53 protein-coding genes and 1 pseudogene (2 of these 54 running past the window's edge) are annotated in these 55,507 nt (G+C 72.4%); 28 read left to right on the forward strand and 26 right to left on the reverse strand.

The annotated features are described in order from the left end of the window. The 3 genes in view from ACFYVJ_RS21440 to ACFYVJ_RS21450 are tightly spaced (at most 38 nt apart) and all read left to right on the forward strand, a layout consistent with a single transcriptional unit that may run on beyond the window. Nucleotides 1–1,562: the 3' portion of an ABC transporter ATP-binding protein gene (locus ACFYVJ_RS21440; RefSeq protein ID WP_388893685.1), read on the forward strand. 109 nt of this gene lie to the left of the window's left edge; the window shows 1,562 of its 1,671 coding nt (coding positions 110–1,671); the start codon falls outside the window, past its left edge; the stop codon is at nt 1,560–1,562. Continuing rightward, complete coding sequence (locus ACFYVJ_RS21445; RefSeq protein WP_388893687.1) at nt 1,559–2,512, forward strand: ECF transporter S component; 954 nt, start codon at nt 1,559–1,561, stop codon at nt 2,510–2,512. The genes ACFYVJ_RS21440 and ACFYVJ_RS21445 overlap by 4 nt, the downstream gene beginning before the upstream one ends. Nucleotides 2,513–2,550: 38 nt before the next feature. Continuing rightward, nucleotides 2,551–4,080, forward strand: coding sequence for a UDP-N-acetylglucosamine 1-carboxyvinyltransferase (locus ACFYVJ_RS21450; protein ID WP_101424794.1), 1,530 nt, complete (start codon nt 2,551–2,553; stop codon nt 4,078–4,080). Between the two features lie 495 nt (nt 4,081–4,575). Here ACFYVJ_RS21450 and ACFYVJ_RS21455 read toward each other — a convergent pair whose 3' ends face one another. After that, on the reverse strand, nt 4,576–4,914 hold the full coding sequence (locus ACFYVJ_RS21455) for a MerR family transcriptional regulator (RefSeq protein ID WP_388893690.1): 339 nt from the start codon (nt 4,912–4,914) through the stop codon (nt 4,576–4,578). A 712-nt stretch (nt 4,915–5,626) separates the two neighbouring features. Continuing rightward, a complete protein-coding gene (locus ACFYVJ_RS21460) occupies nt 5,627–6,058 on the reverse strand; it encodes an Hsp20/alpha crystallin family protein (RefSeq protein ID WP_388893692.1) in 432 nt (143 codons plus the stop codon). A 127-nt stretch (nt 6,059–6,185) separates the two neighbouring features. Between ACFYVJ_RS21460 and ACFYVJ_RS21465 the strand changes: the two genes are divergently transcribed. Continuing rightward, on the forward strand, nt 6,186–6,815 hold the full coding sequence (locus ACFYVJ_RS21465) for a type III effector protein (RefSeq protein ID WP_388893694.1): 630 nt from the start codon (nt 6,186–6,188) through the stop codon (nt 6,813–6,815). Between the two features lie 11 nt (nt 6,816–6,826). Here the strand turns inward: ACFYVJ_RS21465 and amaP are convergent, their stop codons facing one another. From amaP to ACFYVJ_RS21495, 6 genes are all read right to left on the reverse strand, one after another. Continuing rightward, complete coding sequence (amaP, locus tag ACFYVJ_RS21470; protein WP_388893696.1) at nt 6,827–7,426, reverse strand: alkaline shock response membrane anchor protein AmaP; 600 nt, start codon at nt 7,424–7,426, stop codon at nt 6,827–6,829. A gap of 6 nt (nt 7,427–7,432) precedes the next feature. Then, a complete protein-coding gene (locus tag ACFYVJ_RS21475; RefSeq protein ID WP_388893698.1) occupies nt 7,433–8,059 on the reverse strand; it encodes a DUF6286 domain-containing protein in 627 nt (208 codons plus the stop codon). Next, nucleotides 8,056–8,430: an Asp23/Gls24 family envelope stress response protein gene (locus ACFYVJ_RS21480; protein ID WP_388893700.1), complete on the reverse strand. Its 375-nt coding sequence runs from the start codon at nt 8,428–8,430 to the stop codon at nt 8,056–8,058. The genes ACFYVJ_RS21475 and ACFYVJ_RS21480 overlap by 4 nt, the downstream gene beginning before the upstream one ends. Nucleotides 8,431–8,460: 30 nt before the next feature. Further along, nucleotides 8,461–8,667 (reverse strand): hypothetical protein, encoded by a 207-nt coding sequence (locus ACFYVJ_RS21485; RefSeq protein WP_388893702.1) that lies wholly within the window; start codon nt 8,665–8,667, stop codon nt 8,461–8,463. A gap of 39 nt (nt 8,668–8,706) precedes the next feature. Further along, complete coding sequence (locus ACFYVJ_RS21490; RefSeq protein WP_388893704.1) at nt 8,707–9,195, reverse strand: Asp23/Gls24 family envelope stress response protein; 489 nt, start codon at nt 9,193–9,195, stop codon at nt 8,707–8,709. Nucleotides 9,196–9,757: 562 nt separating this feature from the next. Continuing rightward, on the reverse strand, nt 9,758–10,252 hold the full coding sequence (locus ACFYVJ_RS21495; protein WP_388893706.1) for a MarR family winged helix-turn-helix transcriptional regulator: 495 nt from the start codon (nt 10,250–10,252) through the stop codon (nt 9,758–9,760). 82 nt (nt 10,253–10,334) lie between these two features. On the opposite strand from ACFYVJ_RS21495, the gene ACFYVJ_RS21500 reads away from it, so the two are divergent. Both ACFYVJ_RS21500 and ACFYVJ_RS21505 read left to right on the forward strand, forming a co-directional pair. Further along, the gene (locus tag ACFYVJ_RS21500) at nt 10,335–12,464 is read left to right on the forward strand and encodes an MMPL family transporter (protein WP_388893708.1); all 2,130 of its coding nucleotides are present in this window, start codon (nt 10,335–10,337) and stop codon (nt 12,462–12,464) included. 158 nt (nt 12,465–12,622) lie between these two features. After that, nucleotides 12,623–12,817: pseudogene (locus ACFYVJ_RS21505) on the forward strand (cryptochrome/photolyase family protein); the annotation flags it as partial. 345 nt (nt 12,818–13,162) lie between these two features. On the opposite strand, the gene ACFYVJ_RS21510 reads toward ACFYVJ_RS21505, so the two are convergent. Then, entirely contained in the window at nt 13,163–14,005 is an 843-nt protein-coding gene (locus ACFYVJ_RS21510; protein ID WP_388893710.1) for an AraC family transcriptional regulator, read from the reverse strand. A 67-nt stretch (nt 14,006–14,072) separates the two neighbouring features. Between ACFYVJ_RS21510 and ACFYVJ_RS21515 the strand changes: the two genes are divergently transcribed. Next, nucleotides 14,073–14,483 carry a DUF2000 family protein gene (locus ACFYVJ_RS21515; RefSeq protein ID WP_388893712.1) on the forward strand — a complete coding sequence of 137 codons (411 nt, stop codon included), beginning with the start codon at nt 14,073–14,075 and terminating at the stop codon, nt 14,481–14,483. On the opposite strand, the gene ACFYVJ_RS21520 is transcribed toward ACFYVJ_RS21515, so the two are convergent. Continuing rightward, on the reverse strand, nt 14,469–15,692 hold the full coding sequence (locus ACFYVJ_RS21520) for a hypothetical protein (protein ID WP_388893714.1): 1,224 nt from the start codon (nt 15,690–15,692) through the stop codon (nt 14,469–14,471). The two genes, ACFYVJ_RS21515 and ACFYVJ_RS21520, sit on opposite strands and share 15 nt — an antisense overlap. Nucleotides 15,693–15,909: 217 nt before the next feature. Between ACFYVJ_RS21520 and ACFYVJ_RS21525 the strand changes: the two genes are divergently transcribed. Further along, on the forward strand, nt 15,910–16,254 hold the full coding sequence (locus tag ACFYVJ_RS21525) for an antibiotic biosynthesis monooxygenase family protein (protein WP_388893716.1): 345 nt from the start codon (nt 15,910–15,912) through the stop codon (nt 16,252–16,254). A 216-nt stretch (nt 16,255–16,470) separates the two neighbouring features. On the opposite strand, the gene ACFYVJ_RS21530 is transcribed toward ACFYVJ_RS21525, so the two are convergent. The 3 genes from ACFYVJ_RS21530 to ACFYVJ_RS21540 all read right to left on the reverse strand — a co-directional run bounded on the left by ACFYVJ_RS21530 (nt 16,471) and on the right by ACFYVJ_RS21540 (nt 18,741). Then, the gene (locus ACFYVJ_RS21530) at nt 16,471–17,139 is read right to left on the reverse strand and encodes a hypothetical protein (protein ID WP_388893718.1); all 669 of its coding nucleotides are present in this window, start codon (nt 17,137–17,139) and stop codon (nt 16,471–16,473) included. Continuing rightward, nucleotides 17,136–17,870 carry a hypothetical protein gene (locus ACFYVJ_RS21535; RefSeq protein ID WP_388893720.1) on the reverse strand — a complete coding sequence of 245 codons (735 nt, stop codon included), beginning with the start codon at nt 17,868–17,870 and terminating at the stop codon, nt 17,136–17,138. Before ACFYVJ_RS21535 ends, ACFYVJ_RS21530 begins: the two co-directional genes overlap by 4 nt. Nucleotides 17,871–18,078: 208 nt before the next feature. Next, nucleotides 18,079–18,741, reverse strand: a complete 663-nt coding sequence (locus ACFYVJ_RS21540; RefSeq protein ID WP_388893722.1) for an HNH endonuclease family protein — start codon at nt 18,739–18,741, stop codon at nt 18,079–18,081. A 184-nt stretch (nt 18,742–18,925) separates the two neighbouring features. Between ACFYVJ_RS21540 and ACFYVJ_RS21545 the strand changes: the two genes are divergently transcribed. Both ACFYVJ_RS21545 and ACFYVJ_RS21550 read left to right on the forward strand, forming a co-directional pair. Continuing rightward, entirely contained in the window at nt 18,926–19,771 is an 846-nt protein-coding gene (locus ACFYVJ_RS21545; RefSeq protein ID WP_388893898.1) for an ABC transporter permease, read from the forward strand. Between the two features lie 190 nt (nt 19,772–19,961). Continuing rightward, entirely contained in the window at nt 19,962–20,543 is a 582-nt protein-coding gene (locus ACFYVJ_RS21550; RefSeq protein ID WP_388893724.1) for a TMEM165/GDT1 family protein, read from the forward strand. Nucleotides 20,544–22,403: 1,860 nt separating this feature from the next. On the opposite strand, the gene ACFYVJ_RS21555 is transcribed toward ACFYVJ_RS21550, so the two are convergent. Both ACFYVJ_RS21555 and ACFYVJ_RS21560 read right to left on the reverse strand, forming a co-directional pair. Continuing rightward, nucleotides 22,404–23,066, reverse strand: coding sequence for an HAD-IA family hydrolase (locus ACFYVJ_RS21555; protein WP_388893726.1), 663 nt, complete (start codon nt 23,064–23,066; stop codon nt 22,404–22,406). A gap of 85 nt (nt 23,067–23,151) precedes the next feature. Beyond that, entirely contained in the window at nt 23,152–23,745 is a 594-nt protein-coding gene (locus tag ACFYVJ_RS21560) for a TetR/AcrR family transcriptional regulator (protein WP_388893728.1), read from the reverse strand. Nucleotides 23,746–23,844: 99 nt separating this feature from the next. Between ACFYVJ_RS21560 and ACFYVJ_RS21565 the strand changes: the two genes are divergently transcribed. Further along, entirely contained in the window at nt 23,845–25,353 is a 1,509-nt protein-coding gene (locus ACFYVJ_RS21565) for an amidase (protein ID WP_388893730.1), read from the forward strand. Then, complete coding sequence (locus ACFYVJ_RS21570) at nt 25,350–25,919, forward strand: DUF2087 domain-containing protein (protein ID WP_388893732.1); 570 nt, start codon at nt 25,350–25,352, stop codon at nt 25,917–25,919. The genes ACFYVJ_RS21565 and ACFYVJ_RS21570 overlap by 4 nt, the downstream gene beginning before the upstream one ends. 56 nt (nt 25,920–25,975) lie before the next feature. Here the strand turns inward: ACFYVJ_RS21570 and ACFYVJ_RS21575 are convergent, their stop codons facing one another. From ACFYVJ_RS21575 to ACFYVJ_RS21590, 4 genes are all read right to left on the reverse strand, one after another. Continuing rightward, complete coding sequence (locus tag ACFYVJ_RS21575; protein WP_388893734.1) at nt 25,976–26,284, reverse strand: hypothetical protein; 309 nt, start codon at nt 26,282–26,284, stop codon at nt 25,976–25,978. A gap of 64 nt (nt 26,285–26,348) precedes the next feature. Continuing rightward, on the reverse strand, nt 26,349–26,804 hold the full coding sequence (locus ACFYVJ_RS21580; protein ID WP_388893736.1) for a nitroreductase family deazaflavin-dependent oxidoreductase: 456 nt from the start codon (nt 26,802–26,804) through the stop codon (nt 26,349–26,351). 169 nt (nt 26,805–26,973) lie between these two features. After that, the gene (locus ACFYVJ_RS21585) at nt 26,974–27,177 is read right to left on the reverse strand and encodes a DUF397 domain-containing protein (protein WP_388893738.1); all 204 of its coding nucleotides are present in this window, start codon (nt 27,175–27,177) and stop codon (nt 26,974–26,976) included. Continuing rightward, the gene (locus ACFYVJ_RS21590) at nt 27,164–28,051 is read right to left on the reverse strand and encodes a helix-turn-helix domain-containing protein (RefSeq protein WP_388893740.1); all 888 of its coding nucleotides are present in this window, start codon (nt 28,049–28,051) and stop codon (nt 27,164–27,166) included. Before ACFYVJ_RS21590 ends, ACFYVJ_RS21585 begins: the two co-directional genes overlap by 14 nt. A gap of 470 nt (nt 28,052–28,521) precedes the next feature. Here ACFYVJ_RS21590 and ACFYVJ_RS21595 point away from each other — a divergent pair, with 470 nt between their 5' ends. After that, nucleotides 28,522–28,947, forward strand: coding sequence for an ATP-binding protein (locus tag ACFYVJ_RS21595; RefSeq protein ID WP_388893742.1), 426 nt, complete (start codon nt 28,522–28,524; stop codon nt 28,945–28,947). Between the two features lie 10 nt (nt 28,948–28,957). On the opposite strand, the gene ACFYVJ_RS21600 is transcribed toward ACFYVJ_RS21595, so the two are convergent. Further along, entirely contained in the window at nt 28,958–30,250 is a 1,293-nt protein-coding gene (locus ACFYVJ_RS21600; protein ID WP_388893744.1) for an MFS transporter, read from the reverse strand. 91 nt (nt 30,251–30,341) lie between these two features. Between ACFYVJ_RS21600 and ACFYVJ_RS21605 the strand changes: the two genes are divergently transcribed. Further along, nucleotides 30,342–30,938: a helix-turn-helix domain-containing protein gene (locus ACFYVJ_RS21605; protein ID WP_388893746.1), complete on the forward strand. Its 597-nt coding sequence runs from the start codon at nt 30,342–30,344 to the stop codon at nt 30,936–30,938. Between the two features lie 109 nt (nt 30,939–31,047). After that, on the forward strand, nt 31,048–31,782 hold the full coding sequence (locus tag ACFYVJ_RS21610) for an SDR family oxidoreductase (RefSeq protein ID WP_388893748.1): 735 nt from the start codon (nt 31,048–31,050) through the stop codon (nt 31,780–31,782). A gap of 44 nt (nt 31,783–31,826) precedes the next feature. Here the strand turns inward: ACFYVJ_RS21610 and ACFYVJ_RS21615 are convergent, their stop codons facing one another. Continuing rightward, a complete protein-coding gene (locus ACFYVJ_RS21615) occupies nt 31,827–32,495 on the reverse strand; it encodes a nitroreductase (RefSeq protein ID WP_388893750.1) in 669 nt (222 codons plus the stop codon). Nucleotides 32,496–32,497: 2 nt separating this feature from the next. Beyond that, complete coding sequence (locus tag ACFYVJ_RS21620) at nt 32,498–33,658, reverse strand: peptidoglycan-binding protein (protein ID WP_388893752.1); 1,161 nt, start codon at nt 33,656–33,658, stop codon at nt 32,498–32,500. Nucleotides 33,659–33,873: 215 nt separating this feature from the next. Between ACFYVJ_RS21620 and ACFYVJ_RS21625 the strand changes: the two genes are divergently transcribed. Together ACFYVJ_RS21625 and ACFYVJ_RS21630 are read left to right on the forward strand one after the other, a co-directional pair. Next, complete coding sequence (locus ACFYVJ_RS21625; RefSeq protein WP_388893754.1) at nt 33,874–35,949, forward strand: DHA2 family efflux MFS transporter permease subunit; 2,076 nt, start codon at nt 33,874–33,876, stop codon at nt 35,947–35,949. A gap of 333 nt (nt 35,950–36,282) precedes the next feature. Beyond that, complete coding sequence (locus ACFYVJ_RS21630) at nt 36,283–36,885, forward strand: DedA family protein (RefSeq protein ID WP_388893899.1); 603 nt, start codon at nt 36,283–36,285, stop codon at nt 36,883–36,885. A gap of 55 nt (nt 36,886–36,940) precedes the next feature. Here ACFYVJ_RS21630 and ACFYVJ_RS21635 read toward each other — a convergent pair whose 3' ends face one another. Then, nucleotides 36,941–37,939 carry a hypothetical protein gene (locus ACFYVJ_RS21635; RefSeq protein ID WP_388893756.1) on the reverse strand — a complete coding sequence of 333 codons (999 nt, stop codon included), beginning with the start codon at nt 37,937–37,939 and terminating at the stop codon, nt 36,941–36,943. 465 nt (nt 37,940–38,404) lie between these two features. Between ACFYVJ_RS21635 and ACFYVJ_RS21640 the strand changes: the two genes are divergently transcribed. Beyond that, nucleotides 38,405–39,808 (forward strand): pyridoxal phosphate-dependent decarboxylase family protein, encoded by a 1,404-nt coding sequence (locus ACFYVJ_RS21640; protein ID WP_388893758.1) that lies wholly within the window; start codon nt 38,405–38,407, stop codon nt 39,806–39,808. A 48-nt stretch (nt 39,809–39,856) separates the two neighbouring features. On the opposite strand, the gene ACFYVJ_RS21645 is transcribed toward ACFYVJ_RS21640, so the two are convergent. From ACFYVJ_RS21645 to ACFYVJ_RS21655, 3 genes are all read right to left on the reverse strand, one after another. Then, the gene (locus ACFYVJ_RS21645; protein ID WP_388893760.1) at nt 39,857–40,612 is read right to left on the reverse strand and encodes an MBL fold metallo-hydrolase; all 756 of its coding nucleotides are present in this window, start codon (nt 40,610–40,612) and stop codon (nt 39,857–39,859) included. Between the two features lie 87 nt (nt 40,613–40,699). Beyond that, the gene (locus ACFYVJ_RS21650; RefSeq protein ID WP_101424770.1) at nt 40,700–40,906 is read right to left on the reverse strand and encodes a hypothetical protein; all 207 of its coding nucleotides are present in this window, start codon (nt 40,904–40,906) and stop codon (nt 40,700–40,702) included. Continuing rightward, entirely contained in the window at nt 40,903–41,232 is a 330-nt protein-coding gene (locus ACFYVJ_RS21655; RefSeq protein WP_388893762.1) for a hypothetical protein, read from the reverse strand. The genes ACFYVJ_RS21650 and ACFYVJ_RS21655 overlap by 4 nt, the downstream gene beginning before the upstream one ends. A gap of 293 nt (nt 41,233–41,525) precedes the next feature. Between ACFYVJ_RS21655 and ACFYVJ_RS21660 the strand changes: the two genes are divergently transcribed. The 10 genes from ACFYVJ_RS21660 to ACFYVJ_RS21705 all read left to right on the forward strand — a co-directional run. Next, nucleotides 41,526–42,185: a glycoside hydrolase family 25 protein gene (locus tag ACFYVJ_RS21660; protein ID WP_388893764.1), complete on the forward strand. Its 660-nt coding sequence runs from the start codon at nt 41,526–41,528 to the stop codon at nt 42,183–42,185. Nucleotides 42,186–42,872: 687 nt separating this feature from the next. Continuing rightward, nucleotides 42,873–43,823 carry a UbiA family prenyltransferase gene (locus tag ACFYVJ_RS21665; protein ID WP_388893766.1) on the forward strand — a complete coding sequence of 317 codons (951 nt, stop codon included), beginning with the start codon at nt 42,873–42,875 and terminating at the stop codon, nt 43,821–43,823. Between the two features lie 27 nt (nt 43,824–43,850). Beyond that, nucleotides 43,851–45,467, forward strand: a complete 1,617-nt coding sequence (locus ACFYVJ_RS21670) for a class I adenylate-forming enzyme family protein (RefSeq protein ID WP_388893768.1) — start codon at nt 43,851–43,853, stop codon at nt 45,465–45,467. A gap of 42 nt (nt 45,468–45,509) precedes the next feature. After that, nucleotides 45,510–46,772, forward strand: a complete 1,263-nt coding sequence (locus tag ACFYVJ_RS21675; protein ID WP_388893770.1) for a nucleotide sugar dehydrogenase — start codon at nt 45,510–45,512, stop codon at nt 46,770–46,772. Then, nucleotides 46,769–47,749 carry an NAD-dependent epimerase/dehydratase family protein gene (locus tag ACFYVJ_RS21680; protein ID WP_388893772.1) on the forward strand — a complete coding sequence of 327 codons (981 nt, stop codon included), beginning with the start codon at nt 46,769–46,771 and terminating at the stop codon, nt 47,747–47,749. Before ACFYVJ_RS21675 ends, ACFYVJ_RS21680 begins: the two co-directional genes overlap by 4 nt. 5 nt (nt 47,750–47,754) lie before the next feature. Beyond that, nucleotides 47,755–49,230, forward strand: a complete 1,476-nt coding sequence (locus ACFYVJ_RS21685) for an NAD(P)/FAD-dependent oxidoreductase (RefSeq protein ID WP_388893774.1) — start codon at nt 47,755–47,757, stop codon at nt 49,228–49,230. Next, a complete protein-coding gene (locus ACFYVJ_RS21690) occupies nt 49,230–50,228 on the forward strand; it encodes an alpha/beta hydrolase (RefSeq protein ID WP_388893776.1) in 999 nt (332 codons plus the stop codon). Before ACFYVJ_RS21685 ends, ACFYVJ_RS21690 begins: the two co-directional genes overlap by 1 nt. Before the next feature lie 57 nt (nt 50,229–50,285). Continuing rightward, nucleotides 50,286–52,517, forward strand: coding sequence for an MMPL family transporter (locus ACFYVJ_RS21695; protein WP_388893778.1), 2,232 nt, complete (start codon nt 50,286–50,288; stop codon nt 52,515–52,517). 157 nt (nt 52,518–52,674) lie between these two features. Further along, complete coding sequence (locus ACFYVJ_RS21700) at nt 52,675–54,294, forward strand: class I adenylate-forming enzyme family protein (protein ID WP_388893780.1); 1,620 nt, start codon at nt 52,675–52,677, stop codon at nt 54,292–54,294. Between the two features lie 102 nt (nt 54,295–54,396). Next, nucleotides 54,397–55,507, forward strand: partial view of an FAD-dependent oxidoreductase gene (locus tag ACFYVJ_RS21705; RefSeq protein ID WP_388893782.1) — the 5' portion only. It continues 323 nt past the right edge of the window; the window shows 1,111 of its 1,434 coding nt (coding positions 1–1,111); the start codon lies at nt 54,397–54,399; its stop codon lies off the right edge, out of view.

Below are 55,507 nucleotides of genomic sequence, written 5' to 3' on the forward strand. Positions count from 1 at the left end.
CCTCCGGGGTCGGCAAGTCGACCCTGCTGAACGCCGTGTGCGGGCTCGTGCCGCACTTCACCGGCGGCACCCTGCGCGGCCGCGTCACCGTCGACGGCCGCGACACCCGCACCCACCCGCCGCGCGAACTGGCCGACGTCGTCGGCACGGTGGGCCAGGACCCGCTGGCGCACTTCGTCACGGACACGGTCGAGGACGAACTCGCCTACGGCATGGAGTCCCTGGGCCTGCCGCGCGACACCATGCGGCGCCGGGTGGAGGAGACGCTCGACCTGCTCGGCCTCACCGAGCTGCGCGACCGCCCGATCGCCTCGCTCTCCGGCGGCCAGCAGCAGCGGGTGGCGATCGGCTCGGTGCTGACGCCGCACCCGCGGGTGCTGGTCCTGGACGAGCCGACGTCGGCGCTGGATCCGGCGGCGGCGGAGGAGGTGCTGGCCGTGCTCCAGCGGCTGGTGCACGACCTGGGCACGACGGTGCTGCTGGCGGAGCACCGGCTGGAGCGGGTGGTGCAGTACGCGGACCAGGTCATCGTCCTGCCGTCCCCGGGCGCGGCACCGGAGGCGGGCGCGCCGGCGGAGATGATGGCCGTCTCGCCGGTACGGCCCCCGGTGGTCGCGCTGGGACGGCTGGCGGGCTGGTCGCCGCTGCCGCTGACGGTACGGGACGCGCGCCGGCGCGCGGCGCCGCTGCGGGAGCGGCTGGCGGGGCTGACGCCGGGCGGCGGCGAGGCCGGACCGGGCGAGCGGGGCGCCGGGCCCGGGGACGGGCCGGGGGGCGGGCCCGCGGCCGTCGCGGAGCGGTTCACGGTGCGCCGCGGGCGGGCGGAGGTGCTGCGCGGGGTGTCGCTGTCCGTCGCCGCGGGCGAGACCGTCGCGGTCATGGGGCGCAACGGCGCGGGGAAGTCCACGCTGCTGGCCGGCTTCGTCGGCATGCACCGGCCGGCCGCCGGTGCCGTACGGCTCGGGGACCTCGTCCCGCACCGCACCCGGCCCGCCGAACTCCTGCGGCACGCGGGGCTCGTACCGCAGGATCCGCGGGATCTGCTGTACGCGGACACCGTCGCCGCGGAGTGCGCCGCCGCCGACGGCGACGCGGGGGCCGCGGCCGGCACCTGCCGCGCCCTGGTCGCCGAACTGCTGCCCGGCGTACCGGACGAGGCGCACCCCCGCGACCTCTCGGAGGGCCAGCGGCTCGCGCTCGCCCTGGCCGTGATCCTCACCGCCCGCCCCCGGCTGCTGCTGCTCGACGAGCCCACCCGCGGCCTCGACTACGCGGCGAAGGCCCGGCTCGTCGGGGTGCTGCGCGGGCTCGCCGCGGCGGGCCACGCGATCGTGCTGGCGACGCACGACGTGGAGCTGGCGGCGGAACTGGCGCACCGGGTGGTGATCCTGGCCGACGGCGAGGTGGTCGCGGACGGGCCGACGGCGGAGGTCGTCGTCGCCTCGCCGTCGTTCGCACCGCAGGTGGCGAAGATCCTGAGCCCGGCGGGCAGCGACACGGCGGCCGGTACGACGTGGCTGACGGTCGCCCAGGTCCGGCACGCCCTGGAGGCGGCGGCATGACCGCGGAAGAACCCGGAACCGCACCCGGGACACCCGGCGGCGATACGTACGCGAGCCCCCCGGACGCCCACGACCCGCCCGGCACCCCCGGCACGCCCGGCCCCGCCGGAAGCCCTCCGGCCGCCGCCCCCGCCCGCGCCCCCCGCCTCCGCGTGGTGCGCCTCGGCCCCGTCTCCGCCGCCGCCCTGCTGCTCGTCTCCGTCATCGGCGTCGCCGCCTTCGGCTGGCCGCTGCTCGCCGGGCCCGACTCCGGTCTCGCCCACTCCGGCGACGCCCCCTGGCTCTTCGCCGCGCTCCTCCCCCTCCTCGTCGCCGTGGTCGGCGCGACCATCGCCGACTCCGGACTCGACGCCAAGGCCGTGGCGATGCTCGGCGTCCTCGCCGCCGTGGGCGCCGCGCTGCGGCCCCTCGGGGCCGGAACGGCGGGGATCGAACCGATGTTCTTCCTCATGGTGCTCTCCGGCCGGGTGCTGGGCCCGGGCTTCGGGTTCGTGCTCGGGGCCGTGACGATGTTCGCGTCCGCCCTGCTCACGGGCGGGGTCGGGCCCTGGATGCCGTTCCAGATGCTCGCCATGGGCTGGGTGGCGATGGGCGCCGGGATGCTGCCGGGGGCGGAGCGGCTGCGGGGGCGCGCGGAGTTGTGGCTGCTTGCCTCGTATGGAGCAATGGCTTCAATTCTTTACGGCACGGTCATGAACCTCCAGGGGTGGCCGTATCTGAGCGGTATGTCTACGGGCGTGTCGTTCGTCGCGGGCGATCCGCTGCCGGAGAACCTGGCCCGTTTCGTCGCGTACTGCCTCGCCACGTCGCTGGGTTGGGATCTGCCGCGCGCGGTGGTCACGGCGGTGTGCACGCTGACCCTCGGCCAGGCCGTGCTCGCCGCGCTGCGCCGCGCCACCCGAAAGGCCGCATTCGGCACTCCGGTGACATTCGAGACGCGAACCCCCTGAATGCGCGGGCATCTCATATGTGAGATAGCGTCCAAGTCATGGCAGACGACTACCTCGTGCGCATCGGCAGGCTCATCCGTGACGCCCGGCAGCACCGCGGATGGTCGCAGAGTCAGCTCGCCGCCGCGCTGGGCACCAGTCAGAGCGCCGTCAACCGGATCGAGCGCGGCAACCAGAACATCAGCCTGGAGATGATCGCCCGCATCGGCGAGGCACTGGACAGCGAGATCGTCGCCCTGGGCACCGCGGGCCCGATGCATCTGCGGGTCAGCGGCGGCCGCCGGCTGTCCGGCGCGATCGACGTGAAGACCAGCAAGAACGCCTGCGTCGCGCTGCTCTGCGCCACGCTGCTGAACTCCGGGCGCACGGTGCTGCGCCGGGTGGCGCGGATCGAGGAGGTCTTCCGCATCCTGGAGGTGCTGAACAGCATCGGGGTGCGGACCCGCTGGATCAACGACGGCGCCGACCTGGAGGTCGTACCGCCGGCCGAGCTCGATCTGGATTCCATGGACAACGCGGCGGCGCGCCGCACCCGCAGCGTGATCATGTTCCTCGGCCCGCTGCTGCACCGGGTGGAGCGCTTCAAACTCCCGTACGCGGGCGGCTGCGACCTCGGCACCAGGACCGTACAGCCGCACATGGCCGTGCTGCGCCGCTTCGGCCTGGACGTGACGGCCACCGAGGGCGTCTACCACTGCGAGGTCGTCTCGGACGTCGGGCCCGACCGGGCCATCGTGCTGACCGAGCGCGGCGACACCGTGACCGAGAACGCGCTGCTGGCCGCCGCCCGGCACGACGGCGTGACCGAGATCCGTAACGCCAGCTCCAACTACATGGTCCAGGACCTGTGCTTCTTCCTGGAGCACCTGGGCGTGCGCGTGGACGGCGTGGGTTCGACGACGCTGCGCGTGCACGGCGTGCCGTACATCGACCGGGACGTCGACTTCTCCCCGTCCGAGGACCCGGTGGAGGCGATGAGCCTGCTGGCGGCGGCGGTCGTCACGTCGTCGGAGCTGACGGTGCGCCGGGCGCCGGTGGAGTTCCTGGAGATCGAGCTGTCGGTGCTGGAGGAGATGGGCCTCGACCTCGACCGCACCCCCGAGTACGCCGCGGACAACGGCCGTACCCGGCTGGTGGATCTGACCGTACGCCCGTCGAAGCTCCAGGCGCCGATCGACAAGATCCACCCGATGCCGTTCCCCGGCGTCAACATCGACAACGTGCCGTTCTTCGCGGCCATCGCCGCCTCCGCGCAGGGCTCGACCCTCATCCACGACTGGGTCTACGACAACCGCGCCATCTACCTCACGGAACTGACCCGCCTGGGCGCCGGCGTCAAACTCCTCGACCCGCACCGCGTGCTGGTCGAGGGCCCGACGCGGTGGCGCGAGACGGAGATGATGTGCCCGCCGGCGCTGCGCCCCGCGGTGGTGGTGCTGCTGGGCATGATGGCGGCGGAGGGCACGTCGGTGCTGCGCAACGTCTATGTCATCAACCGGGGTTACGAGTCCCTGGCCGACCGCCTCAACTCGGTGGGCGCCCGCATCGAGACCTTCCGCGACATCTGACATGAAGATGCCGCCGCACCCCGGCTGACCTGCTCCCCAGCGAGCCAGGATGGAGGGGCGGCAGTATCTCGGGGACTTCTCCGGGACTTTGGGTCCGCGCGGGCTACGGGCTACGCCCCATGAGCTCTGCCGACCGGCTATCCGGAGCGTGAACCCAGGGTCGGAGTGCCCAGGCCAGCGGGCCAGGGAGACGACGGATTCACCGGCCTCCAGTTCCCCGGGAGGCGTAGAAGTGGCGGAGGACATGCAGCCGCACGTCCCGGACCCTGCGGCGCTCGGGAAGGGCGAAACACAGCCTCGCCCGCACCACCAGCCGGGCCGGCCGGCGCGGGGACTCCCCCGCGTCCCCACCTTCGGCCACCGCCGGTACGCCGACGGTGTCGTCACCTGCGAACGCCTGGGCCCACCTGAACATCACCGAACCGGTTGCACCTTCACCGCATCCGGCGCAAGCCCGCGCGGAAAGTGGCGTAGGCCGGGTGGTTTTACGCCGCTTCAGGCATCGGACTTGGGGCGGCGCTCGGGCGACTGCTGGTCTCGTTCTTCGTTGATGCGCTTGGCCTCGCCGAGTTGGTCTTCGAGGCTGATGATGCGGCAGGCGGCCTCGACGGGGGTGCCCTGGTCGACGAGTTCGCGGGCGCGGGCGGCGAGTCGCAGTTGGTGGCGGGAGTAGCGGCGGTGTCCGCCCGACGAGCGGAGGGGGGTGATGAGGCCGGCTTCTCCGAGGGCGCGGAGGAAGGCGGGGCTGGTGCCGAGTATTTCGGCGGCGCGCCCCATGGTGTAGGCGGGGTAGTCATCGTCGTCGAGACGGCCGAGCGGGTCTTCTTCGGTCATGCACACCTCTGATGGGGAAACGGGGAAACGCATCGAGGGGCCCCGGCGCCGAAACGGCGCCAGGGCCCGAGGGGGTTTGCAACACCATCTGCCGGCTTTCAGATGCCGGCTGCTGTTATCCGCACTGCCACCAGAGAAGAGGCGGGGAGTGCGAGGATCGCGGATGTGTGACCGTGTGACCACCTTCCGTTCCGGGGCCTGCGGTACCCGAGCTGTTCATGTCCTCGCCCGGGCGATCCTGATGGCGTCTGCTTCCTCCTTCTCATCTACTCGTCTGTCACTACCTGTCTTCCTGCGGGCAGTTCGTCCTCTGCCACGCCTTCTCGATCTCTGGCTACGAGTAGAAGACTACGACAGCCCGCCGCGGATGTCTACTCCGGCCACGATAGATTTTCCCTGTGCGGGGTAGTCGGCTTCTGCATTCTCAGGTATCCGAAAAGTTGCAAGCGCGCACGCCTCTTAGGCGTGAGGGGGTGTACGGAGGAGCGCGTCGGCTGGCGGTCGGCCACCACCTCCTGCCCCGAACCGGAGAGGGCCGTCGTTCCGTGGCGCCTTCGATCCACGCGGCGGTCGCGCGGACGAACCGCTCCGTGTGAGCGGCTCGGCACTCTGCAGCGGGTTCGTCACCCCTTCTGCTTCGCACTGCCCGCGGGGGTGCGGAGAGCGGGAGGGAGGGATCCGGCGCCCACCCTCCGCACCGGTCCGGCCGATGTCAGCCGGAGATCTCTTTGCTCCCGGATGCGAGGCCAACGGAGACCTTGCGGCGCTTGGCGCGCTCGGCGATCGGGATTCGCAGGGTGAGCGCCCCTGCGTCGTAGTCGGCCTGGATCCGCTCGGTGTCGAGGGTGTCGGCGAGCATGATCTGGCGGGAGAAGACACCCAGCGGCCGTTCGGACAGCTCCATCCGCACGTCCTCGGACTTCGCCACCGGGCGCCGCTCGGCCCGGACCGTGAGCATGTTCCGCTCGACGTCGATGTCGATCGCGTCCGCGGTGACGCCCGGGAGGTCGAAGGTCACCAGGTACTCGTCGCCGTCGCGGTAGGCGTCCATCGGCATGGCCGACGGTCGGGACCAGGTGCCCTGGCCCACGAGCTGCTGGGCCAGCCGGTCCAGCTCACGGAAGGGTTCAGTGCGCATCAACATCGTGAAACACCTCCAGCAGGTTCAGGCAGTTGCTGCCAATGCGCCTTGCTGACACCGTCGTACCATGTCATCCAATGGATGACGATCAACGTGTCGTCGGTGTGATGACACCGAGAGGGAGGCGCCCGTGACCGCAGCCGACCAGCCGTCCGTGTCCGGCACGAACGCCCACAGTCCGACGTCGTTCCTGGCCGCCGCGGCGGCCCTGCAAGCTATTGACGGAGCCCTGCGCGATGCCCAGCAAGAACCGCCGGACGCCCTCGGTACGCCCACCCCCCTGCCTGAGCAGGCCCTGGCCTCGTTGGTCCTGCTCAGGCAGGTACGCGAGCAGCTCGCCGGATGGGAGACCGGCCTGATCGAAACCGCCCGCGGCGCGGGCGCGAGCTGGGCCGACCTCGCCCACCCTCTCGGCGTCGCCAGCCGCCAGGCCGCCGAACGCCGCTACCTGCGCGGCCGCCCCGGCCCCGCGGGCACCACCGGCGAACAACGTGTCCAAGCCACCCGCGAACGCCGCGCCGCACAGCGCACCACCGCCACCTGGGCCCGCCGTCACGCCGCCGACCTTCGCCGCATCGCCGGACAGATCACGGCCCTGACCGACCTGCCCCCCGCGGCCAGCCCTCCGCTCCGCCGGCTCCACGCGGCACTCGCCCACGACGACCCCGCCGAACTCATCGCCCCCCTCGCCACCACCCGCCCACATCTGGCCGCCCACCCCGAACTCACCGCACAGCTCGACGCCCTCACACCTCCCTGATGCGGGAATCTTCAGAGGACGCGGTCTGCGCGGTGTGAAGTCGCCCGAAGCCGGATCTCGGTCGGTAGCCGGTCCGTCCCTACGGCGTCGCGGGCATGGGGAAGTGCTTCGTCGGCGATGAGGGCGACAGTGCGCGCGGGGTCGCCGTGCGGGGCCAGCCGCAGGGACAGCCAGGTACGGGGATGGGTGCGGCGGCCGACCAGGCGGGTGGCTGCCCGGTCGACGCCGGGAAACGATCCGGCTTCCGCGGACAGGGCGTCCTCCAGGGCGCGGCCGTTCACCTGGGCCGTTTCGCCGTCGTCGGTGTCCACCAGTACCTCGCTCAGCCGGCGGCGGCGCACCTGGGCAAGCAGCCACCACAGGCTGAACAGGAGGATGACGGCCAGTGCGGCGATGACGACGGGCCACCACCATCCCTGGTCGTTCCACCGGGTTCGGTCGGCGTCGCTGAGCAGGACCTGTTGGGGTCGGTCCCAGGGCCAGGCGCTGGGGAAGTGCCATCGGCGCAGGAGATCCAGTCCGCCGAGCAGCGCGGTTCCGCCGAAGCCGAGGAGGACCAGGCCGCAGGCTCCGAGCAGCAGCCGGTTGACGATCAGGCGTGCCTGGTGCATGTCACCTCACCGCCTCTTCGCCCGCGTCGCGTGGACGGACAGTTTCGGTCGGCGGGCCAGTGCAAGCCCACGCAGCTCTTGGTCCAGGGTGGTGCGGAGCTCTTCGCGTACGTCGTCCAGGTTGCGGAAGTGGGAGATGGCGTGTGCTTTGACGCGTCGCCGGCCAACGGACAGCTTCGCTGACTGGACGCCGGAGATTTCCATGGCGCGGTCGCGCAGGATCAACGCGGCCGCTGAGCGTTCGAGGCCGGCGCGGATGTCGCCGCACGGGCGCTGTATCGGGAGCAGACGACGTAGCCCGGGAGTCACCGCCGTGACCACGAGCCACAAGCCGATCGCGGTGAGGGCGGCTGTGCTGGCCAAGACCCAGGTGTTGTCCAGGTGGACGGTGGACAGCTTGTGGGCGAGCCAGCGGCGCCAGTGCATACCTGGTCGTCCGGCGCGGACCGACACCACGTCGTAGAGCAGGAACCCGGAAGCGACCAGCACGATCAGCGCGACGACACTCGCGGGAACCCTGCGGGCCGACCAGAACCGCCGGGCCCGGCCGGCGTCCACTTCGGCACCGCCCTCAAGGCTCCCGCCCGCTTTCGAGCGGGCGAGCTCGCCCGCGGGTGGGCTCTCCTCGCTCACCGCACCCGCTCCCTGCCGGACGGCTGCGGTCCGCCCAGTCGTTCGACGCGCACGGCGACCTGGAGAACGGTCATGCCCGCCAGGCTTTCGACCCGTTCACTCACCCGCCGGCGGACTTCGGCACACTGGATGCCGATCGGCGTGGGATAGCCGAGGTCGACGCTCACCTGCACCCGGGCCTCACCGAAGCCGTTCTCGCCCTGACGGTGTACCGAGACCCTGGCCCGTGCGGTCGCCGTCGTGGAGCCCGCTGCCGCGCCCCCCGTGTGAGCGGGGCTGCTTGCTCGTAGCGCCTCGCGCGCCCCTTGCATCGCGATCTTGGCTACCACCCGGTCCGCCACCCGCGTCGCGCCCCGGGCTTCGGACGTCACTCGTGGAGCCGCCGGTGTCGTCACCGGGCCTCACCTGCGCCGGTCGAAACGGTCGCCGCTTCCGTCTCTTCCGGCGCGGAAGATGTCGCCCATCTCCAGGTCACCGTCGGCGACCCGCCCGAGAACGAACCCGATCAAGCCCAGAATCACCACCGTGACAAACGCTCCGAAACCGCCGAAGTACCCGGCGAAGCCCGCCGCCACCCCGGCTGCCGTGCCGATCGAGGCCATGCTCATCATGTGCTCCCTACCCAGCACCGGGTCGGCGCGACCGGACTACCTGATCGTTCTGCCACTGTCTTCTTCGTCCTCCTCATCAGGCAATTTGACGTCGTCGATCGCGATGTTGACCTCGACGACCTCCAGGCCCGTCATCCGCTCCACAGCCGTGATGACGCTCTCCCTGACCTCGGAGGCCAGGTCCGCGATGGCGTAGCCGTAATCGACCACGAGATCGAGATCGAGGGCGCACTGCACCTCGCCGACCTCGGCCTTCACACCACGGGTGACGGACGACCTGCTGCTCGTGCCACCGGGAACCCGGTCGCGGACGGTGCCGAGCGTGCGTGCGATACCGCCGCCCATGGCGTGTACGCCCGGCACTTCCCTCGCGGCCAGCCCCGCGATCTTCTCCACCACCCCGTCGGCGATGGTGGTCCGGCCTCGATCGCCCTGCGCGACCTGCCTGCCGCTGCCGTCACCGCCAACACCGGCCTGGCGGCCCGCAGGCGCGGACTGTGGTTTCTCCGTCTCGTGGGATACCACGAAGCCACCTCTCACTTGACCTACAAGATCCTCTTACATGATTTGCACTGAATGACATATTTGACACGGCAATACCATGATTAATGAGGCAATTAGGTGAATACGCGCCGAGAGCGGTGCCGATCGGCCGCCCCGGCGCCCTGCACGCCCTGCACGCCCTGCGGGTGGCGTTGATGCGGATCGCCGGCTACCGGCTGTACAGGTGCCCGAATTCAAGCCGCCCCGAGTGCTCTTCGGCCCGCCGCAAACGTTCACGGGTGCTTCGGCCGGAACAACTGTGAACCCGAGGAGGAGCACCCCGGACCTGGGGGTGGGCGTCGGCCACCCTGTCGATCAGGTGGTTCTCGCGCAGCTCGTGCTCGGCCGGGCGCCCGATGATGTCCAGCGCACACCGGCTGCGCTCAACCCGCCCCTGCCCCGCCTCTTGGAACCGGAGACCTTGAGGTCCACCACGACAGGCGACGGCTTCCTCCCGCCCGAGCTGAGGGCGCCCCCTTGGACCGCCCCCGCACCGTCACCGACGCACAACGCCCCACCTGCCACTACCTGCACGAGACACGCTCTACCTGTTCAAGAGTGAGAGCTCTCGGTTCATCTCGGCCAGGAACCTGGCGACGACTCCGAGTTCCTCCGGGGTGAAGCGGCTCCGGGCGGCGTCGGTGCCGCGTGCCAGCGGCCGGAAGTAGTCCCTGGCCACCCCCTTGGCCGCCTCCTCGTAATGGAGATGAACCACGCGGCGGTCGTCTGTTGCCCGGACGCGTCGGACGTGGCCGGCGTTCTCCAAGCGGTCCAGACAGGCGGTCACCGCTCCCGATGTCAGGTTGAGCTGCCTGCGGAGCCGCCCGGGGGTGAGGGGCTCGCCGGAGCCGTCCGTCCCGGCGTCCAGGATCGCGATGAGGGCCTGTACGTCGGTGAGATGGAGTCCCTGTGCGTCCGCGAACTCGTGGGCGATGCGGTTGAACTCGCCGTTCATGCGGCGCAGCAGGACCGCGAACGACTGCAACCCAACCGGGCTGTCGTCGGGAGGAGGTGGCATGGGCGCACCGGTACTGCTCATGCACACCAGGATACGATTACTCGATGATTGAGATACTTGATGATCGAGTCTACTCTGATTCCGATGTCTGCCGGGGACGTCCATGACAAACGCACCGAGATGGGCGAGGTGGCTCGTTCCGCTCGTTCTGCTGATCGTCTGGCTGGTGGTTGGCGGTGCGCTCGGCCCTTACGCGGGCAAGCTGGGCGAGGTCGCGACCAACGACCAGGCTGCCTTCCTGCCGCGGAACGCGGAGTCCACCCGGGTGCTCGAAGCCGGTGAGGAGTTCGACCGGTCCGAGACGCTGCCCGCCATCGTCGTCTGGACGCCGGCGGGAGAGCAGATCGCGAAGGGGCAGCAGCAGGCGGCGACCGACGCGGTCGCCGGGCTCGCGGGAGAGACCGGGGTGGTCGGCAGTCCGTCGCCGGCCGTGGTCTCCGAGGACGGCGAGGCGCTTCAGGCCGTCGTCCAGTTGGAGCCCAACCTCGGCGATGAGCTGGAGGGGGTGTTGGAGGAGGTCGGGCGGGCGGCAGAGCGCGTACCGGGCACCACGGCGCAGCTCGCGGGCCCGGCGGCGAGTCAGGCCGACCTGTCCGACGCGTTCGGGGGGATCGACGGGCTGCTGCTCGGTGTGGCTCTGGGGGCCGTGCTGCTGATCCTGCTGCTCGTCTACCGCAGCGTGGTGCTGCCGCTCGTGATCATCCTGGGCGCGGTCTTCGCTCTGGGCCTCGCCTGCGCGGTGGTCTACGCGCTGGCGGACCGGGATCTGCTGCGGGTCGACGGCCAGGTCCAGGGCATCCTCTCCATCCTGGTGATCGGGGCTGCAACCGACTACGCGCTGCTCCTCTCCGCCCGTTTCCGTGAGGAACTGGCGCTCCGCGGCGACCGCTTCACGGCCGCGGCGGCCGCCGTGCGCAGGTCCTCCGGTGCCATCACGGCGAGTGCGGGCACGGTGGCCCTCGGCCTACTGGCTCTGCTCGCCAGCGACCTGACGAACAATCGGGCGCTGGGACCGGTCGGCGCCCTCGGCATCGTCTGCGCCGTGCTCTCCACGGTGACCTTTCTGCCGGCGGTGCTCGCCCTGCTGGGGCGCGCCGCCTACTGGCCGTACCGGCCGAAGGAGGCGGACGCCTCGATCGGAGGCCACCGGGTGTGGCGCCGCGTCGCCGCGACGGTGGACCGGCACCCGAGGCGCCTGTGGCTGGTGACCGCTCTGGCCCTGGGCGTGTGCGCTGCTTTCTCTCCGTTGCTGTCCGCCAAGGGCGTGCCGCTCGACGACGTCTTCGTCAACGACGCGCCGTCGGTGGCCGCCCAGAAGACCCTTGGCGAACACTTCCCGGCGGGTTCCGGGAACCCGGCCGTCATCATCGCCGACGCCGACCGGGCCGCACAGGTACGGGCCGTGGCGCAGCGGACCGAGGGCGTCGTGACGACCTCGGTCCTCTCCGGAAGCGGGCGGCCGGGGGGCGGCGAGCCACGCGTGGTCGACGGTCGCGTACGCATCGACGCCACGCTCCAGGACGCCGCCGACAGCGACGCGGCCAAGGACACCGTCGGTCGGCTGCGCGCGAACGTGCACGGGATCGCGGGGGCGAACGCGCTGGTCGGCGGGTACACGGCGCAGCAGTACGACGCCCAGCAGACCGCCGCGGACGACCGGACCCTGATCATTCCGATCGTGCTCGCCGTCATCCTGTTGATCCTCGTGCTCCTGCTCCGCTCCCTTCTTGTGCCCGTCCTGCTGGTGGCCACCGTCGCCCTCAACTTCCTCGCGACGCTCGGGGTCTCGGCACTGGTCTTCGAGCACCTTCTCGGGTTCAGCGGTACGGACGCCTCCGTACCCCTCTACGGCTTCGTCTTCCTGGTGGCGCTGGGTGTCGACTACAACATCTTCCTGATGTCCCGGGTCCGGGAAGAGGCGCTCGTGCACGGCAGCCGGCAGGGCGTCCTCCGGGGGCTGACCACGACCGGCGGAGTGATCACTTCGGCGGGTGTCGTGCTCGCCGCGACGTTCGCCGCGCTGATGGTCATCCCGCTCGCCTTCCTCATGCAGATCGCCTTCATCGTGGCCTTCGGCGTCCTCCTCGACACCCTGGTCGTGCGCTCACTGCTGGTCCCCGCACTGGTGATCGACATCGGGCCCCGCGCGTGGTGGCCCAGTGCGCTGTCCCGTACGGACGGGCCCGGCACGCCGGCCGGCGCTTCCCCGGCGGAACCCGGACGGGTGCGCTGACGACGGCCGGTCCACGGCGCGGCGCACCTCCGTGCCTCCACACGGACTGATTCCGGCGGACCCGTGCCGGAGGTGTGCCCCGCGGCGGGCATGCGTCCTGATGGGACGGGCCCGCCGGGGGCACGTAACACCCGCCGAGACACGGTGAGGAGAGAGCGATGAGCGGCAGCACCGGAGGGGGACGCAACAGCGTGCACTGGCTCTTCGGCGACCAGCTCGGACCGCACTTCCTCACCCCGGGTGACCACGGCCCCGCCCGGGACACACCACTGCTGATGATCGAGGCCAGGTCGGTGTTCCGCCGCCGGCGCTTCCACCGGGCCAAGGCACACCTGGTGCTCTCCGCCATCCGGGAGCCCTGGAGGGCTGCTTGCCACGCAGATGCCCCGCTCGATGCGGCCTTGCCGTGAAGTCGTCATCAGCCAGAGGGCTCGCAATCCTTCGGCGCGCGGTCCAGCATGCGGCTGCCGGCCGAGCCTTGGCGCGCCCGGCTATCTGTGAAGGCAAGGCTTGACCTGTGCGTCGCGACCTCCGCGCCGGGGCAGCCCTGTGCACAACGGTCCTGAGGATGGCACCTCTGCCGTGAAAGCACCGAAAGGCCGTTCGCGCAGGTCAGGCTGTCATCAGCCGTTCATCGCGGCCGGTCACCGCGCTCGCCGGCCCCTTCCGCGACACCTGAGGCCCGTCCCCCGGGCGCGCTACCGCCGTACGGCGTGGGTGAATTCGCCCGGGGTGATGCCGTAGGTGCGGACGAACCAGCGGTGCAGGTGGCTCTGGTCCGCGAACCCCGACGCCGCCGCGGCCCCGGCCGCGCTCTCGCCCGCCGTCAGCCGGTGGCGGGCGTCGCGGAGGCGGAGGAGGCGCTGGAAGTCGCTGGGGGGCATGCCGTATTCCGTCTGGAACGCCCGGTACAGCGCGTAGCGGCTGCAGCCCGCCGCCGCGGCCAGCTCCGCCGCCGGGATCTCCTCCGCGAACCGCTCCCCCAGCAGCGCCCGCGCCCGCCGGGCGGCGGCGGCCTGCGGGCCGCCGGGGCGCAGCGGGCGGGCGCGCGGCGGGGCCGTCGAGGCGCGGTGGACCATCGCGGTCACCGCGGCGGTGAGCCGTTCGTCGCGTACCAGCGGGCCCGCGCCCTCCGTGAGCGCCGCGTGCAGCCGCAGCAGCGCGCGCCACAGCGGCGGGTCGCGGTGCACGGGGTCGGCGAAGAGCGGGAGGGCGGCGGCGCCGTCCGGAGCGCCGGCGTCGGCGAGGACCTCCCGTACGACGTCGGGGCCGATATGCACCATCCGGTACGTGAACCCCAGCTCGGCCGCCGACTCGCCGTCGTGCGGGTCGTCGGGGTTGAAGGCCATGACGAGGCCCGCGGCGGAGGTGTGCGAGCCGCCGCGGCAGACGAAGCGCTGGGCGCCGGTCTCGGTGAGGCCGAAGGAGTAGGCGTCGTGGCTGTGGCGGTGGAAGACGTGCTCCTCGAAGTGGGCGCGCATGGCCTCCACCGGCCGCTGCGCGTCCCGCCAGTAGGAGACCCAGTCGCTCACGCCTTCCATGGTGCCGCACCGGGTGGCCGCACCAGCGTTCAAGACCGGCGCCGCCCGCGGGGGCCAGGCTGGCGGCATGCGCTTCGAGACCAAGATCGCCGTGGTCGTACGGCACGACCTGGCCGCCTGGCAGCGGCTGAACGTCACCGCCTTCCTGTGCAGCGGCGTCGCCCACGCCGCCGACGACATCATGGGCAAGCCGTACGAGGACGGCTCGGGCAACCGGTACCTGCCGATGTTCCGCGAGCCCGTCCTCGTCTTCGCCGCCGACGCCGCGGGCCTGGCCCGTACCCACACCCGGGCCCTGTCCCGCGGTCTCGCCACCGCCGTCTACACCGACGAGCTCTTCGCCACCGGCAACGACGACGACAACCGCGCCGCCGTCCGCGACGTCACCGCCGCCGGCCTGAGCCTGGCGGGCCTCGCGGTCTACGGCGCGCGCAACGCCGTGGACCGTACGGTCAAGGGCCTGTCACTCCACACCTGAGCCGCGCCTGCCCACCGCGCCCCAGCCGCCCGCCGGCGCCTGCCCCACCTCCAGGCCGCGCAGCGCCCGCAGCGTCCGCGGGTCCTGTGCGTCGAGCCAGTCGGCGAGCTGCCGGAAGGACACGCACCGCACGTCCTTGAGGGGGCAGACCTCCTTGATGGTCTCCTCGACCGCGCGCATGTACGCGCCGTCGTGCCAGGTCTCGAAGTGGTTGCCGACGACGAGCGGCGCGCGGTTGCCCGTGTACGCGCGCCGGAAGCCGGCGAGCAGCCCGTCGCGCATCTGCGACTGGGCGTTGGCGGGGGTGGTGAGGGGGTTGACCTTGAAGTTGTAGTCCATGGTCAGCTCTTCGCGGTCGCTGCCGGGGTACGGCACGAGCTGCATCGACAGGTCCCACAGACCGTCCTTCTTCGCCGGCCACACCTGCTCGGTCACCCCGCTCGTGTCGTATCGCCAGCCCAGTTCGCGGGCGGCGGCGCGGAGGTTGTCGGCCCCTTCGAGGCAGGGGGTGCGGGCGCCGGTCAGCTCCTTGTCGTAGTCGAAGGGCAGCGGCGCGGCGTCGCGCAGCCCGGTGTTCGTCTTCCACCGCTGCACGAACTGCTTGGCCTGCGCGATCTCGCTCTTCCACTCCTCCTTCGACCAGCTCGCGACGCCGGTGGGGCCGCAGAAGTGGCCGTTGAAGTGGGTGCCGATCTCGCTGCCGTCGAGCCAGGCGCCGCGGACCTGGTCGACGGTCTCCTCGATGTGCGCGTCGGTGAGCAGCCCGATGTCGGAGGCGCCGGGGGCGTGGCCGGGGGCCTCGTACTGGGAGCGCTTGGACTCGGGCAGGAGGTAGATGCCGGAGAGGAAGTACGTCATGGCGGCGTCGTACTTCCGCCCGACCTCCCGGAAGTGCCGGAAGAGGCCGTCGCCGATCTCGCCGGCGCCGTCCCAGGAGAAGACGACGAACTGCGGCGGCTTCTCGCCGGGGGCGAGCTTGCGCACCCGCGGCTGCGCCGGCTGTGCGCCGGTCCAGGCGGTGGAGCCGTCGCCGATGAGGCGTGCGCCCGGGCTCTTCCGCGTGCCGCCGCGGGCGTCCGTGCGCTCGCTGCCCTTCTCGCCGGCCTTGCCGCCGCCGTCTCCCGGCCCCGCGGCGCACCCGGCCGCCGCCACCGGCAGCAGCACCGCCGCCGCACACGCGCCGACCACCGCACGTCTCGCCCTGCCCATGGGTCACCTCTCTCCCGCGCCGATTCGCTGGAGTGATAACCCGAAAAACATACAAATATCAGCCACTCACCCGGACGCCGGAGACACGCACCGGCAGGGGGCACGCCGCCGGAGGCGGCTCTCCCGTGTCGGGCCACCTCACGGCGCCTACGCTGACGCCTGGAGAAGGCGGCGCGTACGACGCCGAGAGACGCGCCCCGTCGGCTGAGAGGTGACTGTGCCCAGCGTGGTGAAGATCAACGCCCTGACCGTCCCCGCCGAGCAGCGGGAGGAGCTGGAGAAGCGCTTCGCCGCCCGCGCCGGCCTGGTGGAGAGCGCGGACGGCTTCGAGTGGTTCGAGTTGCTGCGCCCCCTGGAGGGGTCCGACCGGTATCTCGTCTACACCCGCTGGCGCAGCGAGGAGGACTTCCGGACCTGGATGGAGGGTTCGATGAAGGCCGCACACCGCGGGGACCAGGGCGGCGACGGGGAGCAGCGGCGGCCGGCGGCGACGGACTCCGAGGTCTGGACGTTCGAGGTCGTCCAGCAGGCGAGCCCGGGCGGCTCGGCGGACGGGGCGTGAGGGCCGGAACCCGGGGAGCGCCGCCGCCGGACGGGCGCTCCCCGTCGGGCGGCGGGCGCCCGCGGCGCCCGCGGTGCCGGTGCTTCCGGCGGTGATCGTCCGGCCCGCAAGCGGTCGGCCGGGCCGATTCCCACGGCGGCCGGGCCCGGGGGTGTGGCTGCCGCGGGCCCCAGGGGGGTGGGCGGCCTGGTAGGCGCAGGAGCCCGCGGCAGGTCTTTACAACTTCAGCAGCCGCTCCGCGAGATCACGCGAGTCGCGGAGCGCGAGACGCAGGCTCTCGGTCTGCGCGTTAGCGGCGCCCTCGGTGGCCCGGGCCTGGCGGGTCAGGTCCCGGCAGGCGTCGCGGCGTTCCGCGAGGAGCGCGGCGACGCGCTCGCCGAGATCGCCGAGGATGACGACCGCGTCGTCGACCGCGCCCGGCGGGTCGTCCACGAAGCGGCCGGCCGCCCGGAGCAGCCGGTCGTCCAGCTCGTCCCGCTCGGACGGCGCCAGGAGCGGGCGGTCCGGCTCGCGGCCCCGGCCGGTCCCGGACGCGGGCACCGCGGCCGGGGTCGCGGGAGCGGGGGACACGGGGTCCGCGACCGCCACCGGGTCGGCGGCCACCGCGTCGGTGGTCGCCGGGCGATCGGTGGTCGCCGGGCCGCCCCGCACCGGGCCCGCCGGGGCGGTCGCCGTCGCGGTGGCGGGTGCGGGGGCACCGGTGGCCTCGGTGCGGGCCGGCTCCCCGGCCGTCGCGCCGCGCCCGTCAGGCGCGTCCCCGCCGGCGCCGCTCTCCGGCGGCACCGCGCCTCCTCGCGCCGCCGCCCCGGTCTCCTCACCGTTCGGGGCCGGGGAGCTTGCGGACGGCCGGCCCGCCGTCTCGTCGCGTTCCCTCGCGCCGGTCACGACACGCTCCCGCCTCGCCCGTCGCCGCGGCGCATCGCCCTCGGCACGTGCACGCGGTCGGCCAGCCGGCGCCCGCCGCCACGCTCGCGGTCCGGGGTCGCCGCCTTCCCGGTCTCCGTGACCCCGGGGGCCTCCGGCGCCTTCGGGAGCACCGCGGAGGCGCCGCCTGGCCGGCCGGCCAGCTCCGTGTACAGCTCCCGGGTGCGGAGCAGCGCGGTGCGGGCCTCCTCCGTGGGCGGCTCCGTGCCCGCCCGGCCGGGTTCGCCCTGGGCGAGCCGGTGCAGCCGGCGGTAGTCGCCGATGTGCCGCGGGTGGTGGACGGAAAGGGCCGAGACCCGCTCGTCGTACTCCTCGGCGGGATAGCCCAGGTCGCCGGCGAGCCGGGCGATGAGATGGTCGGCCTCGGCGGCGGCGCGGGCAGGTGAGTCGACGAAGTGCTGCTGGATCAGGGTCCATTCGGTGTCGTAGCGCTCGCGGGCCGCGGGGTCCAGCCGTACGGGCTGCAGCTTGCCGTACGTGCGGACGCGCTGGGCGAGTTCCTTGTCGGCGGCCCTGCGGTCGCCGTCGTGGTGCTCGACCGTCCGGTCGTACTCCGGTCCGAAGCGCCGCCGCAGTCCTCGCGGCCCGCCGGGCAGGCCGAGGGCGGCGAGGCCGCCGCCGGTGCGCGTCAGGAACCAGACCGCTGCTGCGACGGCGGTCACGACCACGATGATGATCAGCCACACAGTCATAGGTGGCGGCTAGCCCGTATCGTCCGCCGCAAACACGGCTCCGCGGCGCCGGCGGGCCGTGCACGGGTACGGCGGGCGGGGTCAGGGCCCGGACCCGGCGGCGCGCGAACCGCGGCGCGCGAACCGCGGTGCGCGGCGCGGTGGTTCCGCGCCGCGCCCGCGTGCCGCCGGGCCGCCGGGCCCGCGGGCCGTCAGGCCCCTCCGGCCGTCAGCAGCCGGAGAGGACGGACTGCAGCTTCGCCTTCTCGGCGTCGTCGGCGGTCAGGTCGTACGTGTGCTTGACCCACACCCACATGCTCGCGTAGGTGCAGTGGTAGCCGGCCGACGGCGGCATCCACCTCGCCGGGTCCTTGTCGCCCTTGGACTGGTTGACGTTGTCGGTCACCGCGAGCAGTTGCGCGATGTCGAGGTCGTTGGCGAACTGCTCGCGCTCGCCGGTGCTCCACGCGCTGGCGCCGGAGCGCCAGGCTTCGGCGAGCGGCACCATGTGGTCGATGTCGACGTCGGACGCCTGGGTCCAGGTCGCGCCGTCGTACGGCGAGTACCACGAACCGCTGACCGCGGCGCAGCTCGCGTCCTGCTGGACGTTCTCACCGTCCCGCTTGAGGACGACCTCGCGGGTGTTGCAGGCTCCGGACTGGGTGCTCCAGTGCGGGAAGAGGTCGCGGTCGTAGCCGTCGGAGGAGCCCTCGGGCGCGGTGGTGATCTCCGCGAGGTAGCCGAGGGCGGTGGCGGGGCTGGGCGGGGCGGGCGGTTCGGCCTGGGCGCTGGGTGCCGCGGTCAGCAGCAGCGCAGCCGCCGCGAGCGGCGCGGCGAAGTGACGCGCGTAGACCTTCAGCCGTGCGAGCGGCCGCTGAGAAATGCCGGACATACGAACTCCCGGATCTATGGGGGGTGTTGTGCACGTGCACGTGGATGCTGGCGCCGCGAAGTGTCGTTTCTGCAGGCGCCAGGTAACACCTTGAGGACATGGCCATGTCATCCGCAAGACCGCAGACCGGGTTTGCCCTCCCCGCGCCCCCGGCGCCGCCACCGCCCGACCGGACTACGCTCGGCTGGTGCTGCCCGTCAACGTCACCCTCGCGGCCGTGCTCACCGCCCTGCTGGCCGCCGCCGTCACCGTCGCCGCGGTGGCGCGGCTCGGCGAGGGACAGGAGCACCGGCGGAGCGGAAACGGCGGCGGCGGGAAGCGAGGGGGCGGGAAGAGCCGAATACCCCTCGGGGGCTCACCACACGCGCGCGCCATCGCCACCGCGGGGCTGCGCGCCGCCGCCCAACTCGCCGCCGTCTCGCTCGTCATCGGCTACGTCGTACGCGCCGTGCCCCTGCTCCTCGCCTTCGTGGCCCTGATGTTCGCCGTCGCCACCTGGACCGCCGGCCGCCGCATCACCCACAACCGCACCTGGCGCTGGGCCGCCGCCCCCATCGCCACCGGCGTCACCCCGGTCGTCGCCACGCTGCTGCTCACCGGCCTCGTCGGGGTCGACGACATCGCCCTCATCCCGGTCAGCGGCATCCTCATCGGCGGCGCACTGACCGGCACCGTACTCGCCGGCCGCCGCGCGCTGGACGAGCTGACCTCCCGGCACGGCGAGGTGGAGGCGGCGCTCGCGCTCGGCTTCCTGGAGCACGAGGCGCGCCTGGAGATAGCGCGCCCGGCCGCCTCCGACGCCCTGATCCCGGGCCTCGACCAGACCCGCACCGTGGGCCTGGTCACACTCCCCGGCGCGTACGTCGGCATGCTGCTGGGCGGCGCGTCCCCCGTCGAGGCCGGTGCGGTGCAGCTCTTCGTGCTGGTCGCGCTGATGGCGGTGCAGGCGGTGGCGGTCGCGGTGACCCTGGAGCTGGTCGCCCGCGGCAGGGTGCATCGCCTACACTCGGGGACGTCTGAAGGGGAGTAGCCCTCAGCCGGTGTCGTCGACATACTGCCCAGCCCGCTGGGCCGGCGCCCGGAGCGCGGAACCGCAGGGCCGGAAGGCCGCGGACTCCGCGCCGGCGAGACCTTCGGCCGCAGTGTCCTGTGACGCTGCCGTGCCGAGGTCTGCCATGCGCTTACGCTCTCGGTACGGCGCCCGACCGAGAGTAGGAACCTTGCTCAGCCTCAGCACCGTCGCGATCGTCTTCGGCGTCGTCTTCCTCGCCGAACTCCCGGACAAGACCGCGCTCGCCGGCCTCATGCTCGGCACCCGCTACCGCGCCTCCTACGTCTTCATCGGCGTCGCCGCCGCCTTCGTCGTCCACGTCAGCCTCGCCATCGCCGCCGGCAGCCTGCTCGCGCAGCTCCCGCAGCGGCCGGTGCAGGCGATCGTCGGCGCGCTGTTCCTGGCCGGCGCGCTGGTCCTGCTGCTGAAAAAGGACGACGACGAGGAGGAGGTCAAGGCCCCCGCAGACCAGAGCTTCCTGAAGGTGGCGGGGGCGGGCTTCATGCTGATCCTGGTCGCCGAGTTCGGCGACCTGACGCAGATCATGACCGCGAACCTGGCGGCACGCTACGACGACTGGCTGTCGGTCGGCATCGGCGCGGTGCTGGCGCTGTGGGCGGTGGCGGCGATCGGGATCCTGGGCGGCCGGACGCTGATGCGGTACGTACCGCTGAAGCTGATCACGAAGGTGGCGGCGGGCGTGATGCTGGTCCTGGCGGGCTTCAGCATCTACGAGGCCATCAGGGGCTGAGGGGGTACGGGGGGAGCCGGCGGGCAGCAGAGCCGGCCCCTTCACCTCCCCACACGCGCACCCCCGCCGCGTCCCGAGGCACCATCGGACCGGTGGCCTGCGGGCGACCTCCCATCCCGGACGGAACGCACGCCGCCGAGACAATCTGGCGGCAACTCACCCTGGAAACCAGGCCAAATCACCCACCGAGCCCGACTTTCGCCACCTGGGCGCACCAGCACCGCCCAGACCACCGAAGGAACGCCACCGCCGAAAACTCGCGGCAACACCTCAGGGGAACCTGGACAAACCACCCCCGCGGACCGACTTTCGCCCATCCACACACACGCGACCGATTCCCAGACCCGCCGCCCCGGTTCGGGACGCCCGGCGGGAGGAATTCGTCCGTAATTCGCTGTAACGCCCTATCAAAACCGGAACAAATCGCCCACGCAGCCCGCTTTTCGCCCACCCACGCACACGCGGCCATTCCGAGACCCGACGGCCGCCGCCCACGGCTCCCAAGCGGAGAGGTTGGGTCGTAACTCGCGGTAACACCCCCGGATACGGGCCGAATCGACCCCGAGAGCCCGGCTTTCGCCCGAATCCGAACAACGCCCACCCCGGCGCTGCAACCGGCGCCCGGACGCGAGTTCTCCGCGGCACGCCAAGTCCGGACCCGTGGGTTACGCCCGCCTCCCGAGCACGTCGGCGATCAGAAGAGCCCGTGAGCCGGCCTCCGCCCACCGGGGTATCCGGCGACAAGCGCAGCCGTCTCCGACTTCCGCCCCACGTCCTACGAGAACATCGACGATCGCCCCCAGCCCACCTCCGGCCTGCGCCCCACGTCCACCGGGGCAACGGCGATCAGGGCAGCCCCCGGCAAGCGGCAGCCCGCCCCACGTCCGCCGGGAACCCCAGCGATCGGGGAACACCGGCACCCGGCGGCCCGGCCGTCGGCCGGGTGCATCGGCGATCAGGGCAGACCCAACGGCCGGCGGCCCGGCCCTCCGTCCGCCGAGAACATCGGCGATCGGGGAACACCCGGCACCCGGCGGCCCGGCCTCCGTCGACCGGGAACATCGGCGATCGGGACTGGCTCAACTCCGGTGGCCCGCTGCCCCGTCCGCCGGGCTCCGCCTCCGTAGTCCCGTTCGAGGGCGCCCGCTCCCTCCGGGCCACCCATAGCCGCCGGTCTTTCGGGCCGGAGTCCGGTGTCAAGGGTGGGGCGAAGCCCCATCGCGAAGCGACGTTCCCGCAGCGAAGCGGAGGGAGCGCCCTTGACACCGGACGCAGGCCCGCACCATCAAAAGCGGGGTGGCCCGGGGGGAGCCATGACGACACAGCCGCTCCCTTCGCCGCTCCCCCGATACGGGCCCACCCCACCCACCACCACGCGCCCGACGCCGTACCCCCGCACCCGGCCCACCCCACGCACCACCGCGCGCCCGGCACCGTACCCCCGCACCCGGCTCCGCACAGACACGACGTACCAGCTCAGAACACCAACAACCCCGCACTGTCAGAGCAGGCGCCTACCCTTGGGCGGGTGTGAGGGCACGTGTTGTGAGGGCACGTGTGCGGCACCTATCAGGCACGGGCACGCGCGAGGCACGCATGACGCACGCGTGAGGCCCGTACCCGACCAGGCCCATACCTCGGCGCCCGCGACGGGACGCACGGCCACGAACGGGCACAACAGACCCGGCGCACACCTAGTGCGCGCGAGGGAACGCAAGAGACGAACGCATCCGACCCGGCACACCCCCGGCCAGACGCAACGGAAGAAGCCCAACCGAACGCCCGCACCTCCCCCACACCCCCGGCGGCACCTCCCCCGCACCCCCGGCGGCACCTCCCTCACCCCACCCACAGCGCCCCCTACCCCACCGTCAACTGCAGCGCGCCGCCCCCCAGCGGCCGGATCCGCACCCCCGCCAGCGACTCCACGTGGACGTCCGTCCCCTCCGTCGCGGCCCGCGGTCCGACCCCCACGACCCGCATCCCCGCCGCCCGTGCCGCCGCGATGCCCGCCGCCGCGTCCTCGAACACGACGCACTCCGAAGGCGCGAACCCCAGGTCCGCCGCCCCCTTCAGGAACCCCTCCGGGTCCGGCTTGCTCGCGCTCACGCACTCCGCCGTGATGGAGATAGCCGGCACCGGCAGCCCCGCCGCCGCCATCCTCGCCTGCGACAGCGCCCGGTCCGCGGACGTGACCAGCGCGTGCGGCAGGCCGGCCAGATCCGCCATGAACTCCGGCGCGCCCGGCACCGGCACGATGCCGTCCGTGTCGGCGGTCTCCCAGGCGAGCATGCGCGCGTTGTCCGCGAGGTTCTGCTCGACCGGCCGCTCGGGGAAGAGGTGCGCCATGGTGGCGTGCGCCTGCCGCCCGTGGGCGTACCGCAGGATCTCCTCCGCGTCCTTGCCGTTATCGGCCGCCCAGCGGCGCCAGATGCGCTCCACGACCGCGTCGGAGTTGAGGAGCGTCCCGTCCATGTCGAGGAGCAGTGCCTTGAAGGCACCTATGTCCGTGGGCCTGCCCATACGTAACCCCCAGGGGTGGAGAACCGCGTTTGTTTCCTCACGATACAAAACACCGCACCCCACGCCAAGAGCGGTATGAGACGGCTCACTCCCAGAGGCCGGCCAGGTGCGCGTGGAGAACGTCGTGCGCCTCGTCCGGGGCGAGATGGCCGACGAGGACGTGGACGGTGAGGCCGTCGGCGAGAGCGAGGAGCGTACGGGCCTCGCGCTCCGGATCGAGGGCCGCCGCCCGCCCGGCGCCCTCGGCGGCTTCCGCGAGGAGCCGGACGAACACCTCGTGCAGGCCCGCGTAGTTCGTCCGCAGCGTCCCGGCGAGCGCTTCGCTGACGGCCGCCTGGGCGACGAAGGCGAGCCAGACCCTGGCCTCGGCGCGGTGCTCGCCCCCGAGCAGCGACACCTCGGCGGCGGCGTGCCCCAGCGCCGTACCCGCCGACTGGGCCGGGCTCCGGACGAGGCGGGCCCGCACGCGCTCGCCGACCCGCTCGCCCACGTACCCGAGCGCGAACACCAGCATCTCTTCCTTCGTGCGGAAGCACCGCTGCACGGCCCCCATCGACACCTCCGCGCGGGCGGCGACGTCGCGCAGGGTCACGCCCTCCAGGCCGCGTTCGTCGGCGAGACGGCAGACGGCCTCGGCGATGGTGCGGCGCCGGCTGTCGTGATCCACCTGTCTGGGCATGCTTCCGGCCGCCTCCTTATCCGATGCGCTCGTATCGGATCCAGGGTACGGTGACGGTTCCGATGCAGGCGCATCGGAACGTGGAGGAGGAAGAAAGCCATGCGGGACGACCTGTGGAAGCTGCCGGCCGCCGAACAGGCGGAAGCCGTACGCGGCGCGCACGTCTCGGCCGTCGAACTGGTCGACAGCCACCTCGGCCGCATCGCCGAGATCAACCCGCAGGTGAACGCGGTGACCCAGCTCCTCGCGGAGCGCGCACGCGAGGCCGCGGCCCGGACCGACCGCCTGCGGTCCGCCGGTGCGGCACTGGGACCGCTGGCGGGCGTGCCTTTCACGGTGAAGGAGAGCACCCCCGTCGAGGGGGTGCCGACCACGTTCGGGGTGAAGCGCTTCCGCGATCTCGTGGCGGCGGCCGACGCGCCTCCGGTGGCGCGGCTGCGCGCGGCCGGGGCCATCCCGATCGGACACGGCAACATCCCCACCCTGATCCTGGCGGGGATGCACACGCGCAGCGAACTCTTCGGCGACACCGTCAACCCCTGGGACAGCAGCCGCACCCCGGGCGGATCCAGCGGCGGCGACGCGGTCGCCGTGGCCACGGGCATGGCGGCGCTGGGACTCGGCAACGACTCCGGCGGCTCGGTGCGGATACCTGCCCAGTTCTGCGGGGTGGCCGGGCTGAAGCCCTCCACGGGCAGGTTCCCTGCCGACCACCGCGTACTCGGCCCGGATGACCCGGGTCCGGCGTCCCTCATGCTGGTCACGGAAGGACCGCTGGCGCGGACGGTGGCCGACCTGCGGCTGGCGTACGAGGCCCTGGCCGGGACCGACCCGCGCGACCCCCGGGCCGTACCGGTACCGGCGTACGGCGAAGCGCTCCCCGGACCGCTGACGGTCGCGGTCGTGGCGGACCCGGGCGGCCACGGCGTCCACCCCGCGATCCGCGCGGCCGTCGAGACCGCGGCCGACGCACTCCGCGACGCGGGGTACGTCGTGCGCGAGGTGGCGGACGTGCCGCGGCTGGACGAGGTGCTGGAGGCGTACGGGCGGCTGACCGTCACCGAGTTCGCACCGACCTGGCCGGCGGTGCGGACGCTGCTCGGCGAGGGCGGGGACCGCTACATCGCGATGGCCATGGAACAGACCCCGCCCGCGACCGCGGACGAACTGGTGAAGCTGATGGGCACGTGGATGTCCCTCCGCCGCTCGTGGGCCGAATTCCTCGACGCCTACCCGCTGTTGCTGGGCCCATCGTTCACCGAACCCCCCGTCGAGCCGGGGCTGGAGTCCCGCGACCGGGCGGGCCGGGACCGGGTCGCCTCGGCGATGCGGCTGTGCAGCGCGACGAGCTTCGTGGGGGTGCCGGGCGTGGCCGTACCGACCGGTGTCGTGGACGGCCTGCCCGTGGGAGTGCAGATCGTCGGCCGGGCATTCCGGGAGGACCTGTGCCTGGAGGCGGCGCAGGCGGTCGAGGACCGGCTCGGCGTGCTCACGCCGATCGACCCGGAAGCCGGACGGGGCGGGGGAAAACGACTTTCGGGCCGACCGGATGACGCGGTACGTGTACGGGACGACACCGGCACCACAACTGAATGGAACACCCCATGAACGCCGCCGCCCCCATGAACGCCTCCGCCCCCACGAACGCCGCCACCGAGGACCACCCGCCCTCCTGCCGCGACCTCGTCGGCCTCCTCGCCCAGACCGACCGCCGCGCCGTCTACGCCGCCCTCGCCCTCGGCGCCACCTCCGTGACCGACGTCGCCGCCCGCACCGGCCTCCGCCCCCCGGCCGCCGCCGCGGCGCTCCAGAAGCTCACGGCGGGCAGGGTCGCCACCTTCGACGCCGCCACCCGCACGTACGCCCTGCGCGAGGACACCTTCCGGCTCGCGGTCCAGGCCGAGGTCAGGCTCACCGGCCGGGGCGGCGGCGACGGCGCCGGCGGCTACTTCCGCCGCGGGCGGCTGACGTCGATCCCGGGCGACGCGGAGGTACGGGGCCGGGTGCTCGCGGTCGTGACGGACTCGTTCGAGCCCGGCACCACGTACTCCGAGGCGAAGGTCAACGCGATCTGCGGCGAGTGGCTGGACGACTGGGTGAGCCTGCGCCGCGCCCTGGTCGACGAGGGCCTGCTGCGGCGGAACGAGTCCGGCACCGCGTACGAGCGCGCATAGCACCGGGCCCGCCCTGCGCCCCTCGCCCTCCCGCCCCCGCCCCCGGGCCGCGGCCGTCACCCCTCGGCGGCCGCCTCCCGGATCACCGGCTCGAACTCCCGCCGCACATACGCGTCGATCGGCTCCGTCAGCGCCCCGTCGACCACGCGCCGCACCCCGTGCTCCGCCGCGGACTCCTTGATCGCCACCCGGGAGTCCGGCTCCACGCCCCCGCCGATGATCAGCACCCCGAACCCGTCGCCCGCCAGCAGCGCCAGGGCCTCCTCGTCGGTGCTCACGCCCTCCGCGTCGAAGCCGTCCGCGCGCAGCGTGGCCAGCACCTCCGTCACCCTGGCGGGCGACCTTCCCAGCACCAGCGTCCTCATGGCCGTTCCTCCCGGTACGTCGACATCGGCGCACCCGAACCTAGAGCCTCAACCGGACTTCAGGTCAACGGGATCCGGCCAGCGGCGTGAGCACGACGACCGGGATCTCGCGGGCCGCCTTCTGCGCGTACTCCTCGTAGAGCGGGAAGATGCCCACCATCTGCTCCCAGAGCGCCGGGCGCTCGGTCGCGGACGCGACCCGCGCCCGCGCGGTGAACCGCCTGGTGCCGACCTGCACCCCGACGCTGGGCTCGGCCACGAGGTTCCGCAGCCACGCCGGGTCCTCGTCGGCCCCGCCCTTGGAGGCGACGACCACGAAGTCGTCACCCGCGGTCCCGTAGATCAGCGCGGTGCGGCGCGGCGTCCCGGTCCGCCGTCCTGTGGTAGCGAGCACGAGCGTGTACGTGCCGTCGCGCTCGTGCCCCTCGGTACCGCCCGAGGCGAGGTACGTACGGGTGTGCTCGGCGACCCAGTCCCACTGCGAGTCGGTGGCGCGGTCGAGGTCTTCTGCGGTGGCCATGGCGGCGATCCTTCCGGTACGGGTGTCGCGGGCCCAGGTTGGCCGGACTACACCCCGGGGACGAAGCAGCCACGCCGCCTTCGACATTCCCTGCGGCATGTTTCGCACGGCCGGCGCCCCACCGCCGGACGCCCGCCGGCGGAGGGGCGCTTGCGGTCGTACGTTCCCGTTACCGGCGGTACTCCCCGCCGCGCACGGCGGCGACGAAGGCGCGCCAGGCGTCGGGGGCGAACGTCAGTACCGGTCCTGAGGGGTCCTTGCTGTCACGCGTGGCGACGACCCCGTCGGCTACCGCCACCTCGATGCAATCGCGCTGTCCGTCGCTGTAGCTCGACTTGTACCAGTGCACACCTGCGAGATCAGACCTGTCCATGACTCCCTGCCGTGTCTACGATCAGGCGCTGTGACACCTGCTCGTCGGGCGATGACTCCCAGACGTCTTCGAACGCCTCCTGGTAGCTCTGCACCTCGTGCGGCTTGTCCAGGTACAGGCTTCCGGTGAAGCCGTCCGAGTAGACGGTCGGGGGCTCCGATTCCGTGCCGTCACCGTTCGCGGGGAAGCGAAGGACGACGAACGACCCCGACAGCATGCCCAGATGCAGCCCCGCGGCGAAAGGTGCCACCCGGATCGCGATGTTGGAGCGCCCGGCCGCCTCGGCAAGGCTCTTCAACTGCCCGGCCATGACCTCAGGTCCGCCCACGGGCCGCGCCAGCACCGACTCGTTGAGCACCAGTCGCAGGGACGGGGGCGTGGTCGCCCGGGTGAGAAGCGTTTGCCGTTCGATGCGCAGACGCACCCGACGGTCGATCTCCGCTTCCGTCTCGTCCGGATTGTGATGACGGATGACCGCCCGCGCGTAGCCTTCCGTCTGCAGCAGTCCCGGCACCAGATCGCTCTGGTACGAAGTGAGACTCGACGCCGCCTCCTGGAGCCCGATGTACACGTCGAAGCCTTCCGGAATGACGTCGCCGTAGGCGTGCCACCACCCCTTCGCCTTCGTCTCCTTCGCGAGGCCCATGAGCGCCTCGGTGATATCGGCCGGTGCCCCGTACACCTTGCACATGGTCTCCACGTCGAAGCTGCGCAGCGACGACTGCCCCGTTTCGATGCGCCACATCTTCGCTTCCGACCACTCCAGTTGGTGCGCCGCCGAGCGCACCGTGAGCCGTGCCTGATTCCGCAGGTCACGTAAGTACCGGCCGAGTTGCCTCCGCGGCACCGTCGATCCCGTCGCCCGTTCCGCCATGCGTTTTCCCCTTCCCCATGTCATTCAAAGTGAAGGACTTCCGACGCTCGAAATGAAAGCACCGAGGTCCCCGAATTCACAATGAACTTCACTCGTTCGAGTGCCCGGCCAAGATTCACGGAATCCAGTCTTGCAGAATTCAAAAGGCGGCGGCACTCTAGTCTTCCGATAGCTCAGCGTGTCAAGCCCGCCGCGTAGAACGCAACTTGACCAAACCCTTTGTACGCCGACGGCCACGCGCGGAAGACGAGGAGACGTGCCCATGGCCGCAGAAGAACCGGTTATCCCCAAGTGCCACCACGAAATGAACGGTTCGCCGAATCCGTGGCCAGCCGACGCCCACGCGGCGCTACCGCACCGAATCCGGGGCGCCAACGTCCGCTATCGCGCCTGCCGCACCGGCAGGTCGCCCGGGCGCCCCCGGCGACCCCGGCACCCCCGGCGGCGGGCACCACCGCGCCCGTACCGCCGTGCGAGCGCAGCCCACCCCCCGGATCCGGCGGCCGATCCCGCTGGAGCCCGTACACAAGCGGCAGTTCGCCCGCGACGCCGCCGAGGTCGGCCGCGCGCGCGACTTCGTCGCGGCGGCGCTCGGCGGCATCGCGGACGCCGAACTGCTCGCCGACATCCGGCTCTGCACCTCGGAACTCGCCACCAACGCCGTCCGGTACGGGCCGCCCGGCCGGGATTTCCTCGTCCGCGTCGTCACCCTGCACGACACGGTGCGGGTCGAGGTGCACGACACCGGCGACGGATGTCCCCGTACCCGCGCGCCACGACACGACGACGCCCACGGGCGCGGGCTCCTCGTCGTCGCCTCGCTCGCCGACGAGTGGGGCGTGGCCGAGCGGTCGGGGCCCGGGAAGGCCGTCTGGGCCGAGTTCGTCCTTCGATGAGGCGGAGGCGTCAGCCCGCGCGGTCCCGTACCCGCCCGGCACGCGCGCGGTCGGCGAGGATCAGCGGGACCGCGCACGCGGCGAGCGCGGCGCCGATCAGGCAGACGGCGGTGAGGTCCGCTCCCCGGTTCAGCACGGCTGCGGCGAGGACCGGCGTGCCGCTGATGCCCAGTTGGAAGGCCGAGACCGTGGTCGCCCCCGCGAGGGTCGGCGCGTCCGCCGCGATGGCGAAGACGCGGCCGTAGACGGCGGGGTTGAGGACGAACGCCGCGATGCCGAGGGCGAACACGACCGGAATCACCGCCCAGGCGTGCCGGACCGCGACGGTCATCGCCAGCGAGAGGACCGCGATCGCCACGGCGCCGGTGAGCAGCGCGCCGTGCGGCAGCCGGTCGGAGACGCGGCCGCCGATCGACAACCCCGCGAAGGCGCCGACGCCGAAGAGGGCGAGGACGGCGGGGACCCAGACCTCGGGCAGGGCGGTGATCCCGGTGAGCATGGCCGCGAGGTAGTTGAACGTGATCATGTACGCGGCTGTGGTCAGGATCGTGATCGCGTAGATGCCCCACAGATGCGGGTTGCGCATCGTGGCCAACTCCCGTGCCACGCCCGGCCGGACGCCCGCCGCCCCCGGGCCGGGCCGCGGGGCGGCGGGTATGCCGGCGAAGCAGCCGGCCATCCCCGCCAGCGTGAGGGCGACGACGACCCAGAAGCCGCCCCGCCACTCGATGAAGTGGCTGAGCAGCGTCCCGGCGGGACCACCGGCGATCATCGCCACGCTGAGCCCGCTGACCACGACGCCCGAGGCGCGGGCGTTGCGGTCCGGGGTGACCAGGCCGATCGCGGTCACCGACGCCACCGCGAAGAAGCCCGCGTACGCGACGCCGGAGACCACCCGGGTCAGCAGCAGGAGCTCGTAGCCGCCCAGCAGCCCGACGGCGATGCCAGCGCCGAAGACGCCCTGCGCCGCCAGCAGCGCGGTACGCCGCGGCCAGCGCAGGCTGAGCACCGCGAACGGCGGCCCGCCGAGCACGACGCCCAGGGCGAACGCGGTGATCAGGAACCCCGCGGAGGAGAGCGTGACGTCCAGGTCCGCGGCGACCGCGGGCAGCACGCCCGCGAGCAGGAACTCCGCGGTCCCCATGGCGAACAGGCTGAAGGCGAGCAGATACACCCCGGCGGGCAGGCGGTCCCGCCGCCCGCTCCGGACTGCCGCCTTGCCCCTGCGCCCCGGCCCCCGGCCGCCCCGCACCTTCCCGGGACCGCGGGCCCCGGTGAATCCGTCGTCCTGCGCCGTCCGCATGTCGACCACCTCCGCGGGCAGCGTCCGGGCGGCCGTGCCGAAACGACAACTTCCGTTGCCGATTCCGGGACGCGTTGGTTGACTGCGCCCCATGGACGACCAGCCCAGCGTCGGCGCCGTCATCGGCCAGATCGCCCCCCGGCTGCGCCGCGCCCGCGAGGCCAAGGGCGTCAGCCTCGCCGCCCTCGCGCGCGCCACCGGCATCTCGACCAGCACGCTGTCCCGGCTGGAGTCGGGCGGGCGCAAGCCGAGCCTCGAACTGCTGCTGCCGGTCACCGCGGCCCTCGGCATCCCGCTCGACGAGATCGTCGCCGCGCCCCGCATCGTCGACCCACGGGTGCCGCAGCAGCCGACCACGCGGGACGGCCGGGTGCTGATCCCGCTGTCCCGGCAGCAGGGCGAGCCGCGCGCGTACAAGATGACCATCCCGGCCCATGACAAGGAGCCGCATCTGCGGACCCACGCCGGCCACGAATGGCTGTACGTGCTGCGCGGGCGCCTGCGCGTCCGGCTCGCCGAGCGCGACTTCGTCATGACCGCGGGCGAGGCCGCCGAGTTCGACTGCCGGATCCCGCACTGGTTCGGCGCCGCGGGCCGCGGGCCCGTCGACGTGCTGAGCCTCTTCGGCAAGTCCGGCGAACGCATCCACCTCCGCACCGCCGGGGGCAGCGGGGGCCGGAGGTCCTAGGCCGAAGGTCTCGTTCCGCTGCCCGGCCGGCCTGTGATGGTGTCGGCGTACCCGATCACACCAGGGCGGCAGAGCGGGTACGGACACTCAGGGGCGGCAGGCACATCACATGGGCTTCGAACGGCAACGCGTCGTCATCACCGGCGCTTCCCGCGACTTCGGCCGGACTCTCGCCATCCGTTTCGCCCGGGAGGGCGCGGAGGTCTTCGTGTCCTCCCGCAGCCTGGACGCGTCGCGACGGGTGGCGGACGAGATCCGCGACCTCGGCCATCCACAGGTGCACGCGCTCGCCTGCGACCTGGCGGACCCCGCCTCCGTCCGGCAGTTCGCCGCCGACGTGGCGCAGCGCACCGACCGGGTGGACGTGCTGGTCAACAACGGCGCGCGCTGGCTGGGCGGGCCGGATCTCCTCTCCGCCACCGACGAGGACGTGATCGACACCGTGGCCGCCGGGGCGACCGGCACGATCCTCGTCGTCAAGCACCTGCTGCCGCTGCTGCTCGCGTCCGACCGGCCGGACATCGTCAACATGATCTCCGCCGCCGGGCTCCCGGCCCACCAGCGCTCCGACGCCCACGACGCCTTCTACGCCGCCAAGAGCGCACAGGCCGGCTTCGCCGACATCCTCTCCACGCGGCTGCGGCCCCGGGGGGTGCGGGTCATCTCGCTCTACCCGCCGGACTTCAGCAACCCGGACCCGCTGTCCCCGCAGTGGGAGAGCACTCCGCGCGGCCCCGACGACATGCTCACGGCGCAATCGGTGGCGGAGTGCGTGTTCTTCGCCCTCGGCCAGCCCCGGGACTGCTTCATCAAGGCGTTCCACTTCGAACAGACATCCGGCTGACGGACGGTCCGCATCTCCTGCCCGCGTCCGGGTGGGCCGGGCCGTCACGCTCCTACGAAGGTCACCGTCTCCGCCAGGTCCGCCCGGTCCGTACGCAGCGGCGGCACGCCCGCCTTCGCGTGGCCGACCGCGACACCGCACAGCAGCACGAGCCCGTCACCGGCCCCGACCGCCTCGGCGACGGTACGCCGGTACATCGTCCACATCACCTGGGGGCAACTGTGCAGCCCCTCCGCCCGGAGCAGCAGCATGACCGTCTGCAGGTACATCCCCGCGTCCGTCCACTGCCCCGGCCCCATCGCGCGATCGAGATAGCAGAACAGGACGACAGGGGCCCCGAACGCGCCCGCGTTCAGGGCGGCGATCTTCTCCGGCCTCCCGGGGTCGTCGCGCTCGATGCCCAGCGCCGCGTACCGCTGGGCCGCCGCGGCGGTGAACCGGTCCCGGTACGGCGGGCCGCCCATGCCGGCGGGGTACATCGGGTACTCCCGCTCGTCGCCCGGGTCCCCGGCCAGCGCCCTGGCCGTCGCGCGCTTCTTCAGTCCGGCCAGCGGGTCACCGCTGACCACGTACAGGTGCCACGGCTGGAGGTTCCCGCTCGACGGGGCGCGGGCCGCCGCCGCGAGCACCCGTTCGAGCACCTCCACGGGTACGGGCTCGTCGCTGAACGCCCGCACGGCCCGGCGGCTGTCCACGGCCTCGTACACGTCCATGCTCAGGGTTCCTTCGTCATGGACTCCAGCGCACGGCGCGTCTCCGGGCCGTAGACGCCGCGTTCGTCGCCGTCGATGTCGTTGGCGTCCTGGAAGCGCTCGACCGCCCGTCGCGTGAAGGGCCCGTAGTCGCCGTCGGCACGCGACAGGAACGGCGCATGACCGGACTCGATGAGCCGCTTCTGCAACTCGACGACCTCCGGGCCCGAATCCCCCTCCCGCAGCGTCGGCGGCGGAGGCGGCGGGTCCGGGTCCTCGGGAGTGGTGCCGGGGTCGGGGTCGGCCGGCGTGCTGGGGTCGGAGCCGGAGTCCGGCGGGGCGGCGGTGACCTGGCCGGCTTCGGTGCGGTCGGTGGGTGTCCCGTCCGGGTCCGCCGATGCGGTCCCGGTGCGGTCGGATTCCGAGGCGCTGGGCTCCGCCGCGTCGTCGCCGTCCGCGGGGGAGCTGGGGGCGCCGCTGTGCGAGGCGTCGGGGCCGGGCTTCGTGCCGCCGCCGGTGGGGACGGCGGTGACGGCGTCCGGCTTCGGTACGGCGCGGTCGTCCTCCCCGTCGTCCGAGAACAGCCCGGAGCCCAGCAGCCCGACGCTGAGCGCGGCCACGACGCCGCCGACCGTGAGGACCAGCGTCGCCCGGCGGCGCCTGCGGGCGGCGAGGCGGGCGATCCGGTGGCGCGGGTCGTACGGGTCGCGGGGGTCGTCCGCGTCGTACGGATCCCGGGTGGCGCGCGGCGCGGCCGGGTCGTCGGCGAAGAGGCCGAGGTCGGCGTCCGCGGGTCCCTCAGGCGCGGCGCCGATGGGGGCGTAGGGGGCGGCGAGGGTGCTGTCGGGAGGCGGCGCCCCCGTGGCGTAGCCCTCCGGCGTGCCACTGCCGGGCGGTGGCGCCTCCATGGCGTAGTCCTCCGGCGCGCCGCTGCCGGGCGGTGGCGCCTCCGGGCCATAGCCCTCCGGCGTGCCGCCGGCCTCGTCGCCGTCGCCGTCCCAGCCCCCGACCGGACCCGGCGCCTTCATGACGTACGGCCGCAGCAACGGTCTCTCCCGCTCCGGCGGACCCCCCGCGCTCACCTCGGCGCCGTCCTCCGCGCCGCTCTCCGCGCCGCAGGCGCAGCCTCGCCCGCCGTCCTCCCGGGGCGGCTCGCCGCAGGTGCGGCATGCGCGAGGTATCACCGTGCTCCCCCTCCTGTGGGCTGGAGGCGATTATGCAGACCCCGCGGAACCCTGCGCACCGCACCCCGGCCGCAACCCGGCCCGAGCGGACCGCCCCGGCGGGCCGTATCGATGCATCCGGGCGACTATGAGGCAAACGACCCGCGCATCACCGGCACCACGAGTCTCAAAAGCACCACCCACCGCACGGTCACCGCACCCGAGGGGAGCCGCGCATGTCCCAGACCGCCGGCGCCCCGCCCGCCCCCGAGGTCCCCGGGCAGGGCCTCCCCCGGCGCGCCGTCCTGGTGTCCATGGGCGCCCTGCTGTCCGGGATGCTCCTCGCCGCACTCGACCAGACCATCGTCGCCACCGCCCTGCCCACGATCGTCAGCGACCTCGGCGGCCTGGAGCACCTGTCCTGGGTGGTCACCGCCTATCTCCTGGCCGCCACCGCCGGCACCCCGCTCTGGGGCAAGCTCGGCGACCAGTACGGCCGGAAGAAGCTCTTCCAGACCGCCATCGTCATCTTCCTCGTCGGCTCCGCGCTCTGCGGCATCGCGCAGAACATGGGCCAGCTCATCGGCTTCCGCGCTCTCCAGGGCATCGGCGGCGGCGGGCTCATGTCGCTGGCCATGGCGATCGTCGGCGACATCGTGCCGCCGCGCGAACGCGGCCGCTACCAGGGCCTGTTCGGCGCCGTCTTCGGCACCACCAGCGTCCTCGGCCCGCTCCTCGGCGGCATCTTCACCCAGCACCTGAGCTGGCGCTGGGTGTTCTACATCAACCTGCCCATCGGCCTCGCCGCCCTCGTCGTCATCGCCGTCGTCCTGCACATCCCGCGCCGCGCCACCAAGCACCGCATCGACTACCTCGGCACCGCCCTCATCGCCTCCTTCGCCATCTGCCTCGTCGGCGTCACCTCCCTCGGCGGTACGACCTGGGCGTGGGGCTCCTGGGAGGTCGTCGTGGCCGGGCTGCTGGCGATCGCGCTGCTCACCGCGTTCATCCTGGTCGAGCGGCGGGCGCCGGAGCCGGTCATCCCGCTGAAGCTCTTCGCCATCCGCACGTTCACGCTCTGCTCGGTCATCGGGTTCGTCGTCGGCTTCGCGATGTTCGGCGCCATGACGTACCTGCCGACCTTCCTCCAGGTCGTCCGCGGCGTCTCCCCGACCACCTCCGGCGTCCACATGCTCCCGATGGTCGCGGGCATGCTCATCGCCTCCACCGGCTCCGGGCAGCTCATCAGCCGCACCGGCCGCTGGAAGGTCTTCCCCGTCCTCGGCACCGCCGTCACCACCGTCGGCCTCCTCCTGCTGCACCGGCTGCACCAGGGCAGCAACAACTGGGAACTCAGCGGCTACTTCTTCGTCTTCGGCTTCGGCCTCGGCCTCGTCATGCAGGTCCTCGTGCTCGCCGTGCAGAACGCCGTCTCCTACGCCGACCTCGGCGTCGCCACGTCCGGCGCCACTTTCTTCCGCTCCATCGGCGCGTCCTTCGGCGTCGCCGTCTTCGGCACCGTCTTCACCGGCCGGCTGCGCCACAAGCTCGAAGCGGAGCTGAGCGGTGTGTCCCTGCCCGGGGGGCTCAGCATGAAGTCGCTGGAGTCCGACCCCCGCTCGATCGCCCGGCTGCCCGCCTCCCTGCGGCAGGAGGTGGTGAACGCCTACTCCACCTCCATCACCGACGTCTTCCTCTACGCCGCCCCCGTCGCCGCCCTCGCCTTCCTCATCGCGCTCTTCCTGCGCGAGGACCCGCTGCGCGGCACCGTCACCGTCCCCGACGGCAGCGAGACCGTCGCCACCAACCCCGTCGAGCGCTCACCCCACGACGAGGTGTGCCGCGCGCTCAGCGCGCTCAGCACCCGGGAGGGGCGGCGGGAGTTGTACGAGGACATCACCCGCCGCGCCGGCCTCGACCTGCGGCCCGCGTCGAGCTGGCTGCTGCTGCGCGTCCAGCGGTACGAGTCCACCGAGCCGGTGGCGCTCGCCGAGCGCACCGGGCTGCCGCTCGACGTGGTCCTCGGCGCGGCGCAGGAGTTGGAGGAGCGGGGCCTGACACGCCGGGAGGGGCTGCCGGTGCTCTGTACGGAGGAAGGCACCCGGGTCGCGCGGCGGCTGTCGGCGGCGCGGCAGGCGGCGCTGGGCGAGATGCTCGGCGACTGGTGGACGCCCGACCGGCCCACGGACCTCACCGAACTGGTGGAGCAGTTGTCCGCCGAGCTGTGCGGCTCCGACCACGAGGCGCCGTCCGGCGAGGCGGTGGAGAAGTGGCGGCCGGACCCGGACTCCCCGCCGAAACCCCCCGCTTGACCGGCACCGCGCACCGCCCGTGCCGTACGACGGCCCGCACCGCCGCCGTACGGCGGCCGCACCACCGCCGTACGCCCCGGCGCACGACCGCCGTACGGGCAGCGCCCGGCACTCCGTGCCGTACGGCATGCGAGTGACGGCGGGTGAGCGGGTCCTCAGGAGTGATGCAGGTTACATCTGGTCCCCCCGTGCGAATTCCGGCGACGCGCCAGGCGTACGCTGTGATCCGCCCGGCGCTCTCGTCCGCGGCAGAAAAAATCACCGGATGACCGCCGGGACACGGGGAGCAGGGGAACAGTGGAGTTTGTGGGGTCACTGAGCGGTACCCCGTGGATGTACGCCATCGTCGCCACCTCCGTCCTCCTCGACGTCTTCCTGCCGCTGCTGCCCAGCGGCGCGCTGGTCATAATGGCCGCCACCGCCGCCGCCGGCACCACCACCGCGGCCGACGCCGTACGCAACGGCGCCACCCTCCCCGCCGCCGACCACCTCGCCGAACTGCTGGCCCTCATGCTCTGCGCCGCCACCGCCTCGGTGCTCGGCGACATGCTCGCCTTCCGGCTCGCCAGCAGAGGCCGCGAGAAGTTCGCCAACTCCCGCCTGCTGGTCCGTGCGCAGGAGCGCCTCGGCCACCACCTCAGCGGCCGGCGGGGCGGCGGGATCGTCGTCCTGGCCCGGTTCGCGCCCGCGGGGCGCAGCGTGGTGATGCTCGGCGCGGGCGCGATGCACCGGCAGGTGCGGGAGTTCCTGCCGTGGTCCGCGCTCGCCGGGCTGCTGTGGGCCGCGTACGGCGTGACGCTCGGGTACTTCGGCAGCCGCTGGCTGGGCGCGGGGTGGCTGGCGACAGGCGTGTCGGTGCTGGCGCTCTTCGTCGCCGGGCTCGGGGCCGCGTACCTGGTCCGCAGGCCGCGCCCGCAGCCGACGGCCACCGACTGACCACCACCGACTGACCGCGTCCGACCGCCGGTCCGGTCGCCCGCGTCCGGGTGCGTCAGCCGCGCAGGTAGGCGTCGACCTCGTCCGCGACCGCCCGCGAATAGCGCTCCAGACCCGGGGACTTGGCCGGGCACGGCTGCCCGCCCTCCGGGGTCGGCGCGAGGCAGAAGTGCAACGGGTCGTCGTCGCGGTGCAGTCGGGCGGTGCCGTCCGGGCCCGTGCAGTAGCCGGCGGTGCGCTGCTCGTAGTCGTTGCACGGCAGGTACTGCGTCCACTTCCCGTCGTCGTCGCGCAGTTCGCGGCCGGCGTCGGCCAGCAGGTCGCCTGATGCGGTGGCCTGCCGGTCGTACAGGGCGTTGACCTGCTCGATCCGGTCGGGGTGCAGCGCGTCCGGCGGCTGCTGCACCCAGACGATGCGGGGGCGCGGCACGTCGGCCTCGCGCGCGGCGTCGGCGATCTGCCCGGTAAGGGCGCGCAGGTCGGCGGCGTAGCGCTCGTAGTACGCGGCCGTCCCCCACTCGACGCCCTCCATGCAGGGCGTGTAGCCCCAGGTGTTGCCCCAGAACTGCAGCACGATCACGCCCGGTTCGCGCTTCTCGACCAGGGCGGCGGCCTTGTCCTCGCGCGGGACGAGGGAGCGGCCCGGGCGGCCCTGGAGGTAGTCGCAGACGGTGACGCCGGCGACGGGCTCGCTGCTGTACGAGGCGACGCGGGCGGAGCGTTCGAGCCGACCGCCGAGGACGTCCTGGGCCTCCATGGCGAGGGAGTCGCCGAGGTAGAGCACGTCCTGCGGGGTGCGCGGGGGCGCGGCGGGATCGGCCGGGGCGGAGCCGGGGGCGGTGGGCCCGGGGTCGGCGGGCCCGGACGCGCCGGGTCCCGGGGTGGGGCCGGGGGACGTGAAGCGGGAGCGGTCCGGCGCCTGGTCGCGTACCGCGCTGTCCACCGCGTCGCCGCCCGCCTCGCCGCCGTCGGAGCGCGACACCGCGCCCCATCCGACGGCCACGGCCACCAACGCCACGGCGAGCACGGGCCCGGCCCAGCGCTTCGTCTCCATCAAGTCCTCCGGCACCCGGTGACAACTGGCCAGTAGGGTAGGGAGTCGACCGCCCCCGGGTCGAGTCCCTTCGGCCCTTTCCGGCAACGGCCGTGCGACGGCGGTCGTCGGTGGCACGCGGCAGGCGTGGCGGCAACGCACCCGCCGCGCGGGCGGATTCGGCGTGCCCCGCGAACTCCAGCCGCAGCGCCACCGCCACGCGCGCGATGCCGCGGCGGCAGAAGACGGTGCGTGAGCGGGCGAGGGCGAGCAGCGCTTCGCGGACGCCTGGGACCACGAGGCCGGCCGGGCAAGGTCCAGTGGGGCGGAAGTGGCCGCGGACCGGGGCGGGCGCGGGCCCGTAGCGTACGGAGACGTGGCCGGTGCACGACGCATCGCCGCAGGTCGCGGCCGGTTCCGCCGCCGCGGCCCGCGGGCGTCGCCCGCCGCCCGCAGCCCCGCCCGCCGTACGCCCAGGAGGCCCCCGTGCACCCCGCCCTCGCCGCCGACCTCGACCGCTTCGGCCAGCTCCTCGACGCCGCCCGCGCCCGCGCCGCCGCCGCACTCCGCGGCCTCGCGGACCGCCCGGTCGCCGCCCCCGCGCCGCACGCCCCCGGCCCGTACGAGCCGCTGCCCGAGCGCGGCGCCGGGGGCGCGGCGGCGCTCGCGCGCTTCGGGGAGCGCTGGGAGCCGGGCCTGTCGGGCAGCGCGGGGCCGCGCTACCTCGGGTTCGTGACCGGCGGGGCGACACCTGCGGCGGTGGCGGGCGACTGGCTGGTGGGGGCGTACGACCAGAACGTGGTCGCCGCGGGCGACTCCGCGGCGACCGGCCTGGAGCGCGAGACGGTGGGCTGGCTGCGCGAGTTGTTCGGTCTTGGCGAGGCGCACGCGGGCGCGTTCGTGTCCGGGGCGACGATGTCGAACGCCGTGGGGCTGGCCGTGGCCCGGGAGTGGCTGGGCGAACGGCTCGGGGTCTCGGTCGCGGACGCCGGGGCCGGGGCGCTGGGCGAGGTCGCGGTCCTGTCGGGCGCGGCGCACTCCAGCGTCCCCAAGGCGCTGTCGCTCCTCGGGCTCGGCCGGGGCGCGCTGCGCGAGGTGCCGCTGCTGCCGGGGCGGGAGGCCGTGGACGTGGCCGGACTGGAGGCCGCGCTGGCGGCGTTGGACGGCCGGCCGGCGATCGTGGTGGCGAACAGCGGCACGGTCAACACCGTCGACTTCGACGACCTGCGCGCGATCGCGGCGCTGCGGGAGCGGTATCCGTTCTGGCTGCACGTGGACGCGGCGTTCGGCGCCTTCGCGGCGCTGTCACCGGAGCACGCGCACCTGGTGGCGGGGCTGGACGCGGCGGACTCGGTCTGCGTGGACCTGCACAAGTGGCTGAACGTCCCGTACGACGCGGCGGTGCAGTTCACCCGCCGCCGGGACCTCCAGGTCCGCGTCTTCCGCAACGCCGCCGCCTACCTGGCGCAGCCGGGCGACGACCCCGACTTCGTCCACCTCACCCCGGAGAACTCCCGCCGCCTGCGCGCCCTGCCGGCGTGGCTGACGCTGGCGGCGTACGGGCGCGAGGGCCACCGGGAGGTGGTGGAGCGCAACGCGGCGCTGGCCCGGCAGTTCGGCTCGGGGGTGGCGGACGGCTCCGGCGGCGGGCTGCGGCTGCTGGCGCCGGTGCGGCTGAACGTCGTGTGCTTCACGCTCGCGGCGGAGCCGACGCGGGAGCGGGTGGCGGCGCTGGCGGCGGCGGTGGCGGCGAGCGGGGAGGCGGTGGTCACGCCCACGGTGTACGGGGGGACGCACGGCTTGCGGGCGGCGTTCAGCAACTGGCGTACGGGGCCGGAGGATGTGGACCGGGCGGTGGCGGCGGTGCTGAACGCGGCGCGAAGGGCGTAGCGGCGCGCGACCGCCGGGAGGGTCCCTCCGCCGGCCGCGCCCGGCGCCTCACTCCGCCCCGAGATCCACCACCGTCCCCGGCCGTGCCACCCCCACCTCCCCGGCGAACCCCCGACGCGCCGCGGTGATCGCCGCCGCCTCGTCGCCGCCCGGCCACAGATGCGTGAGCAGCAGCCGCGCCGCACCCGCGCGGGTCGCGTGCGCGCCGGCCTGGCGGGCGCTCGACAGGTACGGCGCGTCCTCCTCCGGCACCTCCTCCGGGTACGTGGCCTCGGCGAGGAACAGGTCCGCCGCGTCCGCGAGTTCGGCGAGCGCCGGGCTCGGGCCGGTGTCACCGGTGTACGCGAGGACCCGGCCCGCCGCCGTCAGCCGCAGCCCGGCGTTGGGGACGTGGTGCGGCAGCGCGCGGGTGCCGATGCGGAACGGGCCGGAGGTGAACTCCGGCTCCGTCGCCGGGTCGAAGGCGTGCAGCTCGTACGAGCCGTGCAGCATCCCGGGCCGGTCCAGCGCCAGCACCGCGTCGAGCGCACCGGCCGGGGCGTACACGGGCAGCGCGGGCGCCGGAGTGTCGGCGAGCGCGCGGGCGCGCAGGAGTGGGTTGAGGTCGGCGCAGTGGTCGGGGTGCCCGTGGGTGACGACGACGGCGTCGACGTCCTCGGGCCGCAGGTGCCTCAGGAGCTGCGGCATCACCGCGTACCCGGGGTCGAGGAGCAGCCGGTGCCCGTCGTGCTCGACGAGATAGCCGCTGCACGCGGCGTCCGCGGTCGGCCAGGCGCCCCGGCCGCCGAGCACGGTGAGCTTCATGCCGTTCCTCCCTACGCGTACAGGGGCGGATCCGCCCCTGTACGCGTACGGTAACGGCTGCCGCGGGCTATGCCCGCGCGGGCCGCTTCACCAGGCGATATGCACCAGGAACCAGCCCGCGAAGCCCACCCAGGCCGCGACGAAGACCGCCTTGCCCACCGGCGTACGCACCCGGAACCACGCCCGGGTGCGCTCCGAGAGGGTGTCGCCCTTCTGCGGCGTGCGCAGGGCAATGACCTCCACCACCGCGCCGAGGGCGAGCAGTCCGCCCCAGATCCAGTCGGCCCCGCTCACGCCGGCCGCCCCTCGGCGTCGGGCGGCGGTACGGCGGCCACCGGCGCCGCGGGCTGCCGCGCCGCGGACGCCCGCGCCGGGTACTCCGGCGGTCGCGCCCATCCCAGCAGCACGCCCGCGACGAGACGCAGCGGCTTCCAGTCCCGCTTCGCCGCCCACTCCTCCAGCGCCCGGAACACCGCGTAGTACACGGCGGTGACCAGCGCGGTGACCCCGGCGGTCACGGTCGTGGAGTCGGCGTCGACGCCGAAGGCACCGGCCGCGGTCACGACCCAGCCGACGAGCAGGGGCACGAGGGTACGTAACACAGAGATGTAGAGATTCATGGTCAGATCCCCCGATCTGCGGCCACCACGGGTAAAGCGGCCTTCTCACACGGGAGATGCCCGCACAGCGGCATCCTGAACCACAACCTGAACGCCCTCTTCCGCATCGAACTCCCCCGGCGCGGCGGCCCCTTGGGGGCGCACTCGGGGCACGCGCGATCCGACGGCGGCGCTTGCGCGGCGCCCGCAACGGGGATGAGGGGAGAAACGCAAGAGACGGCAAGGACAGCAAGGGATAGCGCGAGGGATTCGGCCACCGTCCCGTCCCGACCCCCACTCGAAAGGGACGAGTGATGACCATCAAGGGCATCGACGTCAGTTCGCACCAGTCAGGCAACTACTCCACGCGGGGCATGAACTTCGTCTTCGTCAAGGCGTCGGAAGGCCGCAGCTACGTCAACCCCAAGCAGGGCGACCAGGCCACGCACGGCCGCGAGGCGGGCCTGGTCCTGGGCTTCTACCACTTCCTCTGGCCGGGCAACATCAAGGCGCAGGCCCAGTACTTCGTCGACAAGGCGAAGGAGAAGCCGGGCGACATGCTCGCCTGCGACTGGGAGCACACCAGCGAGGGCACCGCGGCCAGCAACAAGGAGAAGGACGCCTTCATCAAGGAGGTGAAGCGGCTGCGCCCGCGGCACAAGGTGCTCCTCTACTGCAACCGCGACTTCTGGCTCAACCGCGACACCACCAGCTACGCCGGCGACGGTCTCTGGATCGCCCAGTACAACGGCAAGCCCGGCAAGCCGGACATCCAGGCGTCGTGGCGCTTCCACCAGTACACGTCGTCGCCGATCGACACGAACGTGGGCCGCTTCGGCTCACGTTCCGCGCTGCGCTCGTGGGCGCGGGAGCGGTTCGACGCGAAGCTCACGGCGGACCCGGCCGAGGCCGGGACGGAGGCCGGGCAGCCGGCCGGGACCGCGGCCGGAGGCGGAGCCGAAGACCCGGAATGAGGGGTGCGGCGGACCTGGGGTCCGTCTTCGATCTCCCGTCTGCGGCGCGAACGACGCGAGATTGAGGACAGACCCTGGCGGCGGGCCGCCGCGAGGCATCCGCCCGATCCGCCGGACTCCACCGGGACAACCCGAGAACGAAGATCGCTTCCGGTCCGCGGAACCTGCCGGTTCCGCGGACCGGAAGCACACGCGTCTCCGCGTAAACCGCCGCCCGCGCCCCCGGCCGGATCGCTTGCCGGTCGTACGCCTTCCCGCCCTCTCCCCCGCGGCCAGGAAGCCGCCGGAATCGGCCCCTCCCGCGTGTCCGCGTGCCGACAGGGCCTGTGAGCAGCGGCTTTAGTCCCGTCCATGGACTGCTTTGGATACTCGCCGGGCGCGGGCACGTCATCCGGGACCACCTGTTCCAGATCCGGCTCCGGCTGCCTTCCCGCGCACCCGGGCCGAGTACTCCCCGGGAGCCGGGCGCAGCAGTCCGTCCGTACGTCTGGAAGGGAAGAGCGTGACAGGTGCGACGACACCGGCCCAGGGCGGCACCCCCCGGGTGCCCTGCTGCTCCCAGGCGACGGCCCCCCAACCGCCATGGACCTTCTCCGCGTTCAGCCGCCCGTTCCGCGGCCCGGTCCTGATATCCACCACCGGCCGCAGGCCACTGACTGCCTGACGGCCTGGAAGCAGAGGTATCTCATGAGCGAGACCCTGCAAGAAGGACGGGCGGCGCCGCCCGGGAAGAGGCTGAGCGCCTTCGTCAGCCTGGCGAAGCTGTCGTTCTTCGACTACTACCTGTCCGCTTTCGTGGTGTGGACGATGCTGCCACCCGGGACCCGGGACGACCCGGTCACCGTGTGGACGCTGGCCGTGCTCACCCTGGGCTGGGTGGGCGTCTGCGCCGCGACCGTCGCCTTCGACGACGTCACGGGCTTCCGGGACGGCAGCGACCAGTTCAACTACGACCCCGAGCAGGGGCAGTTGCGCAGCCGCAAGCGCAAGCCGCTCCTCGACGGCCGGCTGACCGAGCGGGAGGCCGTACGGTTCGGCTACGCCGCGCTGCTCACCGGCCTCGTCTGGCTGGGTCTCGCGGTGCTGACCTCGCCGCACCGGCCCACCTGGGTCCTGCTGCTGACGGTCTTCCTCGTCTTCATCAGCGTGCAGTACTCGTACGGCCTGCGGCTGAGCTACCGGGGCGGGCAGGAGCTGGTGCTGCTGCTGAGCACCGGTCTGGTGGTGCTGATCCCCTACGGCCTGACCCACGGGGAGCTGACCGGCATCGTGGCCATGGAGGCGTACCTCTTCGGCCTGTGGAGCCTGCTGGTCTCGGTCTACTCCAACATCAACGACGTCGACGGCGACCGGGCCGCCGGCCGCAGGAACCTCGCGATCATGCTCCCCGCCCCCGTGTACCGGGGGGTCATCGCCGTGCTGAGCCTGTCCGAGACCGCCGTCATCGTGCTCGCCTGCGCCCTCGGCGCCGTGCCGTGGTGGTTCGGGTTCTTCCTCGTCCCGCTGGTCGCGGTGCGCGTCGTCCAGATGGCGACAGGACTGGTCCGGCACGACCCCCTCAAAGCCCGGAAGCTCGGCGGTCAGGCGCACCGGCTCGGTGTGGTCCTGATCATCGTCGCCAACCTGTTCGCCGTCTGACCCACTTCGGGGAAAGCAAGGTGGATCATGAAGAAAGCACCACGTCCGAAGAACCTCGGCGGCCTGCTCGAGTCCTACGCCGGCGCGGAGACGCCGCAGTGGAGCCTCGACCGTCCCTTCGACATCGCGCCCGACGGCGGCCGGGAGTACGACGTCTCGGGGCTGGCGCGGCTGGTGGCCGACATGTCCGGGCGGCTCCGGGAGGCGGGCCTGCGGCGCGGTGACCGGCTGGCCATCGTCAAGGAGAACCACCACGACGTCGTGCTGCTGGCGGCCGCGGCCGCCCGTATCGGCGCGCTCCCGGCGATGATCTCCACCTCCGTCGCGCCCGCGACGCTCGCCACCATGATGGAGCGCTTCGACCCCCGCGTCTTCATCGCCTCGGACTCGGTGCTCGCCGCCGGGGCGGCCGCGGGTGTGACGATGACCGGCGAGAAGACCCAGGTGGTCGCGATCGAGGGCGACACCTCGCTCTCGCCGGGATCGCTCGCCCTGGCGGACCTCGCCGGCGCCGACGTGCCCCCGATGGATCTGAGGGCCGACGACGAGCCCATGATCTGCACGCACACCTCGGGCACCACCGGCGTGCCCAAGCTGGTCGCGCACTCGGCCAACACCCTGATCGGCGTCCTGACCAAGCTGGAGACGCTGCCCATACCGGGGCTCGCGGTGGGCAAGGACGACGTGTTCGCCTCCTGCATCGCCTTCGTCCACGGGCGCGCGATCACCTGGACGTACGCCCAACTGGCCAGGCCGCCCAAGAAGGTGGTGGTCCTCGGCGGCTCGGAGCCGCAGCTCGTCGCCGAGACGCTGAAGAAGCACCGGCCCACGGTCCTGGAGACCTGCCCCAACCTCTACCAGCGCTGGGAGCCGCTCACCGAGAGCGACCCGGAGGCGTTCAGCCAGATCCGGGCGTACCTCAACACCTTCGACGCCATCCACCCCTCCACGGTGCGCAAGTTCATGGAGGCCAGTCAGCGGAGCCGGCCCGTGTGGGGGCAGGTGTGGGGCCAGAGCGAGACGGGCCCGGTGGCGATGGCGCTCTACTCGCGGAACAAGATCCGCAAGAACGCGGGCGCGCTGAACCCGGTGACCAGCAACGTGGGCAGGCCCGTTCCGTTCGTCACCCGGATCCGGCTGGCCGACCCGGAGACCCGCAAGCCGGTGGCCCGTGGGAAGCAGGGGCTCGTCCTGGTGCGCACCAAGGGCCTGTGCCTCACCTACCTCGGTGAGGACGAGCGGCACCGGGAGAAGAAGTGGGACGGGTGGTGGAACACCGGCGACATCGGCGTGCGGTCCAGGACCGGGCTGCTGCGGATCCTCGACCGCGAGGTGGACGTCATTCCGGGGACGAGCGGCATCGAGCTGGAGAGCATCCTGCTGGAGCGGCTGAAGCGGTCCACCGAGGTGATCGTGCTCGGCAACCCCGGCGGCCTGCCCGTCCCGGTGATCAGCCTGTCCGGCGGCACGCTCGGCAAGGAGGAGTGGAGCGAGGCCACCGAGGGACTTCCCGAGCTCGCCGAGCCGAAGATCATCGACTGGGACGAGTTCCCCCGCACCGGCACCTGGAAGGTCCGGCGGTTCGACCTGCGCCAGCAAGTGCTCGGCTCCCAGGCCACGTACGGCTCCGGCCGCTGGACCTGAGCGGACCGTCACCTCAACCGCCACCAGAGAACGGACCAGGCGATGAAGAAGATCGTCATCATGGGCCAGGGCTACGTCGGTCTCCCGCTCGCCATGCTGGCTGCAGAAGCGGGCAACACGGTCGTCGGCTTCGACGTCAGTGAGGAGCGGGTCAAGAGGTTGTGCGCCGGCGAGTCCTTCGTCGAGGACATCGCACCGGAACGGCTCGCGAGTGCGCTGGCGTCGGGCAACTACCGGCCCACCACCGACGAGAAGCAGATCGACGGCTTCGACGTCGCGGTCATCAGCGTCCCCACGCCGCTGCGGGAGGGGGCGCCCGACCTCCGGCACATCGAGTCGGCGACGGGCATGGTGGGGCGCTTCCTGCGCCGCGGCGCCACCGTCGTGCTGGAGTCGACCACGTACCCGGGGACCACCGAGGAACTGGTCGCCCCGATCCTCGAAGAGAGTTCGGGACTGACCGCGGGCGAGGACTTCCAGCTCGGCTACAGCCCGGAGCGGATCGACCCGGGCAACCGCACCTGGACCCTGGACCGTACGCCCAAGGTCGTCTCCGGAGTGAACGAGAAGTCGCTGACGGCCGTCGACGACTTCTACGGCGGGCTCATCGAGAACACCGTCCCGGTCGGCTCCACCCGGGTCGCCGAGCTGACCAAGCTGGTGGAGAACACCTTCCGCCACGTCAACATCGCCCTGGTGAACGAGCTGGCGATCTTCGCGCGGGAACTCGGGATCGACGTGTGGGAGGCCATCGACACGGCCTCGACCAAGCCCTTCGGCTTCATGCGGTTCACCCCGGGTCCCGGAGTCGGCGGCCACTGCCTGCCGGTGGACCCGGTCTACCTGTCCTGGCGCGTCAACCGGGCCCTGGGGCAGCGCTTCCGCTTCGTGGAGCTGGCCAACGACGTCAACGACCACATGCCCGGCTACGTCGTCCAGCGGCTGATCTCGGCGCTCAACGAGCGGCGGATGTCGGTCAACGGCGCCCGGGTCCTGGTGCTGGGGCTCGCGTACAAGGCGGACACGGGCGACGCCCGGGAGTCGCCGGCGGTGCGGGTCATCGAGGCCATGCTGCGGATGGGCGCGAAGGTGCGCGCGGTGGACCCGCACGTGGTCGAGCCGATCGCCATCGACGACCGGGTGATGCGGGCCGAGCTGGTCCCCGAGGAGATCGAGCAGGCCGACGCGGTGCTGCTGATCACCGATCACTCCTCGTTCGACTACGACCTGGTCGTCGAGCACGCCCCGTACGTCCTGGACTGCCGGCGCCGGCTGCCCGCGGGCCCGACGGTGGAGCACCTGTGAGCGGGCCGCAGCGCATCCTGGTCACCGGCGCGACCGGCTTCATCGGCGGCGCGGTGACCCGGGCGCTGCTCGCCGCGGGCCGCGAGGTGACGGCGCTGGTACGCGACACGTCGCGGGCGGAGGAACTCGCCGGGGCCGGCGCCCGGCTGCACACCGGCGACATGCTGCGCCCGGAGACGTACGTGCCGCTCGTGGACGACGTGGACGCCGTGGTGCACGCGGCCCAGATCCGCTTCCGCGGCCGGATGTCGAAGACCACGCTCGCCGTGATGCGCGAGGCGGACCGGGTGATGTCCGACGCCCTGGCCGATGCCTGCCTGAAGGCCGGCAACCGGCTGCTGTACGCCGCCGGAACGTTTGTGTACGGGGACCACGGCGCCGAGTGGATCGACGAGTCCACCCCGCACACCCCCGCGCCGCTGGGCGCCGGCCACGCGGACGGCGCCGCCCGGCTGCGCGCCCTGACGGCGCGGGGCCTGGATTCCGTGGTGCTCTACGCCGGCTTCGTGTACGGCCCCGGCGGCAACTTCAAGGCCGCGTTCTATGACCAGGGGCGCGCCGGCCGGCTGCGCCACCCAGGCGACGGCCGGAACCACTGGAGTTGCGTCCACCTGTCCGACCTGGCCGCCGGCTACCTGGCCGCGCTGGACCGGGCGCCGGCGGGCAGCGGCTACAACCTGGTCGACGACGAACCGCTGCCGCTCGCCGAGTTCACCCGCGCCATCGCCCGCGAGATGGGTGTCTCGCGGGTGTCGGGGGTGCCGGGATTCGCCGCCTCCCTGGCACTGGGCCGCCCGGTGGCCACCTCGCTCATGACGTCGTACCGCGTGTCCAACCGCCGCGCACGCGCGGACCTCGGCTGGGTGCCGGCCCACCCCACCGTGGCCGACGGCCTGCCCGGAACCCTGGAGGCCCTCGCGGCCGGCGCGGCCTTGTCCCCACGAGACGGCTCCTCCACGAAGCAGCGCGGAAGGTGAGGCAGATGAGTAGGAACCTGAGCGGCACGCGGAACGGTGCGGGCCACGCCATCGTGATCGGCTCCAGCCTCGCCGGGCTCACCGCCGCCGCCGTGCTGGCCCGGCACATGGAGCGGGTCACCGTCATCGAGCGGGACAAGCTGCCCAGTGATGCGCAGTGGCGTCCGGGAGTCGCGCAGTCGCGGCACGCGCACAACCTGATGGCCGCCGGGCACCAGGGCCTGGGCCGGCTGTTCCCCGGGATCCAGCAGGAGCTGCTCGACGCGCAGATGGTGTCGGTTCGGGTGCCCGAGGACATGCTCATGCTCGCGCCCGGCGGCTGGATGCCCCGGTTCGAGACCGGCATGACGATGATGACGGGCACCCGCGACATCGTCGACGCGGTCGTCAGGGACCGGCTGGGGGCCGAGCCGAAGGTGACCTTCCTCCAGGAGCACGAGGTGGTCGGCCTGCAGCGCGGCCCCGGCGACTCGGTCGGCGGCGTCCGCGTACGCGCCAAGGACAAGGACGCCAAGGGCGGCTGGGGCGAACCGGAGGCGATGGCCGCGGAGTTCGTCGTCGACGCGGCCGGACGCAAGTCCCGTGCACCGCAGTGGCTCGGCGAACTGGGCTACGACAAGCCCGCCGAGAGCGTGGTGGACGCCAAGACCGCCTACGGCACCACCGTCTACGAGCCTCCCGCCGGCCACGCCGCCGACTGGAAGTGCATCCTGCTGCTGGCCACCCCCGAGAACCCCAAACAGGGCATCCTCAACCCCATCGAGGACGGGCGCTGGATGGTCTCGGTCTCCGCCAGCGGCGGCAACCGCCCGCCCACCGACCACGAGGGGATGCTCGAAGGCGCCAAGTCGCTCCGCCACCCCGTGGTGTACGAGGCCATCAAGGACGCGACCCCGGTCGGCCCGGTGTACGGCTCGGGCCGCACCGAGAACCGGTGGCGCCACTTCGAGAAGCTGCGCCGCTGGCCCGACCGGTTCCTGGTGATCGGCGACGCGCTGGCGGCCTTCAACCCCTCGTACGGGCAGGGGATGTCCGTCGCGGTGCAGAGCGCGCTGCTCCTCGACAGGATGCTGGAAAGCCGCGGGATAGCCGACGGCGGCACCCAGCGCATCCGCCGCGCCCTGGCCAAGCAGGTCGCCGTCGCCTGGCAGTTGGCCACCGCCATCGACCTGCACTACCCCTGGGCCGCCGAGGCCAGCCCGCCCGATCTGCCGACCCGGCTCGGCATGCGCTACGTCGACCGCGTCGGCGCCGCCGCGCCGACCGACCACGACGCGGCCCGGGTGGTGCTGGAGCTGGCCCAGCTCCTGGCCGCGCCGACCGCGGTGTTCCGCCCGCGCGTGCTCAGGTCGGCGGTGCGCGGGGCACGCGGACCCGTGTCCGCCGACCCCCCGCGCGCCCCGCACGGGGCCACGTCCGCTCCCGGAGCGGACGACCGGGCGATCTCTTCGCCCGCCAACCGGAAAACAAGGAGTAGCTGATGTCGACTCAGTCCACAGACAAAGCGCCGGATATGACGCCGGGTGAGGCATCGGAAACCGGCCACATTACCGAGGATCTGACGTTCCGCATCCGGACGAGTGCCGACCCGGAGAACGAATGGGTGCTGAGCGCGCAGCTCGTCATACCCGAGGGCGGCGCCGACACCGTCCAGGTGCTGCTGCCCGGCCTCACCTACGACAGGCGCTACTGGCAGGTGCCGGGCGAGTACGACTACTGTGACCATATGCTCCGAGCCGGATACGCGGTGTTGCTGCTGGACCGGGTGGGAACGGGAGCGAGCAGCAGGCCCCCGGCGACACAACTCCACGCGGACAGCCACGTCGAGACCATCCATCACGTGATGCAGCAGCTCCGCTCCGGCACCCCGGCAGGGCACTCCTTCAGCAAGATCGTCTCGGTCGGGCACTCCTACGGCGCGGGCATCGCCATCATGGAAGCAGCCGCACACGCCGACATCGACGCGCTCGTGGTCACCGGCATGCTGCACACGACCTCGCCGCTCTACGACGAGGTCATCAACTTCTTCCACCCGGGCTCCCAGGACCCGGTCCTGAACGACGCCTCCCTGCCGCAGTGGTACATGACCCAACGCCCCGGTCTGCGCGCCCGGATGCTGGAGCACGCCGACGGCATGGACCCGGAGCTCTCCGCCCATAACGAAAAGATCAAGTCCACCGCCACCCTCGGCGAGGGTGAGAGCCTGCCAAAGACCTATCTGCCCGAGCATTCCCGTGCGGTCAAGGTCCCGGTCTTGTTGGTGGTGGGAGAGCATGACGCCTTGTTCAGCAGTGCGGACGTCGATTTCGCGGCAACGGGCGAAGCCGTACTCGCCTTTGAGGCGGACTTCTACGCGGCGGAGTCGGAGCTGGAGGCACACGTCATCCCGGGCGCGGGTCATTCATTGAACGTTCACCGAAATGCCACCGACAGCTACGCCATCGTCCGGGACTGGGTGGACCGGAAGCTCTCCGGGTAGTTCCCGTGGCGGAGTTGATGATGCGAAAGGTAAGTGATGTTTGATCGACTGACGCGCATGGCGCTCACGTCACCGAAGAAGGTGGTGGGACTGACCTTACTGGTCGTCTTCCTCTTCGGTGGCGCTTCGGCGGGGTTGCAGGACCGGCTGACCATGGGCGGATACGAGTCCACCGGCACCGAGTCCTACAAGGCGGCCCAGGAGCTGGAGAAGACGTTCGAGCAGGGGGAGCCCAACCTCGCGCTCGTCGTCGAGGACGCCCGCGGCGTGGACGACCCGGAGGTGGCGGCGGCCGGCGGCCGGCTCACCGAGAAGCTGGCGGACGAAGCGGACGTCACCAACGTGGTGTCCTACTGGTCTTCCGAGCAGGCCCCCGCGCTGCGCGGGGAGTCGGGCGAACAGGCCCTCGTCCTCGGCCGGATCACCGGCGACTTCGACGACGTCATCGACCGGGTGGAGAAGCTCGACGAGGACTACACCGGCAAGGTGGACGGCCTCGAGGTGACCACCGGCGGCTCCGCCATGATGTGGCTGGAGAACACCACCAAGGCCGCCGAGGACGCGACCAAGGCCGAATTCATGGTCTTCCCGCTCGTGCTTCTCGTTCTCATCATCATCTTCGGCGGCGTCGTGGCCGCCCTGCTGCCGCTCTCCGTGGCGATATGCGCGATGCTGACGTCGATGGGCGTGCTGTTCGGCATCACGTTCCTCACCGACACCTCCAACGTGGTGGTCAACACGACCACGTTCCTGGGCATCGGCCTCGGCATCGACTACAGCCTGCTCTTCGTCACCCGGTACCGCGAGGAACTGCGCCGGGGCAAGGAGATCGGCGAGGCGATCAGCACCACCCTGCACACCGCGGGCCGGACGGTGCTGTTCTCGGCGTTCACCGTCGCCGCCGCCTTCCTGGGGCTGCTGGCGCTGCCGTTCACCATGATGAGGTCGCTGGCCATCGGCTGCATCGTCACCTCGCTGCTGGCCGCGTTCCTCACGGTGGTCCTGCTGCCGGGGCTGCTGAAGTGGCTCGGCCCGCGGATCGAGAAGTGGCGTCTGATCCGGCGCAAGTCCGACCCGTCCGAGGACGGCGGCGGTTCCTGGCACAAGCTGGCGACCGGCGTGATGCGCCGCCCCCTCGCGGTGACCGTGCTGGTCCTCGCCATCGTCATCCCCCTCGGCCTGCCCGCCCTCAACATGAACCTGCGGCTTCCGGACGAGAGCGTGCTCGCCACGGACGCCCAGTCCGCCGAGGTCGCCACGGTGCTGCGGGAGGACTTCGACTCCCGTGAGCAGCAGCCGGTCCAGATCGTCGCCACGAACACCGGCGCACCGGACCAGCAGACCGGCGAGATCGACGACTACGCCAAGCGGCTGTCCCAACTGCCCGGCGCCACCCGGGTGGACACCCTCACCGGCACGTACGAGGACGGGCAGCTCGCCGCCGAACCCGGCCCGGCTTCCGCCCGGTTCGCGGTGGACGACGGCGTGTACTTCTCGATGATCCCCGCCGCGGACCCGTACTCGGACGCCGGCACCGAGCTGGTCGAGGACGTCCGGGCGGCGAAGGCGCCGTTCGACGTGCAGGTCGGCGGGCAGGCGGCCGTGAGCACGGACACGTTCGACACGCTCGTGGACCGGCTGCCGATCGCCGGCGCGATCCTCTTCGTGATCATGTTCATCCTGCTGTTCCTGCTGACCGGGAGCATCCTGCTGCCGCTCAAGGCGATGGTGCTCACCGCGCTCAGCCTCACCGCCACCTTCGGCGCGCTGGTGTTCATCTTCCAGGACGGCAACCTGATGTGGCTGGTCGGCGACTTCGTCGAAACCGGAGGCATCACCTGGACGGCGCCGATCATGATCTTCGCCATGGCCTTCGCCCTGTCGATGGACTACGAAGTCTTCATGATCTCCCGCATCAAGGAGGAGTACGACCGCACCGGTGACAACGAGCTGGCGGTCGCCTCCGGACTGGAGCGGGTCGGCAAGGTGGTGACCTACGCCGCGCTGCTGCTGTCGCTGGTCTTCCTGGTCCTGCTCACCTCGGGCATCAGCTATATGAAGGCCATCGGCATCGGCATGGCCCTGGCCATCGTCATGGACGCCACGCTCATCCGGGGCGGTCTGCTGCCCGCGTTCATGAAGCTCATGGGCAGCGCCAACTGGTGGGCGCCCAAGCCCCTCAAGGCGCTGCACACCCGCTTCGGCATCAGGGAGGGGGAGGACCTGGCCCCGGCGCCGGCCGCCACCGGCACCGACACCGACGCCTCCTTGGCCGCGCAGAAGCAGTAGCACCACCTCGTACGGCCGCTCACCGCGCCGCCCGGCTCCCTGGGGAACCGCGGTGCCCGGCGGCCCGGGTGGGCGCCGTACGCCCCCACCCGGGCCGCCGCCCCGGCACCTCGTGCCGGCCCAAGCCCACGTTTCCTCTACGAAGCGGGATTCCGCGATGCCAAAGAACCCACGTCCCAAGAACATCGGGCTGCTCTTCGAGCACTACGCCGGAGCCAAGGCGCCGGAGTGGCACCTGGACATACCGTTCTCCATCGCGCCGGACACCAGGACCCACGACGCCACGTCGCTGGCGAATCTGGTGGCCGACATGTCGGGACGGCTGAAGGCGGCCGGGCTGCGTCGCGGTGACCGGGTCGCCCTCGCCAAGAACAACCACCTCGACACCATCGTCCTGGCCGCCGCGGTGGCCAGGATCGGTGCCCTGCCTGCCATGATCACCTCGACGTTCGACTCGGAGACGCTCGCCCGGATGATGCCGCGGCTCGAACCGAAGCTGCTGGTCGCCTCGGCCGAGGTGCTCGGCGCCGCGGACCGGGCGGGCATCAAGCTGGTGGACAAGTCCACCCGCGTCGTCTGCGTCGACGGTGCGCCGGACAGCCCGTCAGGAGTGACGCCGCTGGCCGAGTTCGCCGGTGCGGACGCCCCGCAGCCGGACATCGTGGACAACAGCGAGCCGATGCTGTGCACGCACACCTCCGGGACCACCGGCGTCCCCAAGTTCGTCGCGCACTCCGCGAACACGCTCCTCGGGGTGCTCTCCAAGCTGGAGACCCTGCGGATCCCCTTCCTCTCCACGCGCCCCGACGACACCATCGCCTCGTGCATCTCCTTCGTGCACTCGCGCGCGGTCACCTGGACCTTCGCCCAGTTCGCGCTGCCGCCGGCCAAGGCCGTGGTGCTGAGCCAGGCGGACCCCTCGACGGTCGTGGAGACGCTGAGCAAGCACCGTCCGACGACGCTGGAAGCCTGCCCCAACATCTACCAGTTGTGGGAGCACCTGATCCGGACGAATCCGGAGCTGTTCACGAACATACGGGCGTACCTCAGCACCTTCGACGCCATCCACCCCAGCACCGTCCGCGCCTTCATGGCCGCCACCAAGCGGCGCGGCGCGGTGTGGGGGCAGAGCTGGGGCCAGAGTGAGATCGGGCCCGCGACCCTGGCCGTCTACCCGAAGCGCAAGGTGATGCGCGCCACGGGCACCCGCGGCGGGCCGATCACCAACAACGTCGGGCGCCCCATCCCCTTCGTCACCCGTATCCGGGTCGTCGACCCCGAGACCCGCAAGCCCAAGGGGCGCGGCAAGCGGGGGCTCGTGCTCATCCGCACCAAGGGCCGCTGCCTCACCTACATCGGCGAGCCCGAGCGCCACCGCGAGAAGGACTGGGACGGCTGGTGGAACACCGGGGACATCGGCGTCCACACCCGCACCGGCAGCCTGGAGATCCTCGACCGCGAGGTCGACAGCATCCCCGGGATGAGCAGCCTCGAACTGGAGAGCCTGCTGATCGAGCGCCTCGACGCGGTCACCGAGGCCATCGTCCTGGGCAACCCGAACGGGCTGCCGCTCCCGGTGATCAGCACGTACGACGGCTCCCCCCTCGACCAGCAGGAGTGGCGGCGGGCCACCGCGGACCTGCCCGAGCTCGACGCACCACGGGTCATCCCGTGGGAGGACTTCCCGCGGACCGGCACCTGGAAGGTCCGCCGGCCCCAACTGCGCAACCGGATGCTCAACAGCGAGGAGACCTTCGGCACCGGCCGCTGGACCTGAGACGACGGCCCGGAGCCGAGGGAGACAGGCCGTCTTTTCCGTCATGAGGCGTGCCCACAGGTCGGCAGAAACCTGAACTCGGAACGCAGGGGAGAGAATCGGATGACTGACATATCCACCGGAGCGAGGGGCGGGCGCGCCATCGTCATCGGCGGAGGGCTGACCGGCATGCTCGCCGCGTGGGCCCTTTCCGAGGTGATGGACGAAGTCACCGTGCTGGAACGGGACCGGGAGCCCACCGGTCCCGATTTCCGGCCCGGCGTGCCCCAGGGCCGGCACGCGCACGCGTTCATGGAGGGCGGCCAGCGCGCCCTCGAAGAGCTGCTTCCCGGCATCATCGACGAACTCGTCGAGGCCGGCGCGACCCGCACGAAGCTGCCCGCCGAACTGCTCTGGCTGGACTACGCCGGCTGGAACGACCGCGGCACCGCCATCCGCGGCAGCGCTGGCTCCTTCCTCACCTGCACGCGGCCGATGCTCGACTGGATCGTGCGCTCACGGGTCCTCAAGAGCCCGCGCATCACCATCCGCCACGGCATCACGGTCTCCGCGCTGCTCTGCTCCCAGGACGCGGTGCGCGGCGTCGTCGCGCAGGAGAAGGGCGGCGAGCCGGAGGAGCTGACGGCCCCGCTGGTGGTCGACGCGAGCGGTCGCGGTTCCAACGCGCCGAGCTGGCTCCGCGACCTGGGGTATCCGGAGCCGAAGGAGGAGCTGATCGACTCCGGGATGGCGTACGCCTCGCGGCTGCTGCACCGTACGCCGGAGTCGGAGAAGGAGTCGTTCAATGTCGTGATGATCCAGCCGGTGCTGTCCACCCCCCGCTTCGGGCTCCTCATACCCGTGGAGGACAACCGCTGGCTGGTCGCCCTCGGCGGGCTGCGCGGCTACGAGCCGCCGACGGAGTCCGACGCCTGGACGCAGTTCGCGAAGGAACTGCGCAGCCCCATGATCCACAAGATGATCGAGAACGCGGAGCCCGCCACCAACGTGTTCGGCTTCCGCAACACACAGAACCGGCGCCGCTACTACGAGAAGCTCAGCCGGCGCCCGGACGGCTTCCTGGTGCTCGGCGACGCCGCGTGCACCTTCAACCCGGTCTACGGCCAGGGCATGTCGGTGGCCTGCTTCGAGGGGCTCGCCCTGCGCAAGCTGCTGGCCAAGCACGGTGCCGGGAAGGGGATGACGCACAGGGCGCAGAAGATGGTCGCCCGTA

This window comes from Streptomyces sp. NPDC004134 (genome assembly GCF_042874195.1).
GTDB lineage: Bacteria > Actinomycetota > Actinomycetes > Streptomycetales > Streptomycetaceae > Streptomyces.

What these genes read in the sequence shown, in the direction of transcription:
- ACFYVJ_RS21460 (WP_388893692.1), bottom strand. Translation starts at nt 6,058, where the DNA reads ATGTTGATGCGCACTGAACCCTTCCGTGAGCTGGACCGGCTGGCCCAG.
- ACFYVJ_RS21615 (WP_388893750.1), bottom strand. Translation starts at nt 32,495, where the DNA reads ATGGACGTGTACGAGGCCGTGGACAGCCGCCGGGCCGTGCGGGCGTTC.
- ACFYVJ_RS21590 (WP_388893740.1), bottom strand. Translation starts at nt 28,051, where the DNA reads ATGGCGGAACGGGCGACGGGATCGACGGTGCCGCGGAGGCAACTCGGC.
- ACFYVJ_RS21695 (WP_388893778.1), top strand. Translation starts at nt 50,286, where the DNA reads ATGGCGCTCACGTCACCGAAGAAGGTGGTGGGACTGACCTTACTGGTC.
- ACFYVJ_RS21570 (WP_388893732.1), top strand. Translation starts at nt 25,350, where the DNA reads ATGAACGCCGCCGCCCCCATGAACGCCTCCGCCCCCACGAACGCCGCC.
- ACFYVJ_RS21585 (WP_388893738.1), bottom strand. Translation starts at nt 27,177, where the DNA reads ATGGACAGGTCTGATCTCGCAGGTGTGCACTGGTACAAGTCGAGCTAC.
- ACFYVJ_RS21580 (WP_388893736.1), bottom strand. Translation starts at nt 26,804, where the DNA reads ATGGCCACCGCAGAAGACCTCGACCGCGCCACCGACTCGCAGTGGGAC.
- ACFYVJ_RS21445 (WP_388893687.1), top strand. Translation starts at nt 1,559, where the DNA reads ATGACCGCGGAAGAACCCGGAACCGCACCCGGGACACCCGGCGGCGAT.
- ACFYVJ_RS21685 (WP_388893774.1), top strand. Translation starts at nt 47,755, where the DNA reads ATGAGTAGGAACCTGAGCGGCACGCGGAACGGTGCGGGCCACGCCATC.
- ACFYVJ_RS21565 (WP_388893730.1), top strand. Translation starts at nt 23,845, where the DNA reads ATGCGGGACGACCTGTGGAAGCTGCCGGCCGCCGAACAGGCGGAAGCC.
- ACFYVJ_RS21660 (WP_388893764.1), top strand. Translation starts at nt 41,526, where the DNA reads ATGACCATCAAGGGCATCGACGTCAGTTCGCACCAGTCAGGCAACTAC.
- ACFYVJ_RS21625 (WP_388893754.1), top strand. Translation starts at nt 33,874, where the DNA reads ATGTCCCAGACCGCCGGCGCCCCGCCCGCCCCCGAGGTCCCCGGGCAG.
- ACFYVJ_RS21665 (WP_388893766.1), top strand. Translation starts at nt 42,873, where the DNA reads ATGAGCGAGACCCTGCAAGAAGGACGGGCGGCGCCGCCCGGGAAGAGG.
- ACFYVJ_RS21485 (WP_388893702.1), bottom strand. Translation starts at nt 8,667, where the DNA reads ATGAGCATGGCCTCGATCGGCACGGCAGCCGGGGTGGCGGCGGGCTTC.
- ACFYVJ_RS21610 (WP_388893748.1), top strand. Translation starts at nt 31,048, where the DNA reads ATGGGCTTCGAACGGCAACGCGTCGTCATCACCGGCGCTTCCCGCGAC.
- ACFYVJ_RS21540 (WP_388893722.1), bottom strand. Translation starts at nt 18,741, where the DNA reads ATGTCCGGCATTTCTCAGCGGCCGCTCGCACGGCTGAAGGTCTACGCG.
- ACFYVJ_RS21560 (WP_388893728.1), bottom strand. Translation starts at nt 23,745, where the DNA reads ATGCCCAGACAGGTGGATCACGACAGCCGGCGCCGCACCATCGCCGAG.
- ACFYVJ_RS21635 (WP_388893756.1), bottom strand. Translation starts at nt 37,939, where the DNA reads ATGGAGACGAAGCGCTGGGCCGGGCCCGTGCTCGCCGTGGCGTTGGTG.
- ACFYVJ_RS21535 (WP_388893720.1), bottom strand. Translation starts at nt 17,870, where the DNA reads ATGACTGTGTGGCTGATCATCATCGTGGTCGTGACCGCCGTCGCAGCA.
- ACFYVJ_RS21555 (WP_388893726.1), bottom strand. Translation starts at nt 23,066, where the DNA reads ATGGGCAGGCCCACGGACATAGGTGCCTTCAAGGCACTGCTCCTCGAC.
- ACFYVJ_RS21655 (WP_388893762.1), bottom strand. Translation starts at nt 41,232, where the DNA reads ATGAATCTCTACATCTCTGTGTTACGTACCCTCGTGCCCCTGCTCGTC.
- ACFYVJ_RS21645 (WP_388893760.1), bottom strand. Translation starts at nt 40,612, where the DNA reads ATGAAGCTCACCGTGCTCGGCGGCCGGGGCGCCTGGCCGACCGCGGAC.
- ACFYVJ_RS21605 (WP_388893746.1), top strand. Translation starts at nt 30,342, where the DNA reads ATGGACGACCAGCCCAGCGTCGGCGCCGTCATCGGCCAGATCGCCCCC.
- ACFYVJ_RS21575 (WP_388893734.1), bottom strand. Translation starts at nt 26,284, where the DNA reads ATGAGGACGCTGGTGCTGGGAAGGTCGCCCGCCAGGGTGACGGAGGTG.
- ACFYVJ_RS21690 (WP_388893776.1), top strand. Translation starts at nt 49,230, where the DNA reads ATGTCGACTCAGTCCACAGACAAAGCGCCGGATATGACGCCGGGTGAG.
- ACFYVJ_RS21515 (WP_388893712.1), top strand. Translation starts at nt 14,073, where the DNA reads ATGCGCTTCGAGACCAAGATCGCCGTGGTCGTACGGCACGACCTGGCC.
- ACFYVJ_RS21700 (WP_388893780.1), top strand. Translation starts at nt 52,675, where the DNA reads ATGCCAAAGAACCCACGTCCCAAGAACATCGGGCTGCTCTTCGAGCAC.
- ACFYVJ_RS21520 (WP_388893714.1), bottom strand. Translation starts at nt 15,692, where the DNA reads ATGGGCAGGGCGAGACGTGCGGTGGTCGGCGCGTGTGCGGCGGCGGTG.
- ACFYVJ_RS21600 (WP_388893744.1), bottom strand. Translation starts at nt 30,250, where the DNA reads ATGCGGACGGCGCAGGACGACGGATTCACCGGGGCCCGCGGTCCCGGG.
- ACFYVJ_RS21495 (WP_388893706.1), bottom strand. Translation starts at nt 10,252, where the DNA reads ATGAGCAGTACCGGTGCGCCCATGCCACCTCCTCCCGACGACAGCCCG.
- ACFYVJ_RS21675 (WP_388893770.1), top strand. Translation starts at nt 45,510, where the DNA reads ATGAAGAAGATCGTCATCATGGGCCAGGGCTACGTCGGTCTCCCGCTC.
- ACFYVJ_RS21500 (WP_388893708.1), top strand. Translation starts at nt 10,335, where the DNA reads ATGACAAACGCACCGAGATGGGCGAGGTGGCTCGTTCCGCTCGTTCTG.
- ACFYVJ_RS21455 (WP_388893690.1), bottom strand. Translation starts at nt 4,914, where the DNA reads ATGACCGAAGAAGACCCGCTCGGCCGTCTCGACGACGATGACTACCCC.
- ACFYVJ_RS21510 (WP_388893710.1), bottom strand. Translation starts at nt 14,005, where the DNA reads ATGGAAGGCGTGAGCGACTGGGTCTCCTACTGGCGGGACGCGCAGCGG.
- amaP (WP_388893696.1), bottom strand. Translation starts at nt 7,426, where the DNA reads ATGCACCAGGCACGCCTGATCGTCAACCGGCTGCTGCTCGGAGCCTGC.
- ACFYVJ_RS21450 (WP_101424794.1), top strand. Translation starts at nt 2,551, where the DNA reads ATGGCAGACGACTACCTCGTGCGCATCGGCAGGCTCATCCGTGACGCC.
- ACFYVJ_RS21670 (WP_388893768.1), top strand. Translation starts at nt 43,851, where the DNA reads ATGAAGAAAGCACCACGTCCGAAGAACCTCGGCGGCCTGCTCGAGTCC.
- ACFYVJ_RS21630 (WP_388893899.1), top strand. Translation starts at nt 36,283, where the DNA reads ATGTACGCCATCGTCGCCACCTCCGTCCTCCTCGACGTCTTCCTGCCG.